General features: G+C 45.4%; 39 protein-coding genes. 25 read left to right on the top strand and 14 right to left on the bottom strand.

The features are described 5' to 3' along the window. The first annotated feature begins 458 nt into the window (after positions 1 to 458). Positions 459 to 2,831 (top strand): PAS domain S-box protein, encoded by a 2,373-nt coding sequence (locus QUB20_RS16045; protein WP_333248021.1) that lies wholly within the window; start codon positions 459 to 461, stop codon positions 2,829 to 2,831. Beyond that, entirely contained in the window at positions 2,831 to 4,516 is a 1,686-nt protein-coding gene (locus QUB20_RS16040; protein ID WP_333248019.1) for an EAL domain-containing protein, read from the top strand. Before QUB20_RS16045 ends, QUB20_RS16040 begins: the two co-directional genes overlap by 1 nt. 61 nt (positions 4,517 to 4,577) lie before the next feature. Here QUB20_RS16040 and QUB20_RS16035 read toward each other — a convergent pair whose 3' ends face one another. Beyond that, positions 4,578 to 5,903: a J domain-containing protein gene (locus tag QUB20_RS16035; protein ID WP_333248017.1), complete on the bottom strand. Its 1,326-nt coding sequence runs from the start codon at positions 5,901 to 5,903 to the stop codon at positions 4,578 to 4,580. Between the two features lie 204 nt (positions 5,904 to 6,107). On the opposite strand from QUB20_RS16035, the gene QUB20_RS16030 reads away from it, so the two are divergent. The 4 genes from QUB20_RS16030 to QUB20_RS16015 all read left to right on the top strand — a co-directional run bounded on the left by QUB20_RS16030 (position 6,108) and on the right by QUB20_RS16015 (position 12,828). Further along, entirely contained in the window at positions 6,108 to 9,446 is a 3,339-nt protein-coding gene (locus QUB20_RS16030) for a DNA polymerase I (RefSeq protein ID WP_333248015.1), read from the top strand. Positions 9,447 to 9,457: 11 nt separating this feature from the next. Then, the gene (locus QUB20_RS16025) at positions 9,458 to 10,024 is read left to right on the top strand and encodes a thermonuclease family protein (RefSeq protein WP_333248013.1); all 567 of its coding nucleotides are present in this window, start codon (positions 9,458 to 9,460) and stop codon (positions 10,022 to 10,024) included. 215 nt (positions 10,025 to 10,239) lie between these two features. Further along, on the top strand, positions 10,240 to 10,761 hold the full coding sequence (locus QUB20_RS16020; RefSeq protein WP_333052775.1) for a hypothetical protein: 522 nt from the start codon (positions 10,240 to 10,242) through the stop codon (positions 10,759 to 10,761). 351 nt (positions 10,762 to 11,112) lie between these two features. Further along, positions 11,113 to 12,828, top strand: a complete 1,716-nt coding sequence (locus QUB20_RS16015) for an ATP-binding protein (RefSeq protein ID WP_333248011.1) — start codon at positions 11,113 to 11,115, stop codon at positions 12,826 to 12,828. 376 nt (positions 12,829 to 13,204) lie between these two features. Here QUB20_RS16015 and QUB20_RS16010 read toward each other — a convergent pair whose 3' ends face one another. Further along, positions 13,205 to 13,897: a DUF2259 domain-containing protein gene (locus QUB20_RS16010; protein ID WP_333248009.1), complete on the bottom strand. Its 693-nt coding sequence runs from the start codon at positions 13,895 to 13,897 to the stop codon at positions 13,205 to 13,207. Positions 13,898 to 14,439: 542 nt separating this feature from the next. Between QUB20_RS16010 and clpB the strand changes: the two genes are divergently transcribed. Beyond that, a complete protein-coding gene (gene clpB / locus QUB20_RS16005; RefSeq protein WP_333248007.1) occupies positions 14,440 to 17,055 on the top strand; it encodes an ATP-dependent chaperone ClpB in 2,616 nt (871 codons plus the stop codon). Positions 17,056 to 17,152: 97 nt separating this feature from the next. Here the strand turns inward: clpB and QUB20_RS16000 are convergent, their stop codons facing one another. After that, positions 17,153 to 17,329 (bottom strand): ribbon-helix-helix domain-containing protein, encoded by a 177-nt coding sequence (locus QUB20_RS16000; protein WP_333248005.1) that lies wholly within the window; start codon positions 17,327 to 17,329, stop codon positions 17,153 to 17,155. A gap of 69 nt (positions 17,330 to 17,398) precedes the next feature. Then, positions 17,399 to 17,578, bottom strand: coding sequence for a ribbon-helix-helix domain-containing protein (locus QUB20_RS15995; RefSeq protein WP_193973468.1), 180 nt, complete (start codon positions 17,576 to 17,578; stop codon positions 17,399 to 17,401). 208 nt (positions 17,579 to 17,786) lie between these two features. Between QUB20_RS15995 and QUB20_RS15990 the strand changes: the two genes are divergently transcribed. The 3 genes from QUB20_RS15990 (at position 17,787) to QUB20_RS15980 (ending at position 19,579) form a co-directional block, all read left to right on the top strand. Beyond that, positions 17,787 to 18,017: a hypothetical protein gene (locus tag QUB20_RS15990; RefSeq protein WP_333248003.1), complete on the top strand. Its 231-nt coding sequence runs from the start codon at positions 17,787 to 17,789 to the stop codon at positions 18,015 to 18,017. Between the two features lie 227 nt (positions 18,018 to 18,244). Then, on the top strand, positions 18,245 to 18,778 hold the full coding sequence (locus QUB20_RS15985) for a DUF262 domain-containing protein (protein WP_333246646.1): 534 nt from the start codon (positions 18,245 to 18,247) through the stop codon (positions 18,776 to 18,778). A 108-nt stretch (positions 18,779 to 18,886) separates the two neighbouring features. Then, the gene (locus QUB20_RS15980) at positions 18,887 to 19,579 is read left to right on the top strand and encodes an MAE_28990/MAE_18760 family HEPN-like nuclease (RefSeq protein WP_333246644.1); all 693 of its coding nucleotides are present in this window, start codon (positions 18,887 to 18,889) and stop codon (positions 19,577 to 19,579) included. A 91-nt stretch (positions 19,580 to 19,670) separates the two neighbouring features. Here QUB20_RS15980 and QUB20_RS15975 read toward each other — a convergent pair whose 3' ends face one another. Then, positions 19,671 to 20,333 (bottom strand): hypothetical protein, encoded by a 663-nt coding sequence (locus QUB20_RS15975; RefSeq protein WP_333291482.1) that lies wholly within the window; start codon positions 20,331 to 20,333, stop codon positions 19,671 to 19,673. A gap of 245 nt (positions 20,334 to 20,578) precedes the next feature. Next, complete coding sequence (locus tag QUB20_RS15970; RefSeq protein ID WP_333247997.1) at positions 20,579 to 21,604, bottom strand: YihY/virulence factor BrkB family protein; 1,026 nt, start codon at positions 21,602 to 21,604, stop codon at positions 20,579 to 20,581. Positions 21,605 to 21,733: 129 nt separating this feature from the next. On the opposite strand from QUB20_RS15970, the gene QUB20_RS15965 reads away from it, so the two are divergent. Together QUB20_RS15965 and QUB20_RS15960 are read left to right on the top strand one after the other, a co-directional pair. Then, positions 21,734 to 22,366 (top strand): hypothetical protein, encoded by a 633-nt coding sequence (locus QUB20_RS15965; protein ID WP_333247995.1) that lies wholly within the window; start codon positions 21,734 to 21,736, stop codon positions 22,364 to 22,366. A gap of 415 nt (positions 22,367 to 22,781) precedes the next feature. Then, positions 22,782 to 23,771, top strand: coding sequence for a mechanosensitive ion channel family protein (locus tag QUB20_RS15960; protein WP_333247992.1), 990 nt, complete (start codon positions 22,782 to 22,784; stop codon positions 23,769 to 23,771). 136 nt (positions 23,772 to 23,907) lie between these two features. Here the strand turns inward: QUB20_RS15960 and purU are convergent, their stop codons facing one another. Further along, positions 23,908 to 24,762 (bottom strand): formyltetrahydrofolate deformylase, encoded by an 855-nt coding sequence (gene purU, locus QUB20_RS15955; RefSeq protein ID WP_333247990.1) that lies wholly within the window; start codon positions 24,760 to 24,762, stop codon positions 23,908 to 23,910. 444 nt (positions 24,763 to 25,206) lie between these two features. After that, the gene (thrC, locus tag QUB20_RS15950; RefSeq protein ID WP_333204358.1) at positions 25,207 to 26,331 is read right to left on the bottom strand and encodes a threonine synthase; all 1,125 of its coding nucleotides are present in this window, start codon (positions 26,329 to 26,331) and stop codon (positions 25,207 to 25,209) included. 195 nt (positions 26,332 to 26,526) lie between these two features. Between thrC and QUB20_RS15945 the strand changes: the two genes are divergently transcribed. The 6 genes from QUB20_RS15945 (at position 26,527) to QUB20_RS15920 (ending at position 32,904) form a co-directional block, all read left to right on the top strand. Continuing rightward, the gene (locus tag QUB20_RS15945) at positions 26,527 to 26,733 is read left to right on the top strand and encodes a hypothetical protein (RefSeq protein ID WP_333291480.1); all 207 of its coding nucleotides are present in this window, start codon (positions 26,527 to 26,529) and stop codon (positions 26,731 to 26,733) included. A gap of 257 nt (positions 26,734 to 26,990) precedes the next feature. Continuing rightward, positions 26,991 to 28,043, top strand: coding sequence for a fatty acid desaturase (locus QUB20_RS15940; protein WP_333247986.1), 1,053 nt, complete (start codon positions 26,991 to 26,993; stop codon positions 28,041 to 28,043). A gap of 182 nt (positions 28,044 to 28,225) precedes the next feature. Continuing rightward, positions 28,226 to 29,728, top strand: a complete 1,503-nt coding sequence (locus QUB20_RS15935; RefSeq protein WP_333247984.1) for an AAA family ATPase — start codon at positions 28,226 to 28,228, stop codon at positions 29,726 to 29,728. Further along, complete coding sequence (locus QUB20_RS15930; protein WP_333247982.1) at positions 29,728 to 30,657, top strand: ParB N-terminal domain-containing protein; 930 nt, start codon at positions 29,728 to 29,730, stop codon at positions 30,655 to 30,657. The genes QUB20_RS15935 and QUB20_RS15930 overlap by 1 nt, the downstream gene beginning before the upstream one ends. Positions 30,658 to 30,924: 267 nt before the next feature. Beyond that, positions 30,925 to 32,019, top strand: a complete 1,095-nt coding sequence (locus QUB20_RS15925; protein WP_333247980.1) for a Rho termination factor (modular protein) — start codon at positions 30,925 to 30,927, stop codon at positions 32,017 to 32,019. Between the two features lie 153 nt (positions 32,020 to 32,172). Then, positions 32,173 to 32,904 (top strand): Uma2 family endonuclease, encoded by a 732-nt coding sequence (locus tag QUB20_RS15920; RefSeq protein ID WP_333247978.1) that lies wholly within the window; start codon positions 32,173 to 32,175, stop codon positions 32,902 to 32,904. A gap of 41 nt (positions 32,905 to 32,945) precedes the next feature. Here QUB20_RS15920 and QUB20_RS15915 read toward each other — a convergent pair whose 3' ends face one another. From QUB20_RS15915 to QUB20_RS15905, 3 genes are all read right to left on the bottom strand, one after another. Continuing rightward, positions 32,946 to 33,281: a XisI protein gene (locus tag QUB20_RS15915; RefSeq protein ID WP_333247976.1), complete on the bottom strand. Its 336-nt coding sequence runs from the start codon at positions 33,279 to 33,281 to the stop codon at positions 32,946 to 32,948. Further along, on the bottom strand, positions 33,269 to 33,685 hold the full coding sequence (locus QUB20_RS15910; RefSeq protein WP_333247974.1) for a XisH family protein: 417 nt from the start codon (positions 33,683 to 33,685) through the stop codon (positions 33,269 to 33,271). The genes QUB20_RS15915 and QUB20_RS15910 overlap by 13 nt, the downstream gene beginning before the upstream one ends. An 85-nt stretch (positions 33,686 to 33,770) precedes the next feature. Further along, positions 33,771 to 35,300 (bottom strand): phenylacetate--CoA ligase family protein, encoded by a 1,530-nt coding sequence (locus QUB20_RS15905; protein ID WP_333247973.1) that lies wholly within the window; start codon positions 35,298 to 35,300, stop codon positions 33,771 to 33,773. 302 nt (positions 35,301 to 35,602) lie between these two features. Between QUB20_RS15905 and QUB20_RS15900 the strand changes: the two genes are divergently transcribed. The 4 genes from QUB20_RS15900 (at position 35,603) to QUB20_RS15885 (ending at position 41,033) form a co-directional block, all read left to right on the top strand. Next, positions 35,603 to 37,507, top strand: a complete 1,905-nt coding sequence (locus QUB20_RS15900) for a serine/threonine-protein kinase (RefSeq protein WP_333247971.1) — start codon at positions 35,603 to 35,605, stop codon at positions 37,505 to 37,507. Between the two features lie 222 nt (positions 37,508 to 37,729). Further along, positions 37,730 to 37,999, top strand: a complete 270-nt coding sequence (locus QUB20_RS15895; protein ID WP_333052807.1) for a hypothetical protein — start codon at positions 37,730 to 37,732, stop codon at positions 37,997 to 37,999. Between the two features lie 711 nt (positions 38,000 to 38,710). Then, the gene (locus QUB20_RS15890) at positions 38,711 to 40,054 is read left to right on the top strand and encodes an EAL domain-containing response regulator (protein WP_333052809.1); all 1,344 of its coding nucleotides are present in this window, start codon (positions 38,711 to 38,713) and stop codon (positions 40,052 to 40,054) included. A gap of 202 nt (positions 40,055 to 40,256) precedes the next feature. Further along, positions 40,257 to 41,033: a response regulator gene (locus tag QUB20_RS15885; RefSeq protein ID WP_445243023.1), complete on the top strand. Its 777-nt coding sequence runs from the start codon at positions 40,257 to 40,259 to the stop codon at positions 41,031 to 41,033. Positions 41,034 to 41,134: 101 nt separating this feature from the next. Here QUB20_RS15885 and QUB20_RS15880 read toward each other — a convergent pair whose 3' ends face one another. Both QUB20_RS15880 and QUB20_RS15875 read right to left on the bottom strand, forming a co-directional pair. Further along, positions 41,135 to 41,860 carry a pentapeptide repeat-containing protein gene (locus QUB20_RS15880; protein ID WP_333247692.1) on the bottom strand — a complete coding sequence of 242 codons (726 nt, stop codon included), beginning with the start codon at positions 41,858 to 41,860 and terminating at the stop codon, positions 41,135 to 41,137. 191 nt (positions 41,861 to 42,051) lie between these two features. Further along, entirely contained in the window at positions 42,052 to 43,251 is a 1,200-nt protein-coding gene (locus tag QUB20_RS15875) for a phosphoglycerate kinase (protein ID WP_333052811.1), read from the bottom strand. A gap of 183 nt (positions 43,252 to 43,434) precedes the next feature. On the opposite strand from QUB20_RS15875, the gene QUB20_RS15870 reads away from it, so the two are divergent. Next, positions 43,435 to 43,848 (top strand): universal stress protein, encoded by a 414-nt coding sequence (locus tag QUB20_RS15870; protein ID WP_333052813.1) that lies wholly within the window; start codon positions 43,435 to 43,437, stop codon positions 43,846 to 43,848. A gap of 267 nt (positions 43,849 to 44,115) precedes the next feature. After that, the gene (gene ylqF / locus QUB20_RS15865) at positions 44,116 to 44,982 is read left to right on the top strand and encodes a ribosome biogenesis GTPase YlqF (RefSeq protein WP_333247694.1); all 867 of its coding nucleotides are present in this window, start codon (positions 44,116 to 44,118) and stop codon (positions 44,980 to 44,982) included. Between the two features lie 7 nt (positions 44,983 to 44,989). Here ylqF and QUB20_RS15860 read toward each other — a convergent pair whose 3' ends face one another. Then, positions 44,990 to 45,805, bottom strand: coding sequence for an MOSC N-terminal beta barrel domain-containing protein (locus QUB20_RS15860; RefSeq protein WP_333241280.1), 816 nt, complete (start codon positions 45,803 to 45,805; stop codon positions 44,990 to 44,992). 232 nt (positions 45,806 to 46,037) lie between these two features. Between QUB20_RS15860 and QUB20_RS15855 the strand changes: the two genes are divergently transcribed. Continuing rightward, positions 46,038 to 46,763: a carbonic anhydrase gene (locus QUB20_RS15855; RefSeq protein ID WP_333212395.1), complete on the top strand. Its 726-nt coding sequence runs from the start codon at positions 46,038 to 46,040 to the stop codon at positions 46,761 to 46,763. Positions 46,764 to 46,942 lie beyond the last annotated feature (179 nt).

The following is a 46,942-nucleotide window of genomic DNA, read 5'->3' as shown; positions in this document are numbered from 1 at the left end:
CGTCCAAAAAGGACGGGCGGGACGCCCATCCCACAATAACAATTAAAATTGTAAGTTATTTAATTCGCGATCCTAAGCGCGTCCTAACGGTCGGGCGCGCTGGCTATATTTACAAATTCCAGATTCCAGATTCCTCGGTGCGTGAATCTACGCAAACAAATATAATAAATTTACAATCCGAGTTATTGTGCAAGCCGATAATTGCGGAATTTATTTTTGCAATACTACAAATAGTTACCGTAAAAATACTGAGTTACAGGCATTATTCAGCTTATTATCAATTTGTGAACTGTTGCCAGAAAGCCTGAGCAAGGAGCATTTTCTGAATCCTTTAAACTAGCTTTAATATATCGCATCTTGGTTGGATGAGTATTCCTGCTAATTGTAATATTTGACTTAAAAAGTTTATGCTTAAAAGATAGGCTGGGGTTAAATATACAGTGCGCCCTAGAGTAACCATGTCACACTGCAACCAATCCATCTGTCGTTCCCGCAATCTCGTAGAAATGTGCGATACGGCTGCCAGTTGGCAGCAAAAAGCCGATCGACTAACGGTAGAATTAAACAGCACGCGCGATCGGCTTCACGCAGAAATCGATCGGCTAAAACTTGCCAACGAAACCCTTCACGCCGCTGTCAGTTGTGCCCCAATTTTCCTGTGGGCAACAGACAGAGAAGGCAAGTTAACTCTGGCAGCAGGGAAAGGATTAGAAAATTTGGGACTCAAACCAGGTGCAACTGTCGGGCGATCGATTTTTGAAGTTTACAGCAGCCAGCCAGATATCTTAGAAAATATTGCCGAGGTATTAGCAGGAAACGATCGCAATTGGAATGCCCGACAGGGGCATTGTATTCACGAAATTCGATCGGCAGCCCTGCGAGATGGAAACGGCGAAGTTGTCGGCGCCGTCGGTGTTTCTACTGAAATTACCGAGCGCGAGCAGTTCATCGCCACTCTGGAAACCGCCAATCAAGAATTAGAAGACAGACTTCAGCAGCAAACGGCAGTCTTCAATGCAGCACTTGCCGAAAGCGAAAAAAAGTACCGCAACCTCGTAGAAACCTCCCAAGAATTGATTTGGTCGATCGATATTGAAGGCCTCTTGACTTTTGTCAATTCCGCCGCCAAACGCATCTACGGTTACGAACCGCCAGAAATGATCGGACGGCGCTTCACCGATTTTTTAGTTCCCGATCAAGAAAATAGACCAAGAGAAATATTTGCCCAACTTTTAGCGAGAACCAAAATTCAGCCACAAAGCGCTAATTCTCCTTACGAAACAGTACACCTTCGCAAAGACGGTACCCCCGTCCACCTGCGCGTCAACAGCATCGTCAACCAAGCTGAAAACGGCGCTATTTTAGGCTTGTGCGGAACGGCGACAGATATTAGCGATCGCAAGCGATCGGAAGAAGCACTCAAAGAAGCTACAGACCAACTTCGCGCCGTTTTGGATGCCGTACCCGGACTGATTTCTTGGATCAGTTCCGATTTGCGGTATATCGGAGTCAACCAGCACTTAGCAACCTCATTCAACCTGTCTCCTGAAAGCTTTGTCGGTCAAGAAATCAACTTTCTCGACAAAGGCTCGACTTTCGGAGAACTGATCCGAATTTTTTTTAACAGTTCATCTCAGCAAACCTGCCAAGAAATAGAAATAGAAATTAACGGTTTCGTCCGCAACTATTTGATAGTAGCTCAGAAATATCATCAGGGAACCGCAGCAGTTTCTGTAGGAATAGACATTACCGATCGCAAGCGTGCGGAAGCTCTCAAAAACCAATTGATCTGCTCGTTGCAAGAATCAGAACACAAATTTCGCAGCCTTTATGAAGCCACCAGCGACGCAGTAATGTTGCTTGACGAACATGAGTTTTTTGACTGCAACCCCGCCACCTTAAAAATATTTGGCTGTAGCAACAAACAAGAATTTTACGGCAAGCATCCGAGGGAATTTTCTCCGCCATTTCAGCCTAACGGACAAGATTCAGCCAGTTTAGCTGCACAGAAAATGAACATAGCAATGCTCATAGGTAGCTGTCGATTTGACTGGGTACACCAACGACTCGACGGTTCAGAATTTTCTGCAGAAGTTCTGTTAAACGCAATGGAAATTAACGGACAAAAATTTCTCCAAGCTGTAGTACGCGACATTACAGATCGCAAACGGGATGAGGATCAAATCAAAGCCTCCCTCGCCGAAAAAGAAGTCCTTCTCCAAGAAATTCACCACCGCGTCAAAAACAACCTCCAAGTTATTTCTAGCCTGCTGAAACTTCAGTCTCGCTACATTCAAGACAGCCGCGTTAGTGAAATGTTAAAAGAAAGTCAAAACCGAGTCAGATCAATGGCTCTGGTTCACGAACAATTATATCACTCCAAAGACTGGTCAAACATTGATTTTGCTGAATACATCCAAAATCTCGCCCACAATTTATTCCAAGCTTATGAAATTCATGCAGAAGGCGTTAAGTTGCAAACAAATATTGCGCGGTGTTCTCTCAATATTGATACGGCAGTTCCTTGCGGATTAATTATCAACGAGCTTGTGACAAATGCTCTAAAATATGCTTTTAAAGGACAAGTGAAAGGTAAAATTAATATAGATTTCACTTTAGATAATAACAGAGTTTGCGTGCTAACTGTGAGCGACAGCGGAATTGGTTTTCCTCAAGACTTAGATTATCGAAAAGCCCGAACGTTGGGTTTGCGATTGGTCGGGTCTTTAGTCAAGCAAATTCGGGGGGGAATAGAACTGTTAGAAACTGCTGGCACGACTTTTAGAATAACCTTTTCTCAACCAAAATTGCACTCTGAGGAGAAAAATTAGTGTCCAACAAAAAAATTCTGATAGTTGAAGACGAGAGCATCATTGCAGAAGACATTTCCGACAGTTTGATATCTTTAGGATATAGAATAACTGGGATGGTCTATTCGGGAGAAGAAGCAATTGAATCGGCAGCAAAGTTGCGCCCGGATTTAGTTTTAATGGATGTTAACCTGCAAGGAGAAATCGACGGCATTACAGCAGCCGAAGAAATTCGCTTGCGCTTTCAAATTCCGGTAGTTTATCTGACAGCCTATGCCGATGAAACTACTTTACGACGAGTCAATAGTACAAAACCGTTCGGCTATATTGTCAAGCCATTTGAAGAAAAAAACTTGCACACAACTATTCAACTGGCACTCTACCGACATCAGTATGACAGCTTGACCAACCTGCCGAATCGTTCATTTTTGCGAGAAAAGTTAAGTCAAGTATTAGATGGTCAAAAAGAATTGTCAGGAGTCGTTCCAGTTGTCACGCTTAGCTTAGATAAAATCAACCGCATTAACAGTACCTGGGGACACGATATCGGCGACTCAGTGCTTTGCACCCTCGCCCAGCGGCTAACTAACTGCATGGAAAATATTCATATTGTTGCTCGTTTGGAAGCGGCAGAATTCGCGCTGATTCTTAAACCAGTGGCAGAAAAACAGGATGTGGCTAAGATTGCTCAAAACATTTTAGATATTGTATCCCAAGGTATGATTGTCCAAGATTGCGAAGTCTATGTCACTGCTAGTATGGGGATCTGCTTGTATCCCGGAGACGGCACTGACGGAGATGAAATGCTGAAAAATGCTTATATAGCAATGTATCAATCTCAGCAGAAAGGCGGCAATACTTATCATTTTTATACGGCAAGAAATGCTAATTTTTTTATCAATACACTTCTTCAAGAAACTTGCTTGCGCCATGCTTTAAAAAGCTCAGAATTTGAAGTATACTATCAGCCGCAAATAGAAATCAAAACAGGTAAAATTATTGGTGCTGAAGCTTTGGTGCGCTGGAATCATCCAGAACGGGGGCGAGTTTCCCCGGGGGAATTTATTCCAATGGCTGAAGAAATGGGCTTGATTGCACCGTTGGGTGAATGGGTATTAGAGACTGCTTGCAGGCAAGCTAAAACATGGCAAAGAGCAGGTTTACCGCCCCTGCGAGTGGCAGTTAACGTGTCAGCCCGTCAATTTGAGCGCAAAAATTTCACGGAAAGAGTCAGGGAGATATTAACGGAAACCGATCTCGATCCCAAGTGTTTGGAATTAGAACTGACGGAAAGTCTTGTTTTGCAAGACGAAATTGCAGCCGCTAAAGCTTTTACGGTGTGGAGAGATATGGGGATTAGGATAGCAATTGATGATTTTGGGACTGGATATTCTTCTTTGAGTTATCCAAAACGCTTTCCGTTTGATGCGATCAAAATTGACAAGAGTTTTATTCGCGATATTGCAGACGATCGCCAAAATGCAGCCATTACAGTAGCGATTATTCAAATGGCACACTGCATGAACATGACGGTGGTGGCTGAGGGGGTAGAAAATAAGCAGGAACTTGATTTTTTGTGCGATCACGAATGCGATGAAATTCAAGGCCATTTTTTCAGTCACGCTTTACCAATGGCTGAGTTTGAAGCGCTGCTGAAAAGCGATAAGTGCTGGGATTTACATCGATTCCGGTTGCAATCCTCATGATTGTTGACTGTTGACTGTTGACAACTGACAACTGACTATTGACTGATGAGTGATGATTAATTCAAAAGATACGATCGCCCAACCAACTTCCCAGCCACAGCCCGAAACCGGAAGTAGCCACCAACAGGATAACCGTATAAAGCCCGCTGCCGTTGTGGCTAAACCTTTCTGCAGCTACCATCCGCGCCACAACTCCAGCAATAATGCCGATCGCAGCCCAAGCCCCATAAACACTCTTAGACCCGGCGGTAGCCAAGGCTTCGACGAGATCCCCCGAACCCGCCCCAGCCAAAACCCCCGCCCACGCCCCAATCCCCAGCCCGATCGCACCTCGGAACCCGACGGGGCCGCGAGAATGCACACCTACTTCCGTCGCCAACCCGCAGGTCAAGCCGACAATCGCCCAACACACGGCCGCCACCAGCGCCTTAACCCAATTCCCAGAACCTGTTCCCGCCATCAATCCCGCTACTGTCACCACTCCCGCCACCGCCAAAACTCCCGCCACAACCCTAGACTCAGCCTCAAAACTGGCGATCGCCCCCAAACCAGCCCCAACAGCGCCCCAAGCAGCCCCTGTGACCTTTCCTCCCGCCTGAAAACCAGCGATCGACCCCCCCACCGCCCCAGCCAAAACTAACGCCGCCAGCCACACTTTAGGCGTTGCTGAACCCTCCGCCAGCAAAATCGCGGCCCACAGCCAATCTGCACCGCAGATTAAAGCCCACATCCACAGCGGGGCCGCTGATACCGTCAAAATCCAACCGGTCAAAGCGTAACTCGCCACGGCGATTGCCAGCGGCCACCAAGGGAAGCTTGAATAGTGTTGAGATGGCCGCACTTCCCTCGGCGCGCTTCGCGGTTTTGAGTATTGAGTTGAAAATTCTGTTTTCCTTTTCGAGGTAAGCTTTCGATAGTTTTGAGATGGCCGTGCTTTCCTCGCAACGCTTCGCCCTGGTTGCTTTGTGCCCCGCCACGCTTGACGATTGTGAGTGGTAAATCGTTTCTTGCTTGAAGAGTTTTTTTGAGTGAGAAATTTTTTGGAGGTGGCTTTTGGGCGGGTTTGACGGCGCTGGGAACCAGGCCTGGCTGCTGATTTTCCAGAACGCCTTCTCAGCGGCTTTTCCGGCGCAGGCGGCGGTGGCTGCTGAAACTGTTGTTCGATCGACCTCGATGATTCAGGCTGACTCAGAAACAACACCAACTGCTGGTAAGCTTGATTAATTTCTGTTAATCTTTGGTGAGCTTTTTGTTGCAGGCGGTCATTGTGGGCAAACCGATCGGGATGCCACACAAACGCTAAATCCCTGTAAGCGCGCTTAATTTCTTCTAAGGAAGTTCCAGGCTCAATTTCGAGGATTTCGTAGCATCGGTTAATGTCACCCATAGGCTTCGATCGGCAGATGTTGGTAAATTGGCGTGAAGCGAAGCTATCCCGATCGGGAATCGTACTTCACATCTTCTACTATTCTCAGCCAAGCTGCACATTAAGCCGAGATCCGATCGAGTGTCAAGCGTCCTCAAGTCTGCGGGCCATTCTTAGGGTTGATCGATGCAGGCGGACAACTGGCTACAATGAGAAAATACTTTCGTGCGATCGGTATTTGTGTCAGTGTCGGAAAATCAAGCTCCCATCTTCATCTTAGTTGACGGTCACTCCCTGGCCTTTCGCTCCTACTTCGCCTTCGCCAAAAGTCGAGACGGAGGCTTGCGAACGACGACAGGCATTCCCACCAGCGTCTGTTTTGGCTTTCTCAAGTCGCTGCTGGAAGTAATGGCGGCCCACGACCCCCAGTACATGGCGATCGCCTTTGACCTCGCCACGCCCACATTTCGCCACGAAGCAGACGAAACTTACAAAGCCGGTCGTGCGGAAACTCCCGAAGATTTCATCCCCGATATCAAAAACCTGCAAGAACTCCTCAGCTATTTGAATTTACCTGCAATAACTGCTCCCGGCTACGAGGCAGACGATGTTTTGGGAACTTTGGCAAACAAAGCCAGCGCGGCGGGTTATCAGGTCAAAATCCTCACGGGCGATCGAGATTTGTTTCAATTAGTAGAAACCGACAAACAAATCAGCGTATTGTATTTGAGTACAGATGAACTCAGGCGATCGGGCAAAGGCAAATCCCAAGAATACGGCCCGGAAGAAGTCAAAGCCAAACTCGGTATTTTGCCCGAACAAGTAATAGATTACAAATCCCTCTGCGGCGACAAATCCGACAACATCCCCGGAGTAAAAGGCATCGGTGACAAAACCGCCTTGCAATTGCTGGAAGCTTACAATTCCCTGGATGGAATTTATGCTGCGATAGACGAGATTAAAGGCGCAACTAAGAAAAAGCTAGAAGAAGGCAAAGAAGCTGCTTATCATTCTCAACGCATGGCGACAATTGTCCAAGACGTGCCATTAGAAATCAACTTAGAAGATTGCAAGCTTATAGGTTTTGACGAATCAGCATTGATTCCCATGCTGGAAAAATTGGAATTTAAGACATTTTTAAACAAAGTTAAACAAATTCAAAAGCGTTTTGGTGGCGTTGAAGAGAAGGAAAAACCACAAGAAGAATCCTCGTTCCCCGGCTCTGCCAGGGAACGCATATCCAGAGGCTCTGCCTCGTCGGAAAACACCCTAGAACAGCCATTGGAGGGTGTAGAAAAGCCATTGGAGGGTGTAGAAAAGCCATTGGAACAGGGCGGGCAAGATGCCCAACTCACAATCAATTCCTCCGAAGATGAAGCATTAGCTTTCTACAGTTTGGCAGAAACCCTAGCCGCCCAGCAGGAAAACAAATTACCCATTAAACCCCGAATAATTCAAACAACCGAACAGTTAAACGAATTAGTCAAACTGCTGCAAACCTACACCGACAAAACCTCACCCGTGGCGTGGGATACCGAAACCACCGCCCTCGAACCGCGAGACGCCGAATTAGTCGGAATTGGCTGCTGTTGGGGAACCGGCGAAGAGGATCTCGCTTACATTCCCACGGGACACAAAACGGGCAAAAACTTGGACAAAGCCACAGTTTTAAATGCTTTGCGTCCGATTTTGGAAAGCGAGAATTATCCGAAAGCGCTGCAAAATGCTAAGTTCGATCGATCGATCCTGCGTTGTCAAGGAATTAAACTAGCAGGAGTCGTCTTCGACACCATGCTAGCTAGTTACGTACTCAATCCCGAAAATAGCCACAGTCTCAGCGAATTGTCAAGAAAATACTTAGGCATTGTCGCCAAAAGTTACAATGAATTAGTGCCGAAAAACAAAACAATTGCTGACATCAGTATTGTAAAAGTAGCCGACTACTGCGGCATGGATGTTCACACCACATTTGGGTTAGTAAATAAACTTAGCACCGAATTAGATAAAGCTGATGAAGCTAGCTTTCCCGGAAAAACTTTGCGCGGGTTACTGCTGGAAGTAGAACAGCCTTTAGAACCAGTTTTAGCTGAAATGGAATATCAGGGGGTTCGCATAGACACAGGATATCTTAAAGAACTATCCAATGAAATGGAACCGCGATTAGCAGCAATTGAGCAGGAAATTTATAACGCCATACCTCTTGAGGATTTCAATGCTTATCTCGCCGAAAAAATCGAACATATCGAACCAACTTTAGGCACGGTTCCTCAGAAAGTTTACGAGACCGTGCCCAGTGCAATTTTAAAGCCTTATCTCAAGAAAGTCTTGCCAAAAAATAACCTGGATTTAGCTGAGATTAAACAGAAAGTTTACAACACAGCACCCAGTGAACTTTTAAAGTTGAACTCACCATCCCAGTTGAGTGAACTTCTGTTTGACATACTCAAGCTAAACACCAAAAAGTCTAGTAAAACTGCGACAGGCTTCTACTCCACCAATGCTGGCTTCCTAGAAAATTTGCAAGGAGACCATCAGGTTGTCGATGCTATCTTAGATTACCGTACCCTGCAAAAGCTTTACTCTACCTATGTAGATGCTATACCGAAGCGGGTGCGTCCCGATACTCAGCGATTGCATACTGATTTCAATCAAACTGTTACAGACACAGGTCGTCTGTCTTCTTCTAATCCTAATTTGCAGAATATTCCAATCGGTACGGAATTTTCTAAGCAAATTCGCAAGGCTTTTGTACCGGAAGCAGGTTGGCTGATGGTGTCGGCTGACTATTCTCAAATTGAACTGCGAATTTTGGCTCATTTGAGTCAAGAACCTGTGTTAATTGAAGCTTACCAAAATAACCGAGATGTGCATACCGTGACGGCTCAACTGTTGTTTGAAAAGGAAGAAATAACTCCCGACGAGCGCAGGTTTGGCAAAACGATTAATTTTGGGGTAGTTTACGGTATGGGGGCGATTAAGTTTGGCAAATCGATGGGTAAAAGCGCAGCAGACGGCAAAGAGTTTATTAAGCGATTTAACGAGCGTTACAGTAAAGTTTTTGAATATTTGGAGAAAGTAAAAAAAGATGCGATCGCCCTCGGCTATGTTACCACAATTCTAGGCCGCCGCCGCTATCTAAACTTCGACAAAAATGGCAGCCTCCGCCGCTTACAAGGCAGCAATCCCGAAGACATTCGCTCAAACGAACTTAAATCTCTCAGCAGAGATGACGCCCAATCTTTGCGGGCGGCAGCCAACGCTCCCATTCAAGGCTCTAGTGCTGATATCATTAAACTTGCCATGATTGAGGTACACAAAATTTTGCAAAACTATCAGGCGCGGCTGCTGCTGCAAGTTCACGATGAATTAATCTTTGAAGTCCCTCCCGATGAATGGGAAGAATTGCAACCAAAAATTAGAAGTGCGATGGAAAGTGCTCCGACAATTATAAGTGCGATGGAAAATGCTCTGCCGAAAAATACAAGTGCGATGGAAAATGCGCCCGGTATGGTACCGCTGATAGTTGACATCCACGCTGGGCAAAATTGGATGGAAACTAAATAAAACACAGAAATATGAGCCAACTTAAAATCGCCATTTTCCCCAAAATAAAAACCTTAAGTGCAGTTGCTATGCTATTGCTACTATTTGGTTGTCCGCAAAAGTTTGCACCGAATAACTATGCTGTCAAGCGAGTCAGCGACGGCGACACCCTTGTCGCCAGCGATGCCGCCGGGAAAGATATAAAAGTGCGTTTTGCCTGCATAGATGCACCGGAAGTCGCCCACACAAATGCTGAGAAAAATAGCAAAGCTGCCGCAAAGAAAAATCAGTTTAAGTGGGGAAATCTAGCGCACCAAAGAATGCAGCAGCTTGTCAATCAAGGGGGCGGTCGCGTTGTTTTGACCGTCACCGATACTGACCGCTACGGCCGCAAAGTTAGCGAAGTTCGCTTGCAAAATGGTACATTTGCCCAAGAAGTTTTGATCCGCGAAGGATTAGCAATGGTTTACCGTCCTTACTTGAAAAACTGTCCGAGTGCAAGTATTCTGGAACAAGCGGAAGCCGAAGCTAAGAAAAATCGCCGCGGCGTTTGGGGAGATTCTAAGTTTGTTCCCGCGTGGGATTTTCGCAAGAAATGATTTAGTCATTGGTTATTGGTTATTGGTGGTTGACAGTTGACTGTTAACTGTTACCAGTTCTCCATGCCCCATGCCCCACGCCCAATTCTCCATGCCCTATGCCCTATGCCCAATTCCCAATTCCCCAACAAATGTGATAGGCTCCAGATAAACTAATAGACTGCTGACAAAAGCGGTCTATTGCAATCACCCAAAATTAACTTTACCGGACATCAATGAATATCAAACATCTGGTTATTTCCGGCATGGCCCTGCTCCTCGGTACTACAATCGTAGGAAATGCTATTGCTCAAGGACTGACGGACGACCAAAAAACGGTTGTTTGTCGCTTGAAAACTGAATTTGATCAGCGGAAAGGCAACGGTCAAAAATTAGTATTTGTGCCGTTGCTGGGCCAAGTTCGCAAGCAAGTTTCATCTCCTTTTAGAGCCACGCTGCATCCTAATGTGGAGTATGTTTTTGTGGCCACTTGCGACGGAAATTGCCAGGATTTAAACTTATCTCTCAAGGATGCAAGCGGTCAGGAAGTCGCTGTGAGTCAAAAAACAGGCGAACTGGCGTCAATCTCTTTTACTCCCCCATCCCAAGGCGAATATCAAATCAGTGCTAAGCCTGGGGAATGCACGACGGCAGAGGGTTGCAGTTACGGCCTGGGAATCTTCGTTCCAGCAAGTGCTAGCGTACCTAATGCTTCAAGAATTCCTGCTGAGATAGCACAATTTCGACTTTGCCAGTAGGGGAACAAGGATAGAGTTGTAGGTTGCCAGGAGAGTAGAGTTTTTAATCAGAAATCTAACTCATAACTTGCAACTTATAACTCGCAACTTATCTCGCAACCACGCCCGACGGTGAGTAGGTTCTTAATCACTCAAACCCTCCCTTTGATTGTTTCTTCCTTCTTTCTTCTTCCTTCTGCTATAATTTGTTACGCATAACTCATCCAAACTGTCAAGCCGATCGAGCTGTGGAACCCTGCAAAGACCCCATAACTGCCGAAAGCTGGCTTGAAGCCAGAACTTTATTTACCCTCAGACAGGCATCAATTAGAATATAGATGGTGCCTCTCAAAGGTGACGAGTACATTGCCCATGTCTTTAACCTTAGCTTTGAAAAATCAACTGCAGAACCGTCCTCAAATAGGGTTGAAAAGTCTGTTGGGCCGCTTGGGTATCAGGCAGAAAATCGGCTGCGGATACGCATTGGTCATTGGTATTGCCGTTTTGGGTGCTGTGGCGGGACGGGGAGTAGAATCCTATCACAAACAGCAAGTTAGAGAAAAACTAGCGATCGACCGAGACAAAGCGGAAATCTTAACAAATCTCAATCACACGGTGCAGGAAGTCAGAATTCAGCAGCAAGAGCTCGCGAGTCTGACGGCCAAACCGCAAATTTTCGATCGCGAACGATCGGAATTCCTGACTCGCGTTGCTCAGATGAGCGGCATCCTCGAACAACTGCAAACTCTACCGCCGACGAAGAATCCCGATGTTGCCAAAGACTACCAACAGCTTCAACAGTTCGCTCAAGCCAACGGCAAAACCGTAGAATCATACTTTCAACAAGTACAAAAATTGTTGGCTACTGGGAAATTATCTGCTTTGAATCCGCAACAGCAGCAGGCTTTCGGGCGGAACTTGAACAATTTTGTGGCCGGCGAAACTGCTTTGAAACTCAAACAGTTTTCCGAGGATTCAGCCCAACTGGCCGTCAACTTTCGCGAGAAAGCAGACGAGGCATTGAGAACCTACGAAAATGCCGAAAAACTCGGAACTCTCATTCTCGTAGGCTCTCTCTTGATATCAGGTGCGATCGCAGCAATTCTAGCAGCATACACCAGCGGGGCGATCGCTCGCTCCTTAGAAGCCACAACCCTCATCGCTCAGCGAGTGACAGAAGAATCTAACTTTGATTTGCAAGTACCCGTCACTACTTCCGACGAAGTGGGAATGCTAGCAATTTCCCTCAACGAACTAATCCAAAGAGTAGCAGAATACACAGAAGAATTGCACGAAGCAAAAGTAGCCGCCGAAGCTGCCAACCGCTCGAAAAGTGCATTTCTCGCCAACATGAGCCACGAACTACGCACCCCCCTCAACGCCATCATTAACTACAGCGAAATGCTGCAAGAAGATGCTCAAGATTCCGGTTCAGAAGACTTTCTCCCGGACTTAGAAAAAATTCAAACCGCAGGCAAACACCTGCTGGATATGATTAGCGACATCCTCGACATTTCCAAAATAGAAGCAGGTCACGTCACGCTTTATTTGGAAAACTTCGACGTGGCGACCATGATTGAAGAAGTGATGACTACTGCTCAACCGCTAGTAGAAAAAAAAGGCAATTCTTTAGCACTGAAAACCAAAGGCGAACTCGGTACAATGTACGCCGACCAACCGAAAGTGCGGCAAATTCTCCTTAATTTGCTCAGCAATGCTGCCAAGTTTACCGAAAAAGGCGTCATTACTATCGGCGTCGAAAGAATGAAAATAGAAAAATCAAGACCGACCAAACAAAATAAAAATAATGATATTCACTCTGGTTCAAACTACACTTCTCAAGTTTTAATGTTTCGAGTCAGCGACACCGGCATCGGCATGACAAACGAGCAATTAGAGCAGATATTTAAACCTTTTACCCAAGCTGATGCTTCGACTACCCGCAAGTATGGAGGGACGGGTTTGGGATTGACAATTAGCCAGCGTTTGTGTCAAATTCTCGGCGGCGAAATTAGCGTTGAAAGCGAGGACGGGAAAGGTTCTACTTTTATTGTCAGTCTCCCGGAACGGGTTGTGATGCAGGCATGAAGTCAATCGATTTTAGATTTTAGATTTTAGATTTTAGATTTTAGAATTGAAGCATTGAGCCCACGGATAAATTCGGGGGCTTGTATCCTGGATGCTTTCGGTGAGGCAAGATATGGATTTTGACACGGATATACGGATTAATTATTCGAGCATTCGTCAATAGTCAGGAGGCAGATATTCCAGGAAAAAGAAAGAGGGAGGAAGGAAGAGGAAAATTTTAAAATGTATTGATATATCAATTATCACAATAAAGAATAATTAACAACCCGGACTAACGCACAGACTCTATCTGTAGGTGCGCCGTGTGCACCTTACAGATAGGGGTTCTGCGTAAGTCCTGATAATTCCCAGGTTTTGACCTGGGAATATAGCAAGCCTAAAGAACAAAGCCTTGTACAACAGTAGTTTTCAAGACTCCTTCAAAAGTGCGTTCTGTCTTGTCCAGCAGCACAACGACATTGCGCCGATTCGGAGACAAACGAACTTCTCGGATTGAATAAGAGAACACCCAATCTTGAAAATTGTTTAGCGATCCGAGGACACGCTGCCGACCGTTATGATTAATTACAAGACGCATGGCGGCGCTTTCTCTGCCAGCAGAAGCATTTTTTTGCCGCTGTTCTAGGCGAATTTGTAAAGGCTTTGCTGTATTGACTCTGACGGCGACTGTCTCGCTTCCATTAGCTCCGGGAGTACGAGAAATAATGTTCAGTTTAGTTCCAGCGTGAGGAGGAGTTAACTTCAAAGTTTGCCTGCTATTCCAAGTTTTTTTAAGCAAGTCATCTTCTGCCATTTTAGTGCTTTTATTGGAGTCTGGTTCGCCATATTTAGTTTCGATACACCCATTTCTGATGCAGGAATTTGCAGCAACTTGGACAATTTGCAATTCTGCTTTGGGAATTCCCGCTCCAGTATCTCTGGAACTTTCTAGATACAAGTAGTAATTGCTGTCGGCGGAAAAACCAGACATCCGGTGTGCGGCACGCCAGGTACTTGCCAAAGCTTCAGGGGCTAGTGCGATCGCGGCACTTGCTATAATTCCTAACGAAATTAAAGGTAAAATTTTCATAGCTATCTTTTCCATGTGTGAGAGTTATAGCGGCTGTTATTGATGAGTAAAACAATAACGCTTCGGGTTTCGCTATAGGACTGTGACGGTTCTCAAGTCCTCTCTCCTATTTACATGAGTGTTTCTGCATTTTCCGTAGCAGGAGACTGTTTAAGAATGTGCCGTTTTTTCAAGTGGCACTAGAAAGCATTTTTAATGTGAAAGCTGGTCTTATCTCACATCTTGCACTATTCTCAAGAACAGGCAAGATGCCTGTTCCACAAGAAGAAAATTCACTCTTTGTGGAACAGGCATCTTGCCTGTTCATAAAAAGCTTATTGACAATGGTGCAACATCTCAGTCTTATCCAAGAGTCCAACTTTTAGGCGCAAAAGTTTGCTTTTCCTTGCGAGGGACTGCAACCAAGGACGGAAATACCTATCTCAAGATAGGGGAACACCGATCCGCCCCCCCTCTGCAACTCCCTACAATGACAATTGTACGGGCGATCGAGCAATTGCCTCTACAGCAATCATCATTTTTAATTCAGGGAATTAAAATTTATGCAACCGAATAATCCAAACCAATTTACAGAAAAAGCCTGGGAAGCCCTCGCGCGCACCCCCGAAATCGTCAAAGCAGGTCAGCAGCAGCAGCTAGAAAGCGAACATTTGATGAAAGCTTTGCTGGAACAAGAATCGGGACTTGCTAGCAGCTTATTTAACAAAGCGGGAGTTTCCGTAGCAAAATTGCGCGATCGCACTGACGAGTTTATCAGTCGTCAGCCGAAAATTACTGGAAGCGGCGGCAACGTTTATCTAGGTCGTTCTCTCGACACTTTGCTCGATCGCGCCGAAACTTACCGAAAAGAGTACGGCGATGAATTTATATCGATCGAGCATTTGATACTAGGTTACGTTAACGACGATCGCTTTGGCAAAAATTTACTACAAGAATTTAAACTAGATGAAGCCAAGCTCAAAGATATCATTACCCAAGTCCGGGGGAAGAACAAAGTGACCGATCAAAATCCAGAAGGCAAATACGAAGCGCTGGAAAAATACGGCCGAGATTTGACTGAAGCCGCGCGTCAAGGCAAACTCGATCCGGTAATCGGACGGGATGACGAAATCCGCCGCACGATTCAAATTTTGAGCCGTCGCACCAAAAACAACCCCGTACTAATTGGGGAACCGGGAGTAGGTAAAACTGCGATCGCCGAAGGACTCGCCCAGCGAATTATCACCGGAGATGTGCCGCAATCTCTCAAAGACAGACAATTAATTAGCTTAGATATGGGCGCATTAATTGCCGGGGCAAAATTCCGGGGAGAATTTGAAGAACGCTTGAAAGCGGTGCTCAAAGAAGTTACCGACAGCAACGGCAAAGTCATCTTATTTATCGATGAAATTCACACCGTTGTCGGTGCGGGTGCAACTCAAGGCTCGATGGATGCCGGCAACTTACTTAAACCGATGTTAGCGAGGGGAGAATTGCGCTGTATAGGCGCTACAACTCTCGACGAATACCGCAAGTACCTCGAAAAAGATGCGGCACTAGAACGCCGTTTTCAACAAGTTTATGTTGACCAACCGACAGTTGAAGATACTATCTCGATTTTGCGGGGTTTGAAAGAACGGTACGAAGTGCACCACGGGGTAAAAATTTCCGACAATGCGTTAGTGGCGGCGGCTACTTTGTCTACTCGATATATTAGCGATCGCTTCCTTCCAGACAAAGCCATTGACTTAGTTGACGAAGCAGCCGCTAAACTCAAAATGGAGATTACTTCCAAGCCGGAAGAACTCGATGAAATTGATCGCAAGGTTTTGCAGCTAGAAATGGAAAGACTGTCGCTGCAAAAAGAAAGCAATATTGCATCGGTCTACCGTTTGGAAAGACTGGAAAAAGACTTAGCAAACCTCAAGGAACAGCAAAGCGCTTTGAATGCCCAGTGGCAATCGGAAAAAGGTGTCATCGGCAATATTCAGAAGATTAAAGAACAGATTGATAAGGTGAATATTGAAATTCAGCAAGCTGAATTAAAATATGATCTGAACCGCGCGGCTGAGTTGAAATATAGCAAGTTAACCGAATTGCAAAAACAACTGCAAGAAGCAGAATCTCAACTGTCAGCAACTCAAACCACAGGTAAAAGTTTGCTGCGGGAAGAAGTTACCGAAGGTGACATTGCCGAGATTATTTCCAAGTGGACGGGAATTCCGATCAGCAAGTTAGTTGAATCGGAAATGCAGAAACTTCTGCACTTGGAAGATGAACTGCACAAGCGGGTAATTGGACAGGATGAAGCGGTGACTGCGGTTGCAGATGCAATTCAGCGATCGCGCGCAGGTTTAGCCGATCCCAATCGTCCGGTTGCGAGTTTTATCTTCCTCGGCCCCACGGGTGTTGGCAAAACCGAATTAGCTAAAGCATTAGCGTCTTATCTGTTCGACACGGAAGAAGCGATCGTGCGAATTGATATGTCGGAATACATGGAGAAACACGCAGTTTCGCGGTTAATTGGTGCGCCTCCGGGATACGTTGGCTACGATGAAGGTGGACAATTAACTGAGGCTGTGCGCCGCCGTCCTTACTCAGTGATTCTATTCGATGAAATCGAGAAAGCGCACCCGGATGTCTTCAACATCATGCTGCAAATTCTGGATGACGGCCGCGTTACCGATGCTCAAGGTCACACGGTAGACTTTAAGAATTCTGTGATTATTATGACATCGAATGTCGGCTCTCAATACATCTTAGATGTGGCGGGAGATAACGAACAAATGCGGAGTCGGGTGATGGAAGCCATGCGGGGAACTTTCCGCCCGGAATTCTTGAACCGGATTGATGAGATGATTATCTTCCACGGTTTGAGTAAGGCGGAACTGCGGCAGATTGTGCTGTTGCAAGTTAAGCGCTTGGAAAAACGGTTAGCCGATCGCAAAATGTCTCTGAAATTGTCGGAATCTGCGATCGACTTCTTAGCAGAAATTGGTTACGATCCGGTTTACGGTGCGCGGCCTCTGAAGCGGGGAATTCAACGCGAGTTGGAAACGCAAATGGCGAAGGGCATTTTGCGGGGAGATTTTGCTGACGGCGATACCATTTTTGTGGATATCGAGAATGAAAGGTTGGCGTTTAAGCGGCTGCCGGCACAGTTGGTGACTGCGAAATAATAGGAGTAGGGTGGGCTGCGGCCCACCTTATTTTTTTGAGGCGATGGTTCTTTTTTTTACTGCGGATGAACGCGGATGGGATTGCGGGCGATCGTTCTTAAGGGCGATCGCTTTCTGATTTATCTTTTTTCTGTTCTTGACGTTCTCGAACAGATTTAGCTGCCACATGGGAAAGCAGGTTTGCGAGCGTTCTATCTTCCTCTTCGGCCCATTCGGACAAGGCTTGATGAACGTCTTCTGGAAGTGTAACTGTGACTCGCATTCGTGAAGGCATGGGCTGGCATGGTTTTACTTCAATTGTCTTCAATCTTACACTCCAACACCTTTCAGTATCGCGCCGTCTTCAACTCGGGCGATCGCTCCGGGATTCGTCCTTTTTCTGCTCTTGGCGCTCTCTAACAGATTTCGTCAGCAGGTAAGTTGTCAAACTGCTAACGGATCTGCTTTCTTCTTCTGCCCATTCTTCCAGAGCTTTTTGAATTTCCTCTGGTAGGTATGCGGTAACTCTTCCCCGTGAAGCCATTCGTTGCACTGCAAAACATCTCAACACAGTCCATCTTACGCTGTTTTGAGTTAAGACCGATAAAAATATTTCATTTTGAGTTATTTTAACTCATTGTACGTCATTATGTGTTATAATACGACCTGTAAACAGTCAAAAGCCAGCCCCTTACTGTGGAAGGTTCCGGGCTGGCTCTGGCTCCAACAATTCACTGGAGACGGATTCTATTATGACGTACAAAGAACGCTTGTGCTGTTGGGCGATCGCCCGTTTGTTACCCTCTGAGCAATGGATAATTGTTGCCCGCTTCCGCAGTCGTTCAGATGCAGACGGGCATTTTCAGTTTTTGCGACAAACTATACCTCACGTTAAGTTTGAGGTTGTGTTCGATTCCAGTGGGGACAGTCACCGTTTATCGGCGTTGGGCCGCCCTTCCAATCCCGTCACCAGCGCGTTATAAATGGTAATTTTCGCGGCGGTTTCAGTTAATTAAACATGGGCGATTCCCTACGGGATAGCTTCGCTTCACGCACTTTTTTTGATAAGTGCGATCGTCCGTACCCTCTCAGCCAAATCAGAATTTACACTGGGGTGGCCTCAAGACTAAAATTCTCCGAACAGGAATTTATCAACCTTGGGCTGTGGTAAAATTATCGTATCCACAACACTTTCTCGTTACTTAAAAATATGCGATCGAAACTCGAAGAAATTACGCTTCAAGACAGAAATGCTGCTGAAATGGAAATTCGCGACAAGCAGAAGCAAATTAATTACGATACGAGAGACTATCCCCTCGAAATACTTGTTCAAAAATATATGGAAGGAATTAACGATGATACTAATAAGTTGTTTATTCCCGACTACCAACGCGAACTTGTTTGGGATGAAGCAAGGCAATCAAAGTTTATCGAATCGGTAATTTGGGGGCTGCCAATACCTTCTATATTCGTTGTTGATATCGGCCATGATGAAAATGATGAACCACGTTTAGAGATCGTATACGGTGCACAACGCATTCTTACCCTAACTAGATTTGTTAACAACGAATTAACCTTAATTGGACTCCAAAAAATAGAGCAGTTAAATGGATTTAAGTTTAGTGATTTACTCATGCCTCGCCAGAGGAACTTCAACCGAAAGACAGTTCGGACTATCCAATTAACTGAAGCTGCGAATGAGGAAGTCCGAAGAGATTTATTTGAACGGATACAATCCTTTTAATGGCAATGTAAATTCATTTTACCTACTGTACAAAACCCGAGGCAACCAGTTTAATAAATGTAGTGGCGCGTATTGAATATTTCCGCAATTAACTGCCATGTCACACTCATGAATACTGTATTTTTAGACTTTAATACACGCGCCAAAGAGGTGAACGATTACTTCATTTTTTTGGAAAGCTTGGAAAAACAGACAACGAAGTTAGCTTTATTCGATACTCGTGGCAAATACCAAATTCAAAGCCTCGATCCAGAGTTAGCAAAAACTCTCAAAGCTAATGCTTTTTTGTTGCTGTATAATTTAGTTGAATCCACTATGCGAAATGCGATTGAAGCCATATTTGAGGAGTTTAAAAATAAATCCATCTCCTTTGACCAACTCCAACCTGAAATTAAACTGATCGTCCTCCAAAATCTTAAAAATCGTTCTCCTAAGAAAATTTATTTAACAATTAATCAACTCTCTACTGATATCATCACAGCTACATTTGAACGTGAAGAACTGTTTTCGGGGAATGTGGATGCTAGGTTAATTAAAGAAATAGCAGACAAATACGGTTTTTCATATCAAACAGACTTTGCTAAGACAAAAAACGGGCAAAATCTTGTAGTGATTAAAAGTAATAGAAATGACTTAGCGCACGGCATTAAGTCTTTTGAGGAAGTTGGGCGAGATAAGACAATTAAGCAACTATTAGAAATGAAGGAAGAAGTCGTAGAGTATTTGACGCAAATACTGGAAAATATCAGAGATTATCTTGACAATGAAGAGTATTTGGAACTAACTACAGGTAATCCTTAATTTTAGGCTAAGAAACCGGGTTTCTCGGATGATTTAGGTAGGGTGGCGAGATATCTCGGAAGAAACCCGGTTTCTGGGAATGATGTGAAGGCTACTTTCGCACCATCACAGACTTAATTACAGCATTCGGGTGATACTTATTAGTCTGAAAAAATCCCCCTTTACCAGCGCCATAAACTCCCCCAAATTGTTTGCCTTCAGCCTTGGGAACAAACATAATGTTTCTCGTGGGTTGCTTGGCAAATACAACCCCTTCTCTCATTTCATTATCCACGTTATAAGATAAAGTAGCCTTGCCGTAAATTGCCTCAGCTTGTTTCAGAGTCATTCCTGGCCCGACGCCCTGAACTGTTTTATAATTAGAATTCTCAGTCATCAAAAGTTCAATGACATCGGTATCTTTTAGCTTTGTACCAGCAGCGTAGATAATCCGATATTGCACTTTTCCCGATCGGCTAACTGCCACAGCATCAAAGTCTACCATAAAAGGAGACTCTACCTTAAACTGCGCCGTGGAACCCAGAGCCTTTTTCAATTGTCCGAAAGTCATCCCCACCTTCGCCGCTCCAATTGTGCGATCGGAAATTGTTAAACTTGCAGAAGGTGTTTTTTGAGCAGCATTTGCCATTTCCCCCAGCTTATTTGCACCCCCAAGCGCAACAGCGGAACCGGGCTCGGAAATTAAGGTGAGGTAACTGCCGATCGCCAATAAAACAGCTATCATTGATCCAGACAAAACTTTAACATTCAACATGACTAATTCTCCTAGATTTCAAATGCGACTATCTACCCGTATCTTTTTGACTATCCTGGGCCTCACCCTCCTAGTTTGGATTCTCAGAGGTGTTGGCCTCTTGACATTCATTCCCGGTGGTGTAATTTGGATACTGATTTTGTTGTCTTTTGTTGCGGGTATTCTCAGCACTTTACTCCGTCGGTAAGCCAGCATCCGGCAAATAAAAATTAACAATTAACAATTAACAATTAAAACTTAACAAATTATTTTAATTTTGATTGTTTGATAGCCTTTCCCACTGTTACATTTAACTGAGCGCCGATCAGCATCACCAAAGAAGAAAGATCGAGCCACAGCAGCAACACAATAAAAGTTCCGATCGTGCCGTAAGTCCAACTGTAATTGCCCAAGTGCAAAACATAAAACCGAAATAAAGCTGAAAATAGCGCCCACAAAATAGCAGCAAAAACAGCTCCCGACAAAATAGGAATATCTGGTTGACGGCGGCTAGGCCCGTAGCGGTAAACAAAAGCAAAAGCCAGTGATATAATTCCCAAAGAAATCGGCCACCGCCACAACCGCCAAACACCTAACAGTTGCGACTCCAAAGGGCAAGTGCTGGCGAGTAGCAGGCAATTTTGGACATTTTTTAAATTGCAAGTGGCGACGGACTCCAGCAGGCAACTCTGGCGGGCAATAGCTTGTACAATTAAGTCGCTGACAAAGACTACTCCCGATGCTAGAATTAACAGCACAATTGTACCGATACTCAGGGCCAGAGAAATAAGTTTTGCTTTCCAAAAGGGTCGAGTTCGATCGCTCGGGATGTCATGGATGCGATCGAGTGCAGCCATCGCCGCGCTCATTACTCCAGAAAATGCCCAAATCGCCCCAAGAAAGCTCACCGAAAACAGCCCTTTACTGCGAGTTAACAGAATTTCTTTGATTAAGCCGCCAATCAACTTCCGCACGTCATCGGGTATAACTTCGCCCAAAAGACGGGCGATTTGATACAGTGTTGACTGCAAAGGTTCAAAGAGGGCGATCGCAGATAAGATCGCCAACAGCCCCGGAAACAGCGCCAGCATAGAATTGTAGGCCATTTCCGCAGACAGCCCAGGCAAGCGCTGTTCTCCCGCCTTCGCGCCGACTTCCTTGAGCGTACCCCAAGTCAAACACCGACAAAACAGCCAAAAACCACCAAATTTCCGTTTGAGAGCTCTCAGCAGCCTTAAAAGCGCCTTAAACAAAGCTAAAATCAGGTAGCGCAACCAGTAAAAAATGTTCATAGCGCACAGGCAACGGGGAGAAAGATGAGGTACACAAGTCGTTAATTAATTAAGCCATTATCAACTCGCAATTGCCAATTCCCAATTCCCCAATCTAAAATCTAAAATCTAAAATCTAAAATCAATATTATGGCTCAGGATGTCAGACAGTGGTTAGATGAAATCAAGCGGCTGCAACAGCAGTTAACAGAAGTTTCGCGCGATCGCGATGAGGCTGGTGAAAGTGCCGCTCAGTGGCGCCAACTCTACAATACTGAAGCCGAGCAGCGGCGGAATGATGCTAAATTAACTCAGCAAAGCATCGCTTCTCTGGAAGCACAAATACAGCAATTACAAAATTTTTCCCCCATTGTGCCCGAAGGCGACGATGCTGGAGTTGCTCGCCAGCAGGAAGTCGAACAACTGCAAACAGTAGGCGAACTTAAAGCTAAGTTAGCAGAAGTTCTCGAAGAGCGCGATCGGGCGATCGAACAAGTTAAACAACTCACTCAAGCCCTCAAACAAGAAGAAGCCCGTCACGCCGAAACTAGCAAAAATTTAACTAGCGCCCTCGGAGATGCCGTTGACTTGCTCACGAAAGCCCAAAATCCTGCCCCTGCAAAAACCGAGACAGTATATTCTTTAGAAATAGTACCTACTCGCACTGCAAATCCTGGCGAAACTGCTCTGGAAATACGTCAAACTTCCGCCCCAGGCAAAAATACCGCCCAACTTCCACCTTCTAAAAATCAGTTACTCGATTTACCGCCCTTTGGGAATTAGGAGTTAAAAATTCAGGAATTGTCGGCATGGCGAGTCCCCTTAGCAGGTGGGATTTAGTTACCGATGTGTTGTTTTTGCTTTTCCTGCAATTAAGCGGCATTAATTTCTCAGCCTCTTTATGATATTCAATTCCGGTTATATCGGAATGATTAAACCACAGAGGACGCAGAGGATACAGAGGAAGGGAAGAGAGATGAATAATTCCGATGAAGGGCTGAGTTGATATTATTCCGCATCTACGGATAATCTACTAATCGATGTAACTGTACTATATCTCAACCTATAATCCGCATTCAAAATTTTGAGGACTGCCAAAAAATCTTCCTCGCGTTGTACCAACCTACAGTCTTTAGATAGAACTTAATCGAGCTAAATTTTACTACTATCGACAACGACTGATGCGCGAGGAAACTTCATGAGGGCAGAGATATCCCTAGTCTGGAAAAAGATTCAGAGCATGATCGACGGCTTTCTGATCATGTTGCCTAATATTGTGCTGGCGTTAATTGTCTTTGCAATTTTTTACTTTGTGGGTAGGCAAATTAAGAGAGTGGTCAGGCGAGTTACCCGCAAGCACCACCAAGCTCGAAATTTGGGGCTGGTGTTAGGACGGTTAGCCCAGAGTCTGATCGTTCTAGTTGGTCTATTTATTTCTCTTTCGATTGTAATTCCCACATTGAAAGCTGGCGATTTGGTGCAACTGCTGGGAATTAGCGGGGTGGCGATTGGTTTTGCCTTTCGCGATATCTTGCAAAACTTCTTAGCCGGTATCCTAATTCTGTTGACGGAACCGTTCCGAATCGATGACCAAATTGTGTTTAAAAACTTTGAGGGAACGGTAGAAAATATTGAGACGCGCGCTACAACAATCGAAACCTATGATGGTCGGCGGATTGTCATTCCTAATGCCGAATTGTTTACGAATACGGTGACAGTGAATACTGCTTTCGATAAACGCCGCATGGAATACGATATTAGTATTGGTTACGGCGACGATATTGACCACGCCAAGCAGTTAATCCTGGAAGCAGTGTACAGCCTGAAGGAGGTTTTGAAAGCTCCTGCACCCGATGTGCTGGCGATGGAGTTAACAGAAAGTACCGTCAATATCCGCGTTCGGTGGTGGATTGCTCCGCCGCGCCGAATTGACGATTTGCGATCGCGCGACAAGGTAATTTGTGCTATTAAAAAAAAGCTATATGTGGAAAACGGCCTCGATTTGCCTTATCCCACGCGGAACATCTTGTTGCACGATCAAAGCGAAGAGACGGATGGCGATCGCTCCCAGCAGCGTGAAGGATGGCCCGCGGGCAAAAGTAAAGTTCCGAAACCTCGTCGTATGCGCCGCTCTTTGCGAAAATTGACTCAAGGGCGATCGCAACTTGAGGACAACGGACAATCTTAACCGCGTCACAATTCATGAAAAATATCAAGTTGAGAAAACTTTGGGAGTCGCTACACTGCGATCGCACACCGGAATTGATATCACTCGCCGCTCGATCAAAGGAGTAACAAACCAGGATTGATATGATGCCTAATTTTCAAGCAAAAACCACAGTCCGATTGCCGTAAACTAAAACACGATTTTGTAAATGATATCGCACCGCTCTTGCTAACACAACCCTTTCTAAATCTTTACCTTTGCGAATCAAATCAGAGACTTCATCGCGGTGACTGACGCGCACAACATCTTGTTCGATAATCGGGCCAGCATCTAAATCGGGTGTAACATAGTGGGCTGTTGCACCGATAATTTTTACCCCTCTTTCATAAGCCCTTTCGTAGGGATTTGCACCCACAAACGCGGGTAAAAATGAATGGTGAATATTAATCACATTGGGAAATTTTATGATAAAGTCTTGACTCAAAATTTGCATATATTTAGCCAAAACTACTAAATCAATCTTATATTTTTTAAGAAGTTCTAACTGTTGTGCTTCTTGAATAGCTTTATTGTCTTTAGTAATGGGAATATACTCAAAGTCAATACCGTATTGTGCGGCAATGGGCTTTAAATTTTCATGGTTGCTGATTATCAGGGGGATTTCACCTTTAATTTCTTGCGCTCGCTGTCGCCAAATCAAGTCTAATAAACAGTGATCTTGACGGCTTACCCAGATTGCGATGCGTCGAATTTTATGAGAGAAATGCAATTGCCAGTTGGCTTGTAAGTCCTTGGCAATTTCACTAAAAGCAGGTGTTATTTGTTCGGTGGTTAAGTCAAAATCATCTAATTGCCATTCGAGTCGGCTCAGAAATAATCCGGCGGTAAAATCTGTATGGTGATCGGCGTGAATGATATTGCCGTTGTGGGAGGCGATAAAATTGGCAAGTAAGGCGACGAGTCCTTTGCGATCGGGACAGGCAATTAACAGGGTTGCAGTAGGTTTGGTCATAATATAATAACAAAACTGTCTCGCTGAGTTTATTGAAAAAAAAGTTATTTCAAAGGAGTTTATTGATACTAACTCCGAGCATAAATTGTGATCTCATCCCTATTTTTGGGGTGCATGGAGATCTCAGGCGAAAATATAGGATGTCGCGTTTAGGGGCGGGCAAGATGCCCAACCCCTACTCCCCACAAGAGATGTTAACTAAAAGTGGAACAGGCATCTTGCCTGTTTCGATGGGTTTAGGGGCGGGCAAGATGCCCAACCCCTACTCCCCACAAAAGATTTTAACTAAGAGTGGAACAGGCATCTTGCCTGTTTCGATGGGCTTACGGGGGGGCAAGATGCCCAACCCCTACTCCCCACAAGAGATTTTAACTAAGAGTGGAACAGGCATCTTGCCTGTGTCTATCTTCCTTCTTCCTTCTTCCCTGTTCCTTCTTCCTTCTTCTAAAATCCCATCGCCCCAGCTACTGCATCCAAAGTCGGAGCAATGCCGCTTTTAAATTGATTGTTGCTGTGATTAATTGCGGTATCGGGGTCTTTCAAACCGTTACCAGTTAGCACGCAAACTACGGTCGCCCCAGTCGGAACTTGGTCTTTTACCTTTAGCAAACCGGCCACAGAAGCTGCACTCGCCGGTTCGCAGAAAATTCCTTCCTGTGATGCTAACAAACGGTAAGCGTCGAGAATTTCGGCGTCGGTGACTGCGGCAAAACTGCCGCGGCTGGCTTCGGAAGCTGCGATCGCCTGTTTCCAGCTAGCGGGGTTGCCGATCCGAATCGCCGTCGCCAGGGTTTCTGGGTGCGATACCGGTGAGCCAGTTACCAACGGCGCAGCCCCGGCGGCTTGAAATCCCATCATCTGCGGCAAGCGCGAACATTTTTTGGCTTGGTGGTATTGACAAAAACCCATCCAGTATGCTGTGATGTTTCCCGCATTTCCCACCGGAATGCACAGCCAGTCGGGGGCGTCGCCTAAAGCGTCCACCACTTCAAAAGCTCCGGTTTTCTGACCTTCCAAGCGGTAAGGATTGACGGAGTTGACCAATGTCACGGGGTAGTTAACAGCCATTTCGCGGACAATTTCTAAAGCTCGATCGAAATTTCCGCCAATCGAAATTACTTCTGCACCGTAAAGCAAAGCTTGCGCCAGCTTGCCCAAAGCCACGTAACCTTCGGGAATCAACACGAAAGCTCGCATCCCCCCGCGTCGGGCGTAGGCGGCGGCGGAGGCCGAAGTATTGCCGGTACTGGCGCAAATTACTGCCTCCGCACCAGCTTCCTTCGCCTTGGAAATCGCCATTGTCATCCCCCGGTCTTTGAAACTACCAGTGGGGTTGAGGCCGTCGTATTTCACCAAGACGCGCACGTCTCTACCGATGAGAGAGGCGATCGCAGGTGCTGGAATCAGGGGAGTATTGCCCTCTTGGAGAGTGACTACCGGCGTGGTTTCTGTCACCGGCAGGTAGGGGCGATAAGCTTCGATCAAGCCGGGCCAGCCGTAGCGTTTGGGTTCGGCGGCGCGGGCAGCGGAGTTAGCAGCAGAGTCAGTAGCAGGTAGGATCAGGGTCACGATGTCAATGGTTTTAGGCAATGGCCAAAGAATTTACACTAATTTTAGCTCGATCGGTTAATTTGATGTTTAATACGATCGGTTCAGGTTAAAGTAACTTAATGGTGTGAATGTGTAGATATGTCTACTCAATTACTAATGTCAAATAATTCATCCACTCTTTCCCGGCCTCAAGTCGCCGCGAGCAACCCCGAAATGGCTAGTTCTTCTACCCTATCGACCACTTTTGCCCGCAAAGTAGATTTGGTAAAGTGCCCCTACCAAGCAGATCAGCAAGTTAAGTTCCTGCACTTGCAAGCAGAAATCGAATCCTTGCTGCTGGAAGTGCAAAGCCTCAAACAGCAACGCTCGATCGCTGGCTTGCCGGCTCTAGACCCCATTTCTGGCAGCAACAGCAATTAGCAGACAACAGTCGCTAATGCTAACTGTGCTGCCCCTGTGTTATAAAAACAAAGGTTTTGCTACCCGCAGTATTTTTTGCCCAAAGTGCCTGAAATTCCTAACTGCGGATAGCGATCGCTAGCATTTGCTAAAACGCGCTTGCCTACTGCTCAACTCGTCTGCCACAAGCTGGCAACGAGCTGACATTTTACTGCGCTTTTTTATTGCGCTAATTTGTTAAGCCATCGTCATGGCATACGGAGAATCGAAATCAATTTATGACAGCATCGATCGAAAAACCACTAAATTTGACATCCGCAAGTGACACCTCCAACCTGCGCCTCAAAGATATTCTCAAAACCCTGCCGCGGGAAGTATTCGTCAAAAACCCCCGCAAAGCTTGGACAAAAGTAATCGTCAACGTTTTGCTAGTTGCTGTCGGTTACTTGGGCTTAGCAGTATCGCCTTGGTATCTACTGCCCCTGATGTGGATTTTCACAGGCACCGGATTAACCGGTTTTTTTGTGATCGGCCACGACTGCGGGCACCGGTCATTTGCTAACCGCCGCTGGGTTAACGATTTAGTCGGACATCTCGCATTTTTGCCGTTAATTTTTCCGTTTCACGCATGGCGGCATGGGCACAATTACCACCACAAGCACACCAACAAAATTGGCGAAGATAATGCTTGGCAACCCATGACAGCAGAAGACTACGCTGCTGCTCCCAAGGCTTTACAAATAGCTTATAGTTTAATATTCGGTCGGATGTGGTGGATCGGCTCGATCGCCCACTGGGCAAAAGTGCACTTTATGTGGTGGCGCTTCAAAGGCCAACAGAAACAAGAGCAAGTGCGGTTTTCAGTTTTTGTCGTTTTAATCGGTGCTGCGATCGGATTTCCGATTTTAATTGCAACCACAGGCATTTGGGGATTTGTCAAATTTTGGTTGATGCCCTGGCTGGTTTACCATTTCTGGATGAGCACTTTTACGATCGTTCACCACACAGCACCAGACATTTCATTTAAAGAACCCGAAGAATGGAACGAAGCCCAAGCGCAACTATCGGGAACAGTTCACTGCGATTATCCCCGCTGGGTAGAGTTTCTGTGCCACGACATTAACGTGCACGTTCCCCACCACCTTTCAACTGCTATTCCCTGGTACAATTTGCGCCTCGCCCACAGCAGCTTAAAGGAAAATTGGCAAGATCATCTCTACGAAACAGAATTTTCTTGGTCTTTAATGAAGCGGATTGCCGACAACTGTCACCTATACGATCCGGCTGGCGGCTATCAGACATTGCAAGAATTTAACGCTCAAACCAAGTAAGTTTGAAACGCGATTAATCCCCAAAAAACCCGGCTTGTAAAACACAACCGGGTTTTTCGATATTACAATCCCTAGCCTTTGTAAGGGGAGGAATGCGCGCCCTACTGTCTATATCACAATCCGTACCATTATTAAATCAGTCATTCCCAATCTAAAATCTAAAATCTAAAATCTAAAATCGAATGACTTTCAATCCCAATAACTGTCGCAACGAAAGCGAAGTAGAAAGCAAACTCATTGTCAGCTATCTGCTACCAAAGTTAGGCTATACCCCCGACACTTGGCACCAAGAAATAGCATTTGGGAATATTCGTCTAGACTTCCTCTCATTTGCCACCCAAGTTATCCCCATAGTTGTCGATGCAGACTCGCCGATGAGTGTAGTTATGGAGGCTAAACATCCGAAGGAAAATTTAGACCGCCACCTGCGAAAACTCACTCGCTATTTAACAAGTTTGAGCATCCGCTACGGACTCATAACTAACGGTAAAGAAATTAGAATTTACGAAAGAGTCGCCGATGATATTCAGCTAGTCTTTAAGTGTGCTGGACAAGACCTTGAAAATAGAATTGATGAAATTATCGCTTTAATTGGCAGAGATAGTTTAAATTTTATAAAAAATCCCGATAATCTCAAACTGGAAGATAGTAAAATTAGTTGGGTTAGTCCTGAGTTAGTTAGCGAAGTCCCTGTACAGCCCAACAATCCCGCCACCGCAGAACCTGAGCCCAGTCAAATCTCTGAACCGGAACAAATACCTGAAAATAATCCCGTTAAGCCTCAAGTTAAATCCGATGTAACAGTTCCCCAAAAAACTCAAAATACGATGAAAATCATTGCAGTTTACCATAACAAAGGCGGCGTTGGCAAAACTACAACTGTAGTCAATTTAGCTGCGGCGCTGAGCAAGCAAGGTAAAAGAGTCCTGGTAATAGACTTAGATAGTCAAGCGAATACAACATTTGCGACAGGTTTAGTAAAATTCGAGGATGAAGAACAAGATGATTTGAAAGATAGTAATATTCTTCAAGTTTTGCAATCAGAAGAATTTTTTTCGATCGCAGAAGTAGCTCGCAAGTCTAATTTTTGCCATCCCGAAATAGATGTGATTCCTTCCCACATTGATTTAATGCAATATGAAACGGAACTCAATCAACTAGATTACAGCCGCATGATTTTAATTCAGAAACTAGCAGAAGTACAGGATAAATATGATATTGTACTGATCGATACGCCGCCATCTTTGAATTTTTATGCTAGAGTTGCCCTAATTGCGGCGGATTATTTAATTATTCCTTCTGACTTAAAACCTTTTGCCAATCAAGGACTGATTAATGTCAAGGATTTTATTAAAAAAGTTAATGGATTCAAAAAACAAATTGGCAAGAAACCACTAGAAGTTTTAGGCGTACTCTCTTGCAAAATTTCCACTAATTCTAAATTTGTACAGTACAGTTTGCCCAAGCGGAGGGAGGCAATTCCCAAACGCTACGGCTTTGAAATCATGGACAGCGTAATTTACGAGAGAGATGATTTGGCAAAGTGTGCAGAACAATTTCAAATCGTGGGAAATATGGAAATCGCCGATCCCATTTCAGTGCTAGACTTTAAGCCAGATTCCATCGCCTCCCAAGAATTTGAAATGCTAGCACTCGAAGTTTTGGAAAAAATAGGTAAAAACTAATGAAAAAATTATCTCCGTCACTGGTTGCAGTTAAAAAAATTACATCCGCAGTTCCCCGTTCCAATTTTGCAGAGCCGGATTTGGAGAAACTGGCGCAACTGATTTTAGAATTAGGAGGATTGATCAACCCCATAATTCTCCGCCGCAACGGTATGGATGCCTACGAGATAGTAGACGGAGACTTTGAATACTACGCTGCTGCGAAAGCCAGGGAAATTCACCCTCAAAAAGGCGAGACAATCGGAGCATTTATTCTTGAACCAGAAAATGAAGGACTGCTTTTAGAGCAAGTTCAATCGCTGAGGAAATCAGCCAAAAATGAGAATTTAGTTGAGAACCCAGAAACCGGGTTTTTGTACGAAAATACTTCGTCGCAGCCCGCAGATTCAATAACTAACGCGGTTTCTTTGGTCGAAGTCCCTAATTTAGGTGAAAATGAAACTCCCGAAGATTCATCTAGTTTAGAACAGCGACTAACAAATATTCAAGCCTTGTTTGCAAGTCAAATCAATGAATTAAAAGCCGAGTACGCCCGTGAACAAAAAGTTTTAGCCCAGAGTATACAAGAACTTGAAAACCGAATCTTACAACAAGTACCTCTGTTAGTTGAAGCTGGGTTAGAAAACAGAATTAATGAGTTGAAATCCGAGTCGCCACCCGAAAAACAAGTGGTGGTAGAGAGAATACCAGAATTTGAAAACGTAGCTTCCGAATCAATGTCGGCGTTGGAAGCACTCAATACTTTAGATAAAAATCAACTGTCGGCTAATTTGAAAGATGCTGGCTTGAAGCTTCCAGTAATCCAAATAATACTCAAAGAGCGAGATGTGCGGCCGTTTGTCTCATTTGCAAATGTGGTGGAACGTGTTAAAGGGTTAACCGACAAAACAATGATTAAAATAATTGACAAGTGGCAAAAATACTCATAACTCGCAACTCCTGCAGCAACTGGCAACTTTGACTCAGTGAGTCTCTACTCCAAAAAAAGTAAAGATGAGTAAAGCAGTGTATCATGGGTGTCCCGCAGGCAGTTAAACTCATCACAGTCGCTTTTTTTAGGAATTGCAGTAACTTTTGCCGTAGCACGGGCGAGGGCGGGACGCCATCGCGAGGGATGTCACCCCACGGGAAGCCGCGTAGATATACAGAAATACCTACACACCAGATTTTAATGACAAAAGGGGACTTGTAACAAGATGGATCGATCGTCCGATCAAAACCGAATAGTTGAATATTTGCGGATAAAGCCAATTAGTCACAGTCAGATTTACACTTCCCAAATTGCAGTACCAGAGTTTCATCGGGGCGAAATTCCTCGCGAACGCCGCGAAGCTCTCAGGAGAAGTTTGATCGAGCAAGGCAGCAACTTGATTCCTTTAATTGTACGCCCCACTGAAGCTTACAGCAACGAAGAAGAATATGAAGTAGTCTGCGGCTCAGATTGGTGTATTGTGGCTAAAGAACTCGGCATCGAGCAAATGTGGGCGTGGGTATTTGAAATGACCGACGAGGAGGTAGCTGTTGCTCAAGCCGAAATGGAACATTTAGCTCCGCAACCGACTCAGAAAACTGCACAAATTGAGACTCTACTGCAACAATTTGAGCTATCATTTCAAAAAAAGGTAGACAGTCTAACAAAACAAATAGAACAATCTGTTAAAAAAAATGAAGACCTGCTAAAAAAGCACGTAAATGCTCTAACTGAGCAGAACTTTGAGCGTAACCAAATAGAACAGATTAAGCATTTGCTCGAACAAGTGGAAAAAGCATTTCATGAAAAGGTAGATAAAATGGCTAAAAAAATTGAACAATCGAGCAGCAACCGTCCGCAAACATCGGCTGTTATTTCTGAGGTAAATCTTGAAGGTGCTTTGAGACAGTTGGATGAACTGGAAAAACTGCTGTCAACACAATTAGAACGCACAGTCCAAACAATTAATCAGTTTGTTTCCGACGCCATTGAAAACGTAGAAAATGACCTGAAAAATCAAATTGAAACGCTCCGCCGCCAACTGGGAGCCGCAGCGACTCACTCAGAAATACAGCCCGATGCACCGCCGAAGAAGCAGTCAAAAACGCAGCCAAAGAAGCAGTCGAAAGCACAGCAAAAACCTCAGTTACCGCAGTTGCAGTTGGAGTTGCCGTTTCCGTCCCCGTCCCCAGAGGATGACTACGAAAGTCTTTCGCTGAGACGGTTGAAGGCGATCGGCAAAGACCGGAAAGTGCGGGGCTACGCGCGCATGAAACGACCGGAAATTCTGGCAGCTCTCAGACAAACTGACGGTCAATAAAACGATAATTGCTAATAGTTAAAGACGAATTGTTCGGTGTTCGATCGCGTGTTTCGGCAAAAAGCGCGATCGGGCTTTCAGAATAGTCCTCGGCCGAGATATGAAAAGCTTGCTAAAATAGACACACAACCTCTTACTCCTCACCCAGCAGCCATGTCCGCAACCGCAGAATTAGCTACTACCCAAGAGATACCGGAACAAGAGATAGTAGAACAAGAGATACCGGAAAACTTTATCTTTCCTCCCGGCGATTTAGATAGTGATGAACATTCCGTAGAAACAGAACTGCACCTGCGACAAATAATCCTACTCCTCCAATGCCTAGAATGGCTGTGGCGAGATAGAAACAATTTCTATGCTGCTGGAAATCTCACCATTTATTACTGTTCCAATCAACTTAAATCGAAAGACTTCCGAGGATCAGACTTTTTTGTGGTACTCGGAACTGAACGCAAAACTCGGAAAAGCTGGGTAGTTTGGGATGAAGAGGGAAAGTACCCAAATATTATCATTGAAATCCTGTCTCCCAAAACAGCGGATACAGACAAAAACTTTAAAAAACAACTCTATCAAGATACTTTTCGCACTCACGACTACTTTTGGTTTGACCCAGAAACTTTAGAATTAGCTGGGTTTCATTTACTTGACGGGGAATATCAACCGATCGCACCGAACGAATCCGGGCATCTGCGGAGTCAACAACTCGATTTGAGTTTGGGAATTTGTGGGGGAAAATTGCGTTTCTTTACAGCAGAAGGAGAGCTTGTCCCTACTCCTGAAGAGGTTGCAGAATGCGAGACTCAACGGGCAGAGCAAGAGGCTCAACGAGCCGATCGCCTGGCCGCGAAACTGCGAGAATTAAATATTGACCCCGATACCATTTAGCGATCGCCCTTTGATTCAATTTTCCTGTATTGTAAGCTGGTTTAGGCGATCGCATATCCCGTATGCTGCCGAACGTGATACGGATGAAACCCTAAAACTATCTGGTCTTTAGGCACTCCTAATTCTACAAGTTCTGCGGTAATTCCCGTTTCTATACCATCTTGTTGAATCCAGATTTTGCCGTCGATAATTTCCACATGAACGATACAATCGTGAATTCTTTTAGGCCCTTGCCAGCCATCGTGCATTAGTAAAAAATTGTTTTGTTCGCCGTCAACAATAACGCTGCTTTTAATTTCTCCGTGTCCGTAAGAAATCTGGGCATAACTCTCTAAGATTTTCTGAATAAATAGGCGATATTCATCTAGTCTATCCATCTGACAATTATCTCCTTTGATGAATCAAAAACAATTAATTTTAGTCTTTTTTTTTGCAACAAAAGTTGCCCCAGTGGCTCAGAGAAAATATCTAGATAAACTTCTTCCCGAACAGCCAGATATATATTACGTTCTGGTTCCGAAAGCTCTAGGATATCTTCGTAGACAATATACTGTCCCAGAGCTTCTTCTAAGTCCTTAACGGGTGAAGCACTCAAAAAACTTTTTACTTCTACAGCAATTTTGCGACCTTGCTTTTCGGCAGCCAGTATTTTTTCTGCACCCAAATCGATGAAGAGTGAACGATCGCCAATTTCTAAGGTTAACCGATCGTTTGTTATCGTCCAGCCGTCTTTTTCTAGAGCTGTTCTGACAGTATTGTGGTAGATGTCTTTTGCTGGCATATTCTAAGATGAACCATCAAATGTCAGCCTAATTATAGAATAACACAAGACTTTTGAAAACGGATAACTCATCAATTCAAACTACTTATTGCCGCGTGTATCGGTGCTTCACCCCAATCGGAAAATACTCCGCATCGCCCGTCTCCGTTAATGTCACCACAGGTAACTGATATTCTGGCGGCACATAATTAGCAAATTCGCTGTTTAGCCGCCGCAATTGCGCGAGAATTGAAGATGCGATCGCCTGCTGCATCTCCTCATCGCCCTCCACCCCCGCTGCTAATTCCACAACCACCGATAAAAACCGATTTTGATCCGAATCCTCCTTGACTTGCAGTACAAATTTTCCCGTCACCCATTCCCGAATCTTGGGAACTTCTAAACCTACGGTGACATTTTCCGGGTAAATCTTAGCACCGAAGTAGGAAACGGTAAAGTGCGATCGCCCAAATACATAGACAAATGGCAAGCAGCGAATTCCTCTGGGGAAATCAGAAACTTTCATAGCTGCTGCTTGCTGCAAACTTGCCACAGGGTTAAATCCCCATTCCGCCAAAAAATTGAGCATTGCTTCGTAAGAAATTAAACCGCCATTATCCGAGATGTGATAGCGTATTAGCGGGATGCCGTTGTCGCCCGAAAATAACAACGTGCCGTCATCATTCACTTCAAAAAAGCGGCTTTTCGGATCGTACTGTACCAGCGTTGGCAACCGCGATTCCCCGAATAAATTGCGTGCTGCTTCGGGATTTTTTGCTAAAAAGCGACGGATGCAAATGCTCAGCGGTGTCTCGTTGCCCAAAACGCCCGCATCGGCAGTACCGTAAAGGCTCGCAGAGTTGTAATATAGATTGTCAGAATTAGTGCGATCGCTCACCAAACTCCGCCATTCTTCGCTAAACACTTCCCCCGCAAACACCATCTTAATTCGATATTTTTGCCACTCCACACCCCCAGCAATTCCGCTATCAATCACATCTTTGATAAACGGCGGATATCCCAACAAAACTACTTGCTCAAAATGCTCCCCAAGTTCCTGCACAACTCGGAATATTTCAGTCTTATTATTCCCAGGTGTCACAACTGTAACTGGATAGCCCTTACTCGCTAGATAGCGGCAGCAATTTGCCGTGTACATTCCGCCTACCCAAGTTCCCAACGGAAAGCAAATCACAGCTAAAGTTGAGCGATTGTCGGCGTAAAAACTGTCGTGAAATATTTGTTCAAAACGAGCGGCAATTTGCAACTCATCGCTGATAAAACGTGGCCAAAATGTCGGGTTTCCTGTGGAACCAGATGAAACAGCAATGAAATCGCAAGTTTCTAATTTGCCCTGGTGACACAACTGAGGTAGCGGGTGACAGCGTAAATAATTCTCTTTGGTAATTAGCGGCAATTTTTGGAAGTCTTCAAAGGTTTGAATTGAGGTGGGATTGATGTTATGTTCAGCTAGGAAAGTCTGGTAAGCTGGTACTGTGGCCGCGACTTTTTGAAAAAGCGCCATCGCCCCGGATTCGGCAACTCGATTCTGCTGGTGTTTCAATCGTTCCTCAAGTGGCGCTCTCAAAAACTCTTCAAACGCCCCAATTGCTCGCTGACGCTGTTCTGGCTGCATGATTGGCTCCTTAAAATGGGTATTTTGCACCTCGATCGCTCAAAATTCAATTAGTAGCGCTAACACCCGATCGCACATTGGGCTGGACACTAAAAATTTGAACACATTTTGAGGTCGATCGAAAATATGGCGCAGTAAATAAACTTCCATACCACGAAACCGCTCTTTTCACAATAACCACAGGGGATAGCCAAGCTGCCGATCGACTAATAAACACTGACACACTATGGCAAGATTAATTCAGCGATCGCCCAAAACTCCCAGTCTCAGTCAAGCGTGAAAATCCGACGCAGCAAGTTCCCATGAACAATCCCATCTACCCTGGCATAACTCTCAACAACCATTACCGCATCGTCCGCGAATTGGGACACGGAGGCTTCGGGCGCACCTACCTCGCTGAAGATGCCCACCGATTTAACGAACCCTGCGTTTTAAAAGAATTTGCGCCCCAAGTACATGGAAGTTACGCTTTACAAAAATCCGAGGAACTGTTCGAGCGGGAAGCGGGAGTGCTCTACAAGCTGCAACACAATCAAATCCCGCGCTTCCGCGAACTTTTCCGCGTCAGTATCAGCGATCGAGGCTACCTATTTCTCGTCCAAGACTACGTACCCGGCCAAACCTACCGCTTTCTGCTCGACGCCCGCAAGCGTCAGGGTTTGCGGTTTATAGAAGCAGAAATCAATCAATTGCTGCTGCAGATTTTGCCCCTGCTCGAATACATTCACTCTCTAGGAGTGATTCACCGCGACATCTCCCCGGACAACCTGATTCTGCGGAGTTCTGACGGGATGCCCGTGCTGATCGACTTTGGCGGAGTAAAACAAGTCGCCGCCACCGTAGAGTCTCTTTTCGCTGAGGCTAACGGCACTCTCGCCCCCGCGACTCGCATCGGCAAGCTCGGCTATGCTCCCGTCGAACAGATGCAGATGGGCATCGTCTCTCCCCACAGCGATTTGTACGCTCTGGCGGCCACGGTTTTGGTGTTGCTGACGGGGAAGGAACCGCATCAATTGCTCGACAGCCATACCCTGAATTGGAACTGGCGATCGGAATGTTCTCTGTCTCCGAATTTGTCCCTGGTGCTGGATAAAATGCTTGCTCAGCAGCCGAGCCAGCGTTACTCCTCGGCTCGCGAGGTAATGCTCGCTCTCTCCGGCAATCCGCCTTTACAGCCACCTTTGCCAGCAGCCCCGGATTTTGGGATGACGCAGCCGCCGGATTTCTCGCCGATACCCGTGCCCGCCCCCGCGCCAAAACTGCCGGGAACTCCGGTGCGAATTGCTGCTATTGGCAATCAGCAAAAGATGCCTGCTTGGAAAATGGTTTTGTTCGTGGTGGCGGTGCTCTTAAGCATGGGGGGAGTTGGCTGGTTTGCGGGCAATTCTTTGTTAAATCTGCAATCAAAAGTGCAGAAAGTTCCCCAGCCTCCAAACCCGAAGCAGCAGCAAGAAGATGCTTTGCAAGATCGGTTTGTCAAGCTCAAAATTGACGATCGATTCTATAGCGGTTACGTCAACCTTGTGGACGAGACTTTCTATGCCAAATACCCGGAATTGGGGGGACGATTGTTAAAAGAAGGCGATGACGATCGCCAATGGCGCGAAAGGTGGCAGAAAATCGGCGACGAGTTGCTCGACAAGCTGGAAAATCTCAGCAGCGACGCTAGAGCACGGTTGGGCACTTACGACACCACTGATATCGATCGCTGGAAAACAGAGGTTAACAAGCTGAATTTGAGCAGTCGGGCTTTGTACGATTTGGCTGATGCGAGGTTCTTTTATTGGTTTCCACAACAGCCGCGCGATCGCAATCTCATTGGTTTGCCGATCGGACAAATTTGGCAAGCAATTACCGCCGACGAACTCGAAGCCTTACAAGCTGGAGCAACTGTCGAAAGCGTCGAATTTGACCGCCTATCGAAGAGCAAAAGCCTCACAGGCAATCTCAAACCCGGAGAAGGGAAAGCTTACATTGCCAGGTTGGCTCAAAATCAAACTTTGCGCGTGAATTTGCAAGCACCGCGCAAATCTACGCTACTGTCAATTTATACTCCAGGGCGGACAAAGGGCGCGCGAGCTTTGCTGGAAGATGCAGAAGGGCTGAGTTGGTCGGGATTGCTGGATGATACTGGTTTTTATGAATTTGTGGTAGTTTCTCAAGCATCTGAGCCGATCGCTTACGAGTTGAATCTGACGGCAGAATAACTGCTATTGACAATCAAGCATCCAGGATACAAGCTCCCGGATTCATCCGTCCAGAAATAAAACACCTGTATCCGATAAAGGAGCCCCCGAATTGATCCGTGGGGTCGCCTCTAAAATCTAAAATCTAAAATCTAAAATCTAAAATCGATTGACGCTCTCTATCCACCCAGGCAATAATAAGGTAATACCAATCAGATAAGTTGTCGGGTTCAAACAAAGAATATGCTGAGATTCGCGATCGTAGCTTTAGTGACTTTGGGATTAGTATTGGTGACTGCACTAGGTTTACATCCGGCCAATGCGACAGTCAGCACTCCCGAATTTTATGCTTGGAACTTTGCCTCTGTAGGCAGTAGCGAGCTGGTTTGTAAAAAGACCAGGGTAGTTCCGCGAGACCTGATAATTCCGTCATCATCCATGCACGCTGTCAGTATCACTTCTGCAATTGTAGATGAAAAATTTTGCGCCAATTCCACTAAGCCTGTGAATTAAGGCCGTGGATAATAGGATTTCCGGTTAGAGAACCATAGGAATGAGAATTAAATAACTTCCACTCTTGAAAGTGGGATGGGCGTCCCGCCCGTCCAAAAAAGACGGGCGGGACGCCCATCCCACAATAACAATTAAAATTGTAAGTTATTTAATTCGCGATCCATAGTTAAGTTATCCCTTAGTCGATTTTAGATTTTAGATTTTAGATTTACTTCACAGATGAATCTGGGAGATTGAACCTTAATCTAAAATTTTGATCTCTCCACGACTGTTGTCTGAAAGCAAGTATCTTTGTTTGGATGAATCAGGATGCAGCATCCTGATTCATCCATTGAGAGAAAACTCTAGTTTTTCAGTAAAAACACGGGCTAATTATCAACAATTAACCGGACATCATATAAGTGATAGCCTGAGTAATTTCCGCCATCGGCGCACTGAAACTGTTCGCTAATTTTTTTTATGAGAAATATTGCTAATTTTGTCATAAAAGTTTATCAAAGGAGTCGGGTGCAGCCCTTTTCTGCTGTTGAAAGAGAGCGAGATATTCCCAATTTCGGCAGTTCTTTGATTGTGACTTAAGAACCGAGGGAAAATATTCAGCCATTTGGCTAATCATTTATTGGCTAATTGGCCCAATTACTAATTCCCTAGTTTGAGTATGCTAGAGTTAGTCAGGTTCAGATATATAGTGCCATCTGTTATCTAAGTATCATGCTCAAAATTTTGGTGATTGAAGACGACGAATTAATCCGGGAAACTCTTCTGCAACTCCTGGAATCTCACAGCTACCGGGTCATTGCGGCCGAGAACGGTCGAGTTGGAGTGCAGATGGCACTTTCGGAGATACCGGATTTAATTTTGTGCGATGTGCAGATGCCGGAACTCGACGGTTATGACGTGTTGCGGACTCTGCGGCAAAACTCGCTAGCTGCAACAATTCCATTTATTTTCCTCACGGCTCAAAGTGACAAAACCGATTTTCGTCGCGGGATGGAATTGGGAGCCGACGATTACCTGACAAAGCCGTTTACCAAGGCTGAATTGCTGGGGGCCATTGCTTCTCGCGTCTTGAAACGGCAAACTATTACTCAACCGCTGACAGTCGCGCTTCACCAAGCAGAAGCCAGACTCAAAGATTTAGTTAACGACTCCACCAAGGTTACGACTCTCTCTCCTGAAAAGTTTGCTCTCGAAGCTTTGCTGCGCCACGCTTTGGCACAAGGTGAGTTTCAGGTATATTATCAGCCGCAGGTGAATATTGCGACAGGCCAAGTTATCGGTGCCGAAGCTTTAGTGCGCTGGCAAAATCCCGATCGAGGTATAATTTCTCCCTGCGAATTTATTCCCTTAGCAGAAGAAACAGGTTTAATTATTCAGATTGGCGAGTGGGTACTGCTTTCAGCTTGCGCTCAAGCCGCTAGTTGGCTGGCGGCGGGGTTTTCGCCCTTTACAATATCAGTAAACTTGTCGGCCCGGCAGTTGTCCGACCCGGAACTCAAGGCGCGAATCGTCCAAATATTGGAAACTACAGGTTTAGAGCCTGCTAATTTAGAATTAGAAATGACCGAAAGCGCTTTGGTGGAAAATGCGACAGTAGCAGGCGCTACTTTAAACCAACTAAAAGCTCTAGGAATTCGGATTGCTATTGACGACTTCGGCACCGGTTACGCTACTTTAGGATATCTTAAGCAATTTGCTTTTGACAGTTTAAAGATCGATCGAATTTTCGTCCGTAATGCCAACGAAGATCCTCAAAATGCTGCTATTACTACAGCAGTAATTTTACTGGGTCACAGTTTGAATATGACCGTAATTGCTGAGGGAGTGGAAACAGAAGCAGAACTAGATTTTTTGAAACAACATCAGTGCGATATCATGCAGGGGTATCTGTTCAGTCGCCCCGAACCAGCAGCGATAATTGAAAGTATGTTGGTTGCCGCCCCGAGTTTGTTCGGGCCGCCCTCAGCAGCACCTGGTCGCGTTGTCCCTTTTGTACCTGTGTCCGAACCAGAAAAATCTAAAAACCTTTCAATGTCGCGTCTAGGGATAGTATAAGTGTCACTAAGATTTCTGTTTAATAGGGTAAAATTATTTCTTTTACCTTCTATTTTCTGCAGAAAAGTGGACGCTTCCTCATAAAAATTTGTAGCTTTTGATGATAGGCGAGTCAAAGAAGGAGATTGTTCCCCATATTGCTCTACTGCTTCCCCTTTTATGCGCTAGGCGCCCCTAATCGGACGATTTGAGAAAGTGTGGCGTGTTGAAATTGCGAGCCTTTATCAAGTTGCAGGAGGTAAACTCAATTAAGTTCCTACTTTGGGACTGGCAGTTTCAAAAACTGTCCAACTGGAATTGGTGCAAGCCTGTCATGGAAAGAATATTAGTGGTGGACGACGAAGCAGACTGTCAAACAGTCTTAGCAATGTACCTGGAAAGTCAAGGATATCGGGTGGAATGCGCTAATTCAGGGGTGGAGGCGCTCTCGATTTTTGAAAATGCCCCCCCAGATTTGGTAATTTCAGATGTCATGATGCCGGAAATGGACGGGTTTGAGTTTTGTCGCCGTTTGAGAACTACCCGTTTGGGACAATTAGTCCCCTTTATATTTTTGTCGGGTCAAGGCGAGTTGGAGTCAAAAGTTGAAGGTCATGCGATCGGCGGTGACGATTATCTGGTAAAACCTTTTCAGTCTGAAGAAATCTTAGCCAAGGTAAAAGCGCAGTTAGAGCGCTCTCACCGCATTCACGCCGAAATTGTCCGACTGCTGCAAACTTCTAGCGGTAGGGCGGTGGAACCACAATTTGTGGCAGTATTGCCACCACCTGCACCTTTGCCTTTAACACCAGCCGAAGAAAGAGTTTTTTGGGAGGTTATCCAGGGTTATACTAACAAACAAATTAGCGATCGGCTGTTTATTAGCCCCCGGACTGTGCAAGCTCATTTAGGCAGCATTTTCAGCAAATTACAGTTAGAAAATCGTGCTCAGCTTGTGAGATTTGCCCTAGAAAGAGGATACAAACCACCTCAAACTTAGCTCGGAGTTCAACCTAGGGTGCGCCAGCCAGGGGATTTTAGATTTTAGATTTTAGATTTTAGATTTACTCTACAGATTCATCTGGGAGCTAAAACTAGAGTCTAAAATTTTTCTTCCACATTCAAAACACAATAAGGATAATTAGTTATCACACAAACCCCTGGTCCCAAATTCGTACCCCGGAAGTTTGCCCGTTCCAAATCACCCTGCCGCACATTATTCGCCGCATCAATATTTGTCCCGGCCAACTGAGCCCCAGGAAGCCTAGTATTTGACAAAATAGCATTCTGCAAATTAGTATCCCGCACATCCGCGAAAGACATATCCGCCCCGCTTAAATTCGCGCGATTCAAATTAACTCTAAACAGCAGCGAACGTCTCAAATCGGCATTAGACAAATTAGCTTGCAGCAGATAAGCTTCGCCCAGATTCGCATTAAAAAGTTTAGCTCCGCGCAAATCCGCACTCGTCAGATTCGCTCGCCCCAAAAAAGCATTAGACAAATCCGCATTTCGCAGATTAGCACCATTCAATTCAGCCCCGTACATCTCCGCATTAACTAAGTTAGCATTTGCCAAATTAGCATCACTTAAATCCGCTTCCAGCAAATTAGCTTCATAGAGATTTGCTCCGCTTAAATCCGCTCCTCTTAAATTAGCTCTGTACAAGCTAGCCTTGAACAAATCAGCATTTCTCAAGTCACAGCCTTCGCACTCTTTAGTTTCCAGCAATTGCCTAACATGATCGGGATTTTGAGCTTGAACGGGAGCTGCCAGCCCAAACAAAGCTAAACTTGCCGCTACAGTTGCCAAGAGTTTAAGTTTCACAAACAAACCTCACTGCTACTTCAAACAAATTATACTAGCAAACTATAGACTTAAAACCGATATCCTTCTCTCTTTTCTCTTCCTCTGCGTTCTCTGCGCCCTCTGCGGTAAATATTCAAAAAAATGATTCGCAGCCAAAGATATAGACCTGCTTCCAGCAAGGCGGGCAAAGCCCGCCCTACTTAACTTAATTAAGCTTCATCTAAAGCAGCAACACCAGGCAATTCCTTACCTTCGAGCAGCTCCAAACTAGCACCGCCACCAGTAGAAATGTGGCTCATTTGTTCGCCTAAATTCAACTGTTCCACAGCCGCCACCGAGTCACCACCACCGATAATTGTGGTAGTACCAGTTTTAGTAAGTCCAGCCAAAGAATGAGCAATACCTTCAGTTCCCACAGCAAACTTCTCCATCTCAAACACGCCCATCGGCCCGTTCCAGATGACAGTTTTGCAATCGGCCAAAGCATCTTGGAAAGTTTTTACTGAATCCGGGCCGATATCCAAACCCATCCAACCGTCAGGGATGCTTTCAACAGGGACAGTTTGAGTGTTAGCATCAGCAGCAAACTTGTCAGCAACTACCACATCAGTAGGTAACAGAAAAGCAACTCCCCGTTCCTTCGCCTTAGCTTCCAAAGACTTAGCCAGTTCAAGCTTGTCATCTTCCACCAAAGACTTGCCCACGTTCAAGCCGCGAGCTTTGTAGAAGGTGAAAACCATGCCACCGCCCAACAGCAGTTTGTCGCACTTTTCGAGCAGTTTTTCAATGACTCCAATCTTGCTGGAAACCTTAGAACCGCCGATTATAGCAGCCAAAGGACGCTGAGGATTGTCGATCGCACTGCCGAGATATTGCAGTTCCTTCTCCATCAAAAACCCAGCCACAGAAGGACTCAGATACTTAGTAACGCCCTCAGTAGAAGCGTGAGCCCGGTGAGCAGTACCAAAAGCATCATTGACATACAAATCGGCCACAGAAGCTAACTTCTTAGCAAATTCTGGGTCGTTTGCCTCCTCCTCTGGGTAGAAGCGGACATTTTCCAGCAACAGCACATCGCCATCTTGCATCGCGGCGACTGTAGCAGCGACTTCATCACCGATGCAGTCGTCAGTCTTTTTGACCTCTTTGCCCAACAATTCCGACAGGCGCACAGCAACCGGCGTCAAGCGCAACTTCTCCGTCACACCCTTGGGACGGCCGAAGTGGCTGCACAAAATCACCTTAGCGCCCTTGGACGCTAAATCTTGAATTGTCGGCAGAGCCGCCCGGATGCGAGTATCATCGGTGATATTGCCGTTGTCGAGCGGCACGTTAAAGTCCGCCCGCACCAATACCCGTTTGCCCGATAAGTCCGATGCCGATAAATTTGCTACAGTTTTTTTTGTCACAGGATTAACCTCCTAATATGTGTGTTTTTGTCGAATTCCGTTGAAATGGCGGCACTGGTAACTTGCACCCCGGCCTCGGACGCATTCAACCGCGCCCGTACAAAAAACGGAAGATGGAACAAACGGCACTGATTGGCTTAACCTAAACATTTTATCGGAGTCCGTGTCCCGGAGATGTGCAGTATGTTCAAGACAGTCTTATTTCCTGTAGATCAAAGCCGAGAAGCCCGCGAAGCTGCCGAAAAGGTTGTCAATATTGTGAAAACCTACGGTGCTCGTTTAGTTATTCTGTCGGTAGTCGAACCCCCCGCCGAGGAGGGCGACGCCCCACCGTCAGAGGTGATGACTTCCCCCGAAGCAGTCGCCAAACTTCTTTCTGAGGCCCAATCGATGTTTTCCCAGCAGGGAATTGAAGCTGAAATCATCGAACGGGAAGGCAAACCTGCTTTCACGATTTGCGATGTGGCTGACGAAATTGGGGCCGATTTGATTGTGATGGGCTGTCGGGGGATGGGTTTAACCGATGATGGGGCGTCTGACAGCGTTACCAATCGGGTGATCAATCTGTCTCCTTGTGCAGTTTTGATTGTGCCTTAGTTATTAGTCATTAGTTATTAGTCATTAGTTATTAGTCATTAGTCACGTGTTATATCGTGTCCGACTAAATAAACCTAGATTCTGTAGGGGCGGGTTCACCCGTATCTATTATGTAAATCCAGGGTATGCGTAAACCCGCCCTGACACAGCGACTAATGGCTAATGACTGGTGGCTAATGGCTGCTGACTAATGACTGGTGGCTAATGACTGCTGACTAATGACTGCTGACTAATGACTGCTGACTAATGACTAATAACTAATAACTAATGAAAATTCACTGGTATCCCGGTCACATTGCGAAAGCTGAACGGGCATTAAAAGAACAGCTAAAGCGGGTAGATGTGGTACTCGAAGTCCGAGATGCCCGCATTCCCTTGGCTACTTATCACCCCCAAATGCCGAGTTGGGTGGGCGGCAAGCCGCGAGTATTGGTCGTCAACCGCATGGATATGATTACGCCTCGATCGCGCGAGGCGTGGGAAACATGGTTTGAGTCCCAGGGGGAAACTGCATATTTTACTAATGCCGAGCACGGTCACGGAGTACATGATGTGGCGGATGCGGTGCAGAATGCTGGGGTGCAGCTAAATCAAAGAAGGTTCGATCGAGGTATGCTGCCCCGTCCAGTCAGGGCAGTGGTAATGGGATTTCCCAATGTCGGAAAATCGGCTTTAATTAATCGGTTGTTAGGGAAGAGAGTGGTGGACAGTGCCCGCAGAGCTGGAGTAACTAAATCGCTGCGATGGATTCGCATTTCTGACGAAATTGAATTATTAGACGCCCCCGGAGTGATCCCAACCCGAATTAACAATCAAGAAAATGCCATAAAATTAGCTATTTGCGAAGATATTGGCGAAGCAGCTTACGACAATCAGGTAGTAGCAGCAGCGATGGTAGATTTGCTCCAAGGGCTGGAGGCGACTGATGACACGTTGATATCACTATCTGGTTTCAAATCCAGGTATAAATTAGATGCAGCCTCTAGTAATGGTGAAGATTATCTGCACGAGGTAGCAAAAGACAGGTATAAAGGAGATGTCGAACGAACGGCGCGGCAGATGTTAAACGATTTTAGAACTGGTGTTTTAGGTCAACTTACTTTGGAGTTGCCGCCTGCTCGATCGGACTCATAACCTACAACTAATCAGAAATGGTATTAAATAGGGATTTGCTGACGGTGATAATTTGAACTTCGTCTCCTATATGTAATATTTTTTCTGCTGGTTGAGGTGCGAGCCGCGTGTTAACTATCAGCCGACTAAAGTGATTTAAATGCCCTTTTTTTACCAAGTCAGGCATAATTTCCTTCTGCTTGGCTGTTAGTATATTTTTAAAATTTAGATCGCTTGCTTGCGCCGCATAATTTTGCGTAGATAGGATACAGGGATGACCGGGATTAATAGCTTCAAATATTACAGTCCCTATTTTAAACCTCACAATTTCATCGGCTTGTGGTAAAAGTTGGTCTTCCCAAAAAGCCGGGACATCTCCTATTTCAATATTAGCTCGCAAGCGATGGCGCATCTCGTTAACGCAAACTCTCGGAAACCAAGATGCAACTTCGGCAATTGTTTCGGTACTGATAATGCTTGGCCCTGGTGCAGCGGTATTGTCTGGAAAACCTGTCAGCAAGTTTTCAATTAATTTGACAGGGAAACCGAAGTAGTTGCTCAACCAACATTCTATTGCCAAGCGTTCTCTATCTACATGAAAAAATATTTCTTGTTCGGTGCCTTGAATTTTCAGACCGGCAATTCTTTTTTTGAGGTCAAAAGATAAGCGTAGAAAACGGACTCCGCTGTTGTGCTTAGTGTTAACCAATTCTCCTGCTGCATCGCAGATTGCAAAAGAGCGATCGCCTTCTAGAGCTCCGCTGGCTAGAATAGTTGCTTGACTGACTGCTATGCCGTCAAGGGACTTTACCGGATAGATATGAATGCTGGCGACGTAGGACATTTCGATCCATTGATAAATAATTGTCGTTTTAGATACATTCTAGCATCCCTGTCCGCAGAAGGATGACTGCCGTTGACTTTACTAAATAAAATAGGAATGAAATAAAAATGGGCTACTTTTTTGAAGTTTATATTGTGCCGGAGCAGCTTGTAAAGAAAAATCAAAGAAGTCTGGCTGAGCTTGTGGTATATCTTAGGGTATAAATAGAAAAAATTGAACCGAGTTACAAACAATGAATGAAAGCGAAAGTAGAAGCATGATTTCGCGACGGAATTTAATGCTGAGGGCTGGTGCAGGGATGCTGGCGGCCAGCTTGGCACCTGCGTTTTTACAAGCCGAAGCAGCAAAGGCAGAGGCAATCTCTGACCTTACTCCTACTGACATTACTCCTAACAGTGCTCTTAAGAAATTAATGGAGGGTAATGAACGCTACATTGAGCAAAAACGGACATTTCCCGACCAAGCTCGATCGCGAGTTGTAGAAGTAGCACAGGGTCAACATCCGTTTGCAACCATCCTGGCTTGTTCTGATTCGCGCGTTGCTCCCGAAATTATTTTCGACCAAGGATTAGGCGACTTATTTGATATTCGAGTTGCTGGAAATTTTCTCGACGATGTGGTTCTCGGGAATATAGAATATGCCACCTTAGAATTAGGCGTGCCACTATTAGTAATTCTGGGTCACGAACGCTGCGGTGCTGTCAAAGCAGCTTTAGATGGTAAAGCTGTGCCGGGTCACATTAGCACTTTGGTGGCGGCGATTAAACCTGCAGTTGATTCGACCAAAGGTCAAACAGGCGATGCCTGGGATAACGCAGTCAGAGCTAACGTGAAAATGAATGTAAATAAGTTACAATCCTCGTCGCCTATTTTAGCGGAAGCAGTCAAAGCGGGCAAGCTTAAAGTTGTTGGGGGCCGCTACGATTTGGATAGCGGCAAAGTAGAGATAATTTCTTGATTTTGCTGGTAATTGTTACAGTTTGTAGGGGTAATGCCCCCGTGCTTACCCCGTCCGGTTCGAGGGGCAACCGGGCGTGGGATTGCCCCTACAAATTATTTGGTAAGGAATGAGAATTAAATAACTTCCACTCTTGAAAGTGGGATGGGCGTCCCGCCCGTCCTTTTTGGACGGGCGGG

The organism is Microcoleus sp. B4-C2, assembly GCF_036705265.1.
Classification (GTDB): domain Bacteria; phylum Cyanobacteriota; class Cyanobacteriia; order Cyanobacteriales; family Microcoleaceae; genus Microcoleus.
This window is presented reverse-complemented; position numbering and strand designations above follow the sequence as displayed.

Excerpts from the sequence above, each read along its gene's own strand:
- QUB20_RS16045 (WP_333248021.1), top strand. The coding sequence starts at position 459 with ATGTCACACTGCAACCAATCCATCTGTCGTTCCCGCAATCTCGTAGAA.
- QUB20_RS16035 (WP_333248017.1), bottom strand. The coding sequence starts at position 5,903 with ATGGGTGACATTAACCGATGCTACGAAATCCTCGAAATTGAGCCTGGA.
- QUB20_RS16025 (WP_333248013.1), top strand. The coding sequence starts at position 9,458 with ATGAGCCAACTTAAAATCGCCATTTTCCCCAAAATAAAAACCTTAAGT.
- QUB20_RS16020 (WP_333052775.1), top strand. The coding sequence starts at position 10,240 with ATGAATATCAAACATCTGGTTATTTCCGGCATGGCCCTGCTCCTCGGT.
- QUB20_RS16015 (WP_333248011.1), top strand. The coding sequence starts at position 11,113 with ATGTCTTTAACCTTAGCTTTGAAAAATCAACTGCAGAACCGTCCTCAA.
- QUB20_RS16010 (WP_333248009.1), bottom strand. The coding sequence starts at position 13,897 with ATGAAAATTTTACCTTTAATTTCGTTAGGAATTATAGCAAGTGCCGCG.
- clpB (WP_333248007.1), top strand. The coding sequence starts at position 14,440 with ATGCAACCGAATAATCCAAACCAATTTACAGAAAAAGCCTGGGAAGCC.
- QUB20_RS16000 (WP_333248005.1), bottom strand. The coding sequence starts at position 17,329 with ATGCCTTCACGAATGCGAGTCACAGTTACACTTCCAGAAGACGTTCAT.
- QUB20_RS15995 (WP_193973468.1), bottom strand. The coding sequence starts at position 17,578 with ATGGCTTCACGGGGAAGAGTTACCGCATACCTACCAGAGGAAATTCAA.
- QUB20_RS15990 (WP_333248003.1), top strand. The coding sequence starts at position 17,787 with ATGACGTACAAAGAACGCTTGTGCTGTTGGGCGATCGCCCGTTTGTTA.
- QUB20_RS15985 (WP_333246646.1), top strand. The coding sequence starts at position 18,245 with ATGCGATCGAAACTCGAAGAAATTACGCTTCAAGACAGAAATGCTGCT.
- QUB20_RS15980 (WP_333246644.1), top strand. The coding sequence starts at position 18,887 with ATGAATACTGTATTTTTAGACTTTAATACACGCGCCAAAGAGGTGAAC.
- QUB20_RS15975 (WP_333291482.1), bottom strand. The coding sequence starts at position 20,333 with ATGTTGAATGTTAAAGTTTTGTCTGGATCAATGATAGCTGTTTTATTG.
- QUB20_RS15970 (WP_333247997.1), bottom strand. The coding sequence starts at position 21,604 with ATGAACATTTTTTACTGGTTGCGCTACCTGATTTTAGCTTTGTTTAAG.
- QUB20_RS15965 (WP_333247995.1), top strand. The coding sequence starts at position 21,734 with ATGGCTCAGGATGTCAGACAGTGGTTAGATGAAATCAAGCGGCTGCAA.
- QUB20_RS15960 (WP_333247992.1), top strand. The coding sequence starts at position 22,782 with ATGAGGGCAGAGATATCCCTAGTCTGGAAAAAGATTCAGAGCATGATC.
- purU (WP_333247990.1), bottom strand. The coding sequence starts at position 24,762 with ATGACCAAACCTACTGCAACCCTGTTAATTGCCTGTCCCGATCGCAAA.
- QUB20_RS15945 (WP_333291480.1), top strand. The coding sequence starts at position 26,527 with ATGGCTAGTTCTTCTACCCTATCGACCACTTTTGCCCGCAAAGTAGAT.
- QUB20_RS15940 (WP_333247986.1), top strand. The coding sequence starts at position 26,991 with ATGACAGCATCGATCGAAAAACCACTAAATTTGACATCCGCAAGTGAC.
- QUB20_RS15935 (WP_333247984.1), top strand. The coding sequence starts at position 28,226 with ATGACTTTCAATCCCAATAACTGTCGCAACGAAAGCGAAGTAGAAAGC.
- QUB20_RS15930 (WP_333247982.1), top strand. The coding sequence starts at position 29,728 with ATGAAAAAATTATCTCCGTCACTGGTTGCAGTTAAAAAAATTACATCC.
- QUB20_RS15925 (WP_333247980.1), top strand. The coding sequence starts at position 30,925 with ATGGATCGATCGTCCGATCAAAACCGAATAGTTGAATATTTGCGGATA.
- QUB20_RS15920 (WP_333247978.1), top strand. The coding sequence starts at position 32,173 with ATGTCCGCAACCGCAGAATTAGCTACTACCCAAGAGATACCGGAACAA.
- QUB20_RS15915 (WP_333247976.1), bottom strand. The coding sequence starts at position 33,281 with ATGGATAGACTAGATGAATATCGCCTATTTATTCAGAAAATCTTAGAG.
- QUB20_RS15910 (WP_333247974.1), bottom strand. The coding sequence starts at position 33,685 with ATGCCAGCAAAAGACATCTACCACAATACTGTCAGAACAGCTCTAGAA.
- QUB20_RS15905 (WP_333247973.1), bottom strand. The coding sequence starts at position 35,300 with ATGCAGCCAGAACAGCGTCAGCGAGCAATTGGGGCGTTTGAAGAGTTT.
- QUB20_RS15900 (WP_333247971.1), top strand. The coding sequence starts at position 35,603 with ATGAACAATCCCATCTACCCTGGCATAACTCTCAACAACCATTACCGC.
- QUB20_RS15895 (WP_333052807.1), top strand. The coding sequence starts at position 37,730 with ATGCTGAGATTCGCGATCGTAGCTTTAGTGACTTTGGGATTAGTATTG.
- QUB20_RS15890 (WP_333052809.1), top strand. The coding sequence starts at position 38,711 with ATGCTCAAAATTTTGGTGATTGAAGACGACGAATTAATCCGGGAAACT.
- QUB20_RS15870 (WP_333052813.1), top strand. The coding sequence starts at position 43,435 with ATGTTCAAGACAGTCTTATTTCCTGTAGATCAAAGCCGAGAAGCCCGC.
- ylqF (WP_333247694.1), top strand. The coding sequence starts at position 44,116 with ATGAAAATTCACTGGTATCCCGGTCACATTGCGAAAGCTGAACGGGCA.
- QUB20_RS15860 (WP_333241280.1), bottom strand. The coding sequence starts at position 45,805 with ATGTCCTACGTCGCCAGCATTCATATCTATCCGGTAAAGTCCCTTGAC.
- QUB20_RS15855 (WP_333212395.1), top strand. The coding sequence starts at position 46,038 with ATGAATGAAAGCGAAAGTAGAAGCATGATTTCGCGACGGAATTTAATG.